54 protein-coding genes and 1 pseudogene (2 of these 55 only partly in view) are annotated in these 57,671 nt (G+C 63.6%); 17 read left to right on the top strand and 38 right to left on the bottom strand.

The window, feature by feature from the left end:
* From AUCHE_RS17265 to AUCHE_RS08710, 7 genes are all read right to left on the bottom strand, one after another.
* Window positions 1-2,885, bottom strand: the 5' portion of a protein-coding gene (locus tag AUCHE_RS17265; RefSeq protein ID WP_006502926.1) for a putative T7SS-secreted protein. It extends 1,909 nt beyond the left edge of the window; the window shows 2,885 of its 4,794 coding nt (coding positions 1-2,885); it begins with the start codon at window positions 2,883-2,885; its stop codon lies beyond the left edge, outside the window.
* A gap of 9 nt (window positions 2,886-2,894) precedes the next feature.
* Complete coding sequence (locus tag AUCHE_RS08735; RefSeq protein WP_006502925.1) at window positions 2,895-3,224, bottom strand: WXG100 family type VII secretion target; 330 nt, start codon at window positions 3,222-3,224, stop codon at window positions 2,895-2,897.
* Window positions 3,225-3,266: 42 nt separating this feature from the next.
* The gene (locus AUCHE_RS08730) at window positions 3,267-3,590 is read right to left on the bottom strand and encodes a hypothetical protein (protein WP_006502924.1); all 324 of its coding nucleotides are present in this window, start codon (window positions 3,588-3,590) and stop codon (window positions 3,267-3,269) included.
* Complete coding sequence (locus tag AUCHE_RS08725) at window positions 3,590-3,940, bottom strand: hypothetical protein (protein ID WP_006502923.1); 351 nt, start codon at window positions 3,938-3,940, stop codon at window positions 3,590-3,592. Before AUCHE_RS08725 ends, AUCHE_RS08730 begins: the two co-directional genes overlap by 1 nt.
* Window positions 3,941-4,062: 122 nt before the next feature.
* On the bottom strand, window positions 4,063-5,979 hold the full coding sequence (gene typA, locus AUCHE_RS08720; protein WP_006502922.1) for a translational GTPase TypA: 1,917 nt from the start codon (window positions 5,977-5,979) through the stop codon (window positions 4,063-4,065).
* A gap of 13 nt (window positions 5,980-5,992) precedes the next feature.
* Entirely contained in the window at window positions 5,993-6,565 is a 573-nt protein-coding gene (locus AUCHE_RS15645) for an acyltransferase (protein ID WP_006502921.1), read from the bottom strand.
* Window positions 6,566-6,716: 151 nt separating this feature from the next.
* Entirely contained in the window at window positions 6,717-7,223 is a 507-nt protein-coding gene (locus AUCHE_RS08710) for a (deoxy)nucleoside triphosphate pyrophosphohydrolase (RefSeq protein ID WP_081578174.1), read from the bottom strand.
* A gap of 162 nt (window positions 7,224-7,385) precedes the next feature.
* On the opposite strand from AUCHE_RS08710, the gene AUCHE_RS08705 reads away from it, so the two are divergent.
* Window positions 7,386-9,827 carry a sodium-translocating pyrophosphatase gene (locus AUCHE_RS08705; protein WP_006502919.1) on the top strand — a complete coding sequence of 814 codons (2,442 nt, stop codon included), beginning with the start codon at window positions 7,386-7,388 and terminating at the stop codon, window positions 9,825-9,827.
* A gap of 95 nt (window positions 9,828-9,922) precedes the next feature.
* Here AUCHE_RS08705 and AUCHE_RS08700 read toward each other — a convergent pair whose 3' ends face one another.
* A complete protein-coding gene (locus tag AUCHE_RS08700; protein WP_040321848.1) occupies window positions 9,923-10,756 on the bottom strand; it encodes an LppX_LprAFG lipoprotein in 834 nt (277 codons plus the stop codon).
* Between the two features lie 296 nt (window positions 10,757-11,052).
* On the opposite strand from AUCHE_RS08700, the gene AUCHE_RS08695 reads away from it, so the two are divergent.
* The 4 genes from AUCHE_RS08695 (at window position 11,053) to AUCHE_RS08680 (ending at window position 15,187) form a co-directional block, all read left to right on the top strand.
* Window positions 11,053-11,481: a CBS domain-containing protein gene (locus tag AUCHE_RS08695; RefSeq protein ID WP_006502917.1), complete on the top strand. Its 429-nt coding sequence runs from the start codon at window positions 11,053-11,055 to the stop codon at window positions 11,479-11,481.
* A 110-nt stretch (window positions 11,482-11,591) separates the two neighbouring features.
* A complete protein-coding gene (locus AUCHE_RS08690; protein ID WP_006502916.1) occupies window positions 11,592-12,170 on the top strand; it encodes a TetR-like C-terminal domain-containing protein in 579 nt (192 codons plus the stop codon).
* A gap of 183 nt (window positions 12,171-12,353) precedes the next feature.
* Complete coding sequence (locus AUCHE_RS08685; RefSeq protein ID WP_006502915.1) at window positions 12,354-14,051, top strand: oleate hydratase; 1,698 nt, start codon at window positions 12,354-12,356, stop codon at window positions 14,049-14,051.
* A 335-nt stretch (window positions 14,052-14,386) separates the two neighbouring features.
* Window positions 14,387-15,187 (top strand): type 1 glutamine amidotransferase, encoded by an 801-nt coding sequence (locus AUCHE_RS08680; RefSeq protein ID WP_006502914.1) that lies wholly within the window; start codon window positions 14,387-14,389, stop codon window positions 15,185-15,187.
* Between the two features lie 44 nt (window positions 15,188-15,231).
* Here AUCHE_RS08680 and AUCHE_RS08675 read toward each other — a convergent pair whose 3' ends face one another.
* From AUCHE_RS08675 to AUCHE_RS08660, 4 genes are all read right to left on the bottom strand, one after another.
* Window positions 15,232-17,760, bottom strand: a complete 2,529-nt coding sequence (locus tag AUCHE_RS08675; RefSeq protein WP_006502913.1) for an NAD(P)-binding protein — start codon at window positions 17,758-17,760, stop codon at window positions 15,232-15,234.
* A gap of 118 nt (window positions 17,761-17,878) precedes the next feature.
* Window positions 17,879-18,325, bottom strand: a complete 447-nt coding sequence (locus AUCHE_RS08670) for a deoxycytidylate deaminase (RefSeq protein WP_006502912.1) — start codon at window positions 18,323-18,325, stop codon at window positions 17,879-17,881.
* Window positions 18,326-18,374: 49 nt separating this feature from the next.
* Window positions 18,375-19,808 carry an FG-GAP repeat domain-containing protein gene (locus AUCHE_RS15640; RefSeq protein WP_006502910.1) on the bottom strand — a complete coding sequence of 478 codons (1,434 nt, stop codon included), beginning with the start codon at window positions 19,806-19,808 and terminating at the stop codon, window positions 18,375-18,377.
* A 269-nt stretch (window positions 19,809-20,077) separates the two neighbouring features.
* The gene (locus tag AUCHE_RS08660; protein ID WP_006502909.1) at window positions 20,078-20,860 is read right to left on the bottom strand and encodes an alpha/beta fold hydrolase; all 783 of its coding nucleotides are present in this window, start codon (window positions 20,858-20,860) and stop codon (window positions 20,078-20,080) included.
* A gap of 125 nt (window positions 20,861-20,985) precedes the next feature.
* On the opposite strand from AUCHE_RS08660, the gene recQ reads away from it, so the two are divergent.
* The gene (recQ, locus tag AUCHE_RS08655; protein WP_006502908.1) at window positions 20,986-22,917 is read left to right on the top strand and encodes a DNA helicase RecQ; all 1,932 of its coding nucleotides are present in this window, start codon (window positions 20,986-20,988) and stop codon (window positions 22,915-22,917) included.
* Between the two features lie 79 nt (window positions 22,918-22,996).
* Window positions 22,997-23,545 (top strand): hypothetical protein, encoded by a 549-nt coding sequence (locus AUCHE_RS08650; RefSeq protein ID WP_006502907.1) that lies wholly within the window; start codon window positions 22,997-22,999, stop codon window positions 23,543-23,545.
* A 187-nt stretch (window positions 23,546-23,732) separates the two neighbouring features.
* On the opposite strand, the gene ychF is transcribed toward AUCHE_RS08650, so the two are convergent.
* The gene (gene ychF / locus AUCHE_RS08645; protein WP_006502906.1) at window positions 23,733-24,812 is read right to left on the bottom strand and encodes a redox-regulated ATPase YchF; all 1,080 of its coding nucleotides are present in this window, start codon (window positions 24,810-24,812) and stop codon (window positions 23,733-23,735) included.
* Between the two features lie 117 nt (window positions 24,813-24,929).
* Here ychF and AUCHE_RS08640 point away from each other — a divergent pair, with 117 nt between their 5' ends.
* On the top strand, window positions 24,930-26,165 hold the full coding sequence (locus tag AUCHE_RS08640) for a DNA recombination protein RmuC (protein WP_006502905.1): 1,236 nt from the start codon (window positions 24,930-24,932) through the stop codon (window positions 26,163-26,165).
* Window positions 26,166-26,194: 29 nt separating this feature from the next.
* Here AUCHE_RS08640 and AUCHE_RS08635 read toward each other — a convergent pair whose 3' ends face one another.
* The 4 genes from AUCHE_RS08635 to AUCHE_RS08620 form a co-directional block, all read right to left on the bottom strand.
* Window positions 26,195-27,484 (bottom strand): glycosyltransferase, encoded by a 1,290-nt coding sequence (locus tag AUCHE_RS08635; protein WP_006502904.1) that lies wholly within the window; start codon window positions 27,482-27,484, stop codon window positions 26,195-26,197.
* A gap of 25 nt (window positions 27,485-27,509) precedes the next feature.
* Window positions 27,510-28,982, bottom strand: coding sequence for an oligosaccharide flippase family protein (locus AUCHE_RS08630; RefSeq protein WP_006502903.1), 1,473 nt, complete (start codon window positions 28,980-28,982; stop codon window positions 27,510-27,512).
* 68 nt (window positions 28,983-29,050) lie between these two features.
* The gene (locus tag AUCHE_RS08625; RefSeq protein WP_006502902.1) at window positions 29,051-29,731 is read right to left on the bottom strand and encodes a sugar transferase; all 681 of its coding nucleotides are present in this window, start codon (window positions 29,729-29,731) and stop codon (window positions 29,051-29,053) included.
* The gene (locus tag AUCHE_RS08620) at window positions 29,728-30,888 is read right to left on the bottom strand and encodes a DegT/DnrJ/EryC1/StrS family aminotransferase (protein WP_006502901.1); all 1,161 of its coding nucleotides are present in this window, start codon (window positions 30,886-30,888) and stop codon (window positions 29,728-29,730) included. Before AUCHE_RS08620 ends, AUCHE_RS08625 begins: the two co-directional genes overlap by 4 nt.
* 184 nt (window positions 30,889-31,072) lie before the next feature.
* Between AUCHE_RS08620 and AUCHE_RS08615 the strand changes: the two genes are divergently transcribed.
* From AUCHE_RS08615 to AUCHE_RS08605, 3 genes are read left to right on the top strand one after another with little or no spacing between them, the layout of a single operon-like run.
* Window positions 31,073-32,590, top strand: coding sequence for an O-antigen ligase family protein (locus AUCHE_RS08615; protein WP_006502900.1), 1,518 nt, complete (start codon window positions 31,073-31,075; stop codon window positions 32,588-32,590).
* Window positions 32,591-32,597: 7 nt separating this feature from the next.
* Window positions 32,598-33,491, top strand: a complete 894-nt coding sequence (locus AUCHE_RS15635) for a glycosyltransferase family 2 protein (protein WP_006502899.1) — start codon at window positions 32,598-32,600, stop codon at window positions 33,489-33,491.
* Between the two features lie 10 nt (window positions 33,492-33,501).
* Entirely contained in the window at window positions 33,502-34,626 is a 1,125-nt protein-coding gene (locus AUCHE_RS08605; RefSeq protein ID WP_006502898.1) for a glycosyltransferase, read from the top strand.
* A gap of 46 nt (window positions 34,627-34,672) precedes the next feature.
* On the opposite strand, the gene AUCHE_RS08600 is transcribed toward AUCHE_RS08605, so the two are convergent.
* Window positions 34,673-35,674, bottom strand: a complete 1,002-nt coding sequence (locus AUCHE_RS08600; RefSeq protein WP_006502897.1) for a 4-hydroxy-3-methylbut-2-enyl diphosphate reductase — start codon at window positions 35,672-35,674, stop codon at window positions 34,673-34,675.
* 132 nt (window positions 35,675-35,806) lie between these two features.
* Between AUCHE_RS08600 and xseA the strand changes: the two genes are divergently transcribed.
* Window positions 35,807-37,093 (top strand): exodeoxyribonuclease VII large subunit, encoded by a 1,287-nt coding sequence (gene xseA, locus AUCHE_RS08595; protein ID WP_006502896.1) that lies wholly within the window; start codon window positions 35,807-35,809, stop codon window positions 37,091-37,093.
* 5 nt (window positions 37,094-37,098) lie between these two features.
* Window positions 37,099-37,356 (top strand): exodeoxyribonuclease VII small subunit, encoded by a 258-nt coding sequence (locus AUCHE_RS08590; protein WP_006502895.1) that lies wholly within the window; start codon window positions 37,099-37,101, stop codon window positions 37,354-37,356.
* A gap of 32 nt (window positions 37,357-37,388) precedes the next feature.
* Here the strand turns inward: AUCHE_RS08590 and AUCHE_RS08585 are convergent, their stop codons facing one another.
* Genes AUCHE_RS08585 through AUCHE_RS08565 form a run of 5 tightly spaced genes read right to left on the bottom strand, consistent with a single transcriptional unit; the run spans window position 37,389 to window position 42,584 of the window.
* Complete coding sequence (locus AUCHE_RS08585) at window positions 37,389-38,093, bottom strand: DUF4245 family protein (protein WP_162137234.1); 705 nt, start codon at window positions 38,091-38,093, stop codon at window positions 37,389-37,391.
* A 56-nt stretch (window positions 38,094-38,149) separates the two neighbouring features.
* Window positions 38,150-39,415 carry an ABC transporter ATP-binding protein gene (locus tag AUCHE_RS08580; RefSeq protein WP_006502893.1) on the bottom strand — a complete coding sequence of 422 codons (1,266 nt, stop codon included), beginning with the start codon at window positions 39,413-39,415 and terminating at the stop codon, window positions 38,150-38,152.
* A gap of 32 nt (window positions 39,416-39,447) precedes the next feature.
* Entirely contained in the window at window positions 39,448-40,275 is an 828-nt protein-coding gene (locus tag AUCHE_RS08575) for a carbohydrate ABC transporter permease (RefSeq protein WP_052024872.1), read from the bottom strand.
* A 39-nt stretch (window positions 40,276-40,314) separates the two neighbouring features.
* Window positions 40,315-41,223 carry a carbohydrate ABC transporter permease gene (locus AUCHE_RS08570; protein WP_006502891.1) on the bottom strand — a complete coding sequence of 303 codons (909 nt, stop codon included), beginning with the start codon at window positions 41,221-41,223 and terminating at the stop codon, window positions 40,315-40,317.
* Window positions 41,224-41,276: 53 nt separating this feature from the next.
* Window positions 41,277-42,584: an extracellular solute-binding protein gene (locus AUCHE_RS08565; protein WP_006502890.1), complete on the bottom strand. Its 1,308-nt coding sequence runs from the start codon at window positions 42,582-42,584 to the stop codon at window positions 41,277-41,279.
* Between the two features lie 426 nt (window positions 42,585-43,010).
* Between AUCHE_RS08565 and AUCHE_RS08560 the strand changes: the two genes are divergently transcribed.
* Window positions 43,011-44,732 (top strand): fumarate hydratase, encoded by a 1,722-nt coding sequence (locus tag AUCHE_RS08560; protein WP_006502889.1) that lies wholly within the window; start codon window positions 43,011-43,013, stop codon window positions 44,730-44,732.
* A complete protein-coding gene (locus AUCHE_RS08555) occupies window positions 44,729-45,394 on the top strand; it encodes a carbonic anhydrase (RefSeq protein WP_006502888.1) in 666 nt (221 codons plus the stop codon). Before AUCHE_RS08560 ends, AUCHE_RS08555 begins: the two co-directional genes overlap by 4 nt.
* Before the next feature lie 90 nt (window positions 45,395-45,484).
* On the opposite strand, the gene glmM is transcribed toward AUCHE_RS08555, so the two are convergent.
* The 3 genes from glmM to rplM all read right to left on the bottom strand — a co-directional run bounded on the left by glmM (window position 45,485) and on the right by rplM (window position 48,167).
* Window positions 45,485-46,843, bottom strand: a complete 1,359-nt coding sequence (gene glmM / locus AUCHE_RS08550) for a phosphoglucosamine mutase (RefSeq protein ID WP_006502887.1) — start codon at window positions 46,841-46,843, stop codon at window positions 45,485-45,487.
* A 343-nt stretch (window positions 46,844-47,186) separates the two neighbouring features.
* Window positions 47,187-47,681, bottom strand: a complete 495-nt coding sequence (rpsI, locus tag AUCHE_RS08545; protein WP_006502886.1) for a 30S ribosomal protein S9 — start codon at window positions 47,679-47,681, stop codon at window positions 47,187-47,189.
* Between the two features lie 42 nt (window positions 47,682-47,723).
* On the bottom strand, window positions 47,724-48,167 hold the full coding sequence (gene rplM / locus AUCHE_RS08540) for a 50S ribosomal protein L13 (protein WP_006502885.1): 444 nt from the start codon (window positions 48,165-48,167) through the stop codon (window positions 47,724-47,726).
* 91 nt (window positions 48,168-48,258) lie between these two features.
* Between rplM and AUCHE_RS17845 the strand changes: the two are divergent.
* Window positions 48,259-48,663 (top strand): annotated as a pseudogene (locus tag AUCHE_RS17845) (winged helix-turn-helix domain-containing protein); the annotation flags it as partial.
* A 33-nt stretch (window positions 48,664-48,696) separates the two neighbouring features.
* Window positions 48,697-49,008: a hypothetical protein gene (locus AUCHE_RS17495; protein ID WP_245706836.1), complete on the top strand. Its 312-nt coding sequence runs from the start codon at window positions 48,697-48,699 to the stop codon at window positions 49,006-49,008.
* On the opposite strand, the gene truA is transcribed toward AUCHE_RS17495, so the two are convergent.
* From truA to rplO, 12 genes are all read right to left on the bottom strand, one after another.
* Window positions 49,005-49,901, bottom strand: a complete 897-nt coding sequence (gene truA, locus AUCHE_RS16200) for a tRNA pseudouridine(38-40) synthase TruA (protein ID WP_006502883.1) — start codon at window positions 49,899-49,901, stop codon at window positions 49,005-49,007. The genes AUCHE_RS17495 and truA overlap by 4 nt on opposite strands.
* Window positions 49,902-50,026: 125 nt before the next feature.
* Entirely contained in the window at window positions 50,027-50,461 is a 435-nt protein-coding gene (rplQ, locus tag AUCHE_RS08525) for a 50S ribosomal protein L17 (protein ID WP_006502882.1), read from the bottom strand.
* A 59-nt stretch (window positions 50,462-50,520) separates the two neighbouring features.
* Window positions 50,521-51,537, bottom strand: coding sequence for a DNA-directed RNA polymerase subunit alpha (locus AUCHE_RS08520; RefSeq protein ID WP_006502881.1), 1,017 nt, complete (start codon window positions 51,535-51,537; stop codon window positions 50,521-50,523).
* Between the two features lie 338 nt (window positions 51,538-51,875).
* A complete protein-coding gene (rpsD, locus tag AUCHE_RS08515) occupies window positions 51,876-52,484 on the bottom strand; it encodes a 30S ribosomal protein S4 (RefSeq protein WP_006502880.1) in 609 nt (202 codons plus the stop codon).
* Window positions 52,485-52,519: 35 nt separating this feature from the next.
* Complete coding sequence (gene rpsK, locus AUCHE_RS08510) at window positions 52,520-52,927, bottom strand: 30S ribosomal protein S11 (RefSeq protein WP_006502879.1); 408 nt, start codon at window positions 52,925-52,927, stop codon at window positions 52,520-52,522.
* Between the two features lie 210 nt (window positions 52,928-53,137).
* Window positions 53,138-53,515, bottom strand: a complete 378-nt coding sequence (gene rpsM, locus AUCHE_RS08505) for a 30S ribosomal protein S13 (protein ID WP_006502878.1) — start codon at window positions 53,513-53,515, stop codon at window positions 53,138-53,140.
* Window positions 53,516-53,698: 183 nt separating this feature from the next.
* Window positions 53,699-53,812, bottom strand: coding sequence for a 50S ribosomal protein L36 (gene rpmJ / locus AUCHE_RS16195; RefSeq protein WP_006592630.1), 114 nt, complete (start codon window positions 53,810-53,812; stop codon window positions 53,699-53,701).
* A gap of 135 nt (window positions 53,813-53,947) precedes the next feature.
* On the bottom strand, window positions 53,948-54,169 hold the full coding sequence (infA, locus tag AUCHE_RS08500) for a translation initiation factor IF-1 (protein ID WP_006502877.1): 222 nt from the start codon (window positions 54,167-54,169) through the stop codon (window positions 53,948-53,950).
* A gap of 261 nt (window positions 54,170-54,430) precedes the next feature.
* Window positions 54,431-55,279, bottom strand: a complete 849-nt coding sequence (gene map / locus AUCHE_RS16190) for a type I methionyl aminopeptidase (RefSeq protein WP_006502876.1) — start codon at window positions 55,277-55,279, stop codon at window positions 54,431-54,433.
* Entirely contained in the window at window positions 55,276-55,881 is a 606-nt protein-coding gene (locus AUCHE_RS16185; protein ID WP_006502875.1) for an adenylate kinase, read from the bottom strand. Before AUCHE_RS16185 ends, map begins: the two co-directional genes overlap by 4 nt.
* A gap of 173 nt (window positions 55,882-56,054) precedes the next feature.
* Window positions 56,055-57,365 carry a preprotein translocase subunit SecY gene (gene secY / locus AUCHE_RS08495; RefSeq protein WP_006502874.1) on the bottom strand — a complete coding sequence of 437 codons (1,311 nt, stop codon included), beginning with the start codon at window positions 57,363-57,365 and terminating at the stop codon, window positions 56,055-56,057.
* 141 nt (window positions 57,366-57,506) lie between these two features.
* On the bottom strand, window positions 57,507-57,671 hold the 3' end of the coding sequence (rplO, locus tag AUCHE_RS08490) for a 50S ribosomal protein L15 (protein ID WP_006502873.1). Its footprint extends 318 nt past the window's final position; 165 of the gene's 483 nt are visible here — the last part of the coding sequence; the start codon falls outside the window, past its right edge — the gene reads right to left on this strand; the stop codon is at window positions 57,507-57,509.

Below are 57,671 nucleotides of genomic sequence, written 5' to 3'. Positions count from 1 at the left end.
GACTCGACCATGTCGCCATGATCGTCATACCGGTACACCACGACCTGGCCCACCGCATTCCGCCGCGAGATCACCCGGCCCACCGCATCCCGCGCCAACTCCACCCTGGCGCCGTTCACATCCGTGACCGCGACCACCCGACCGGCAGCGTCCCGCTCATACAGCCACGAACCACCACCGGCATCGGTCACCGACACCAACCGGCGCTCCCCGTCATAGGCGAACTCCGTCCGAGCCCCATCCGGACCGACCGTCGCGGTACGCGCATCGAACCGGCCGTACTCGTGCCGCGTCACCCCACCAGTCGGATCCACCTGCTCCAGAAGATTGCCTTCACCATCCCAGCTATACCGCCACACCCCACCATCAGCATCACGTGCCCACACCAACCGACCCGCGGCATCGAACGCCGACGCCGACTCCCCCGCCGCGTCCTGCGAAGAAACCACCCGCCCGAACACATCCCGATGCACCCGCGCCACCCGGCCCGCCGGATCAGTCACCACCAAAGGCAGACCCGCAGCATCACACTCCACCGTGGTCACCGCGCCCAGCTGATCCGTCACCGACGTCAACGCGCCGCGCTCGTCACGGACGATCCGCACCACGCCACCAGCCGGGTCGGTCACACTCACCAACAACCCACGCTCGTCATAGCGATACTGCGACACCCCACCATCGGCGCCCACCACCCGGGACGGCACCCCAAGGCCCGGCAGATAGTCCACCGAGACGCTCCGCCCGCCCGGGCCGACCATCTCCACCACATTGCCGTCATCGTCATAACGCCACGACGACACCCCACCCGACGCATCGATCTGACGGACCCGCCGGCCACGCTCATCCCACTGCGTCCGCGTCACCCCACCCAACGGGTCAGTCACCGCCACGACCCGCCCCGACGCATCGTACTCATGAATCCACCAGGCACCGGTCGCGTCCTGAACCCGCGTGACCGGCTCATCCTCGGCATAGACCAACACACTGCTCAACGTGCCGCCAGCACCCACCCCCGCCACGCAGCGGCCAGCCGCGTCATAGGTGTAGTCATAACGCTCACCATTGGAATCGACCCACCACGTCATCCGCCCAGCCACGTCATAACCACACCGGGTCCGAGGCTCCGACTCCCCCTCACCCGGCGCCACACCCGACGCCTCCGAGGCGAGCAGCCCCGACGCGTCATAAGTGAAACGCGCCACCACCACCGGGCGACCACCGCCCCCACCAACCGCGATCTGGCCCACCCGCGTCCCCGACGGATCCGGAGAAAACTCCACCACATAACCACCGCTGTGCCGCCACACCGTCGGCACGCCCGACTCGTCGTACGACATCTCGATCCGGTTACCCGCCACATCGACCATCGCCGCCAGCCGATACGACGACAAGCCCGCGTCCACATCCCCCGCCGGACGACCCAGCCCCGCCACAGAGGCCTCGCCCAACAGACGACCAGCCAACAGCGGCGCGCCCACCTCCTCGACGAAAATCCGATGCACCCCCGACGACGGATCGAACACACCGAACACCGCATCAGGCACCCCGAAACCCTCGGCCTGTTCAGCGGTCAACCACGTCAACGGCCAGGAATCACCCCCCAGCGAACCAACCGGTTGACCCTGCACACCCACCGGATACGCCAACGACGACTTGTCAGCCCGGTAGAACATCGCCACACCCGTCGCGACATCCACCTCGACATGCTCGTCCAAACTCGACGCCCACGTCGTCCCGAAGAACCGCCCCCGGCCGTACCCCGAGGAATACGTGCGCCCGATGACCAGCGGCAACACCCCCGGAAGCTCCACGTCCACCATCGACATGAACACTTCACCCGTGGCCACATCGATCGGATCGCCACACTTGGACACATCCGTCAGATTTCGGGCCGCGCGCGACCACAACGACGTCTTCTCCCCCGCCTTCGCCGCCGCCGCACCACCTCGCGCCAACCCCCGCGCGCCCCGAGCCGCCGCGCCCCCACCCGCAGTGGCCAATGTCGCCACCGCGTCCGGCAGCAGCCGACCAGCCGCAAGAGCTGGACGGTCCTTCCACGTATCCACATCCAGGATCGCCGAACCCACCTGCTTGGCGACACCGGCCGGGTCATTCCACACCGCACTGGCCAGCGAGAAAGCGCTTTCGGCCTGCATACGCTTCTGAGCCATCAGCTCCTCAGGTGTGAACCTGCCCGAGCCCAGTTTGATCAGGTCGTCACGCACCCTCGACGCCGGATTCAGCTGATCGACCATCGAGGCCAGCTCCATCACACTCTGGCCAGCGCCCAGCGCGAAATCCCCCGCAGCATTCACAGCAGAATCCACCCAGCTGCGTTCCTTCGGAGCCGCCTCACACCCCGCACGCACCCCCGCCGCAGCCTGCTGCGCCGCAGCATCCAACTGCTTCTTCGCCGCAGCGAAGGTCGACTCGGCCCCCGCCCGAATCGACTGCCCCGGATCCGAAAACGGCAGGACCGTCGCCGTATAAGTGCCCGGCCCGTTCGCCGCCTCCCACGCAGACTTCTTCGCCTGGAGATCCTTCACGCCCTGGTCATAGGCTGCTTTCGCCGAAGACGTCGCCTCCTGGCCCCGCTTATACTCCTTGGCACAAGCTTCCGCCGTCGACTGAGCCGACTCCAGTGCCTGGGCGAACTCCTCCAAAGCCGTTGCCGCCCGACGGAAACCCGCCGCCGCATCAGCCCACTTCTTCGGCTCGAACTGAAAACGCTCCCGGAACCGGTCGGCAGCCCTGCTCCTCCAACCCTCCGACGAAACCCGTGACAGATTCGACGCCACAGAGTCGTACAGATCCGCCTGTGCCCGCATCACACCGACACGGGTACGGATCCCCGACGGATTGCCCTCGATCCGGAAATCAGCCACGACTCGTCCTCACTGCCCCGGCCGCGGAACCCGCGGCAGCTCCCCGACCGACCCCGACAGACGAGCCGCGCCCTGCTCCTCGAAATCGGCATACTTCGCGGCCACCCTCGACAGCCGTGAAGAAATCTCCTCGACGTCGTCGACCATCGCATTCGTCCCGATCTCCCAGCGGTTCATGAACTCGCTCACCGCAGCCCACACCACCTCATGACGCAGATCGTCCTTCATCGGAACATAATCGACAACGTCGTTGTCTTTCTTTCCCTGAACAGCCTTCTCCACCGCATTGGCCGCAGCGGTCAACGTCGGAAGATCCACCTCGAAGTCATACGACGGCATCGCGCTCTGCTCCTTCCCCTAACCCCACCAACCCCAGCACGATCAACTCATGATCACTGTCGCATCGACCTCGGTTTGATGCGCCAACGCGGCCACATCGTCCAATGCCGCCTTGAGCCGGCCGAGCGCCGCCGACATCTCCTGCACCGAAGCCGAAAACCGACGGTCGAAATCATCATGAGCCGAACGGGACTGCGTACCATCGCCCCACTTCGACACCCGGCCACGCACCTGATCCCGGATGCCGTCCACCCGAGTGGTCAGATCACGCTGAGCATCCTCCAACTCCGTGATGACCGCCCGCAAAGCCTGCTCATGAACGACCAAGGTGAAACCGCCACCTCCACCGCCGTCTCCTGCCGCCATCACTCCATCCTCAGACCCGAAGAAAACCCGCCGACAGGGCTTCCCCCACTCGACGCCGACGACCTCAACCCCTGAACATTGCTGCTCTCCGTCGCCGCCGACAGCGCATCCACCTGAGCCAAGGCGTCGGCATAGTCCACCAGCGCCGGAACCAGATCCGAAGCAGCAACCAACCACTCAGAGACTTCCCCAGCCAGCGCCGAAGCCGCCTGACCACGAAAACCCGTCGACTGCGCCTTCACCGCATCAGCCACCCGGACCAAGACAGCATGGACATCAGGCACCCCGCCGCGCACCACAGTGGCAGCCATCCGCTGCGCACCGACCTCGAGCTCCATATCACCGGCCACACGAACCTCCTCCGACGAACCGCATGCGAAAGCATCCTAGGCATTCCCCCTCGCGGCACACCATGACGAGACGCCCCGACCCGGAACAGGTCGAGGCGTCTCACCATGCGTGAGCGAAAGACTCAGCCCTCGCGTTTGGCCTCGCTGCGCGCACGAGCCGCCGTACGGGCCCGTTCCGTGCCGTCCAGGACGACCTTGCGGATACGGACCGCTTCGGGAGTCACCTCGACGCATTCGTCCTCGCGGCAGAACTCCAGGCACTGCTCCAAGGAGAGCTTCTTCGGCGGGATCAGCCGCTCGAGCACATCGGCGGTGGAAGAACGCACGTTGGTGAGTTTCTTCTCCTTGGTGATGTTGACGTCCATGTCGTCGGCGCGGGAGTTCTCCCCGACGATCATGCCCTCGTAGACCTCGGTGGTCGGCTCGACGAACATCGTTCCGCGTTCCTGGAGGTTGAACATCGCGTATGTCGTCGCAGCGCCGGTCCGGTCGGCGACCAGGGAACCGGTCAGCCGGGTGACGATGGGGCCGTGCCAGGGCTCGTAGCCCTCGAAGACGTGGTGGGCGATGCCCGTTCCGCGGGTCTCGGTGAGGAATTCGGTGCGGAAGCCGATCATGCCGCGGCTCGGCACGAGGAACTCCATGCGCACCCAGCCGGTGCCGTGGTTGACCATCTGTTCCATGCGGCCCTTGCGCGCCGCCATCAGCTGGGTCACCGATCCGAGGAATTCCTCAGGGGTGTCGATGGTCAGGCGCTCCACCGGTTCGTGGACCTTGCCGTTGACCTCGCGGGTGACGACCTGCGGTTTCCCGACGGTCAGTTCGTAGCCTTCGCGGCGCATCTGCTCGACCAGGATCGCCAGGGCCAGCTCGCCACGGCCCTGGACCTCCCAGGCGTCGGGGCGCTCGGTGGGCAGGATGTTCAGTGAGACGTTGCCGATGAGCTCGCGGTCGAGCCGGTCCTTGACCAGGCGAGCGGTGACCTTGGCGCCGCGGACCCGTCCCGCCAGCGGCGAGGTGTTCGTGCCGATGGTCATCGAGATGGCCGGCTCGTCGACCTTGATCAACGGAAGCTGACGCGGGTCGTCGACGTCGGCGATGGTGTCGCCGATCATGATCTCCGGGATGCCTGCGATGGCGATGATGTCGCCGGGGCGGGCCGCGCCGCTCTCCAACGGTTTGCGTTCCAGGCCTTCGGTGATCAGCAGCTCGCTGATCTTGACCTTCTCGATGCTGCGGTCGTGTTTCATCCAGGCGACCTGCTGGCCCTTGCGGATCTCCCCGTTGAAGACGCGCAGCAGCGCCAGACGGCCGAGGAAGTTCGAGGAGTCCAGGTTGGTGACATGGGCCTGGAGAGGCGATTCGTCGTCGTACGTCGGCGCCGGGATGGTCTCCATGATCGTCTTGAACAGCGGTTCCAGGTCGGGGCTGTCCGGCAGACCGCCGTCGGCAGGACGCTCGGTGGACGCCTTGCCGGCCTTCGCCGAGGCGTAGACGATCGGGAACTCGAGCTGGTCGGCGTGGTGGTCGGCGTCCTCGATGAGGTCCATGAAGAGCTCGTAGACCTCGTCCTCGACCTCTTCGATGCGGCTGTCGGGGCGATCGACCTTGTTGATACACAGCACGACCGGCATCTTCGCCGCGAGCGCCTTGCGCAGCACGAACCGGGTCTGGGGCAGGGGCCCTTCGGAGGCGTCGACGAGGAGGACGACACCGTCGACCATGGACAGGCCGCGTTCGACCTCGCCGCCGAAGTCGGCGTGGCCGGGGGTGTCGATGATGTTGATGGTGACGCCGTCGTGGCATTCTGCTGCGCGGGCGGAGGGCCCGTTGTAGTGGATCGCGGTGTTCTTCGCGAGGATCGTGATGCCCTTCTCGCGTTCCAGGTCGCCGGAGTCCATCGCGCGTTCCTGGACGTGGTCGTGTTCGCCGAAGGCACCCCCTTGCCAGAGCATCTTGTCGACCAGGGTGGTTTTTCCGTGGTCGACGTGGGCGACGATCGCGACATTCCTGATGTCGGTGCGGGTCTGAAGGGCCATATGGCCCATTCTCTCAGGTCGGCGGGGGTGCCTGCGACGTCTGGGCTTCCCGGGTGTTCCGGGAAGGCGTGGTGGGGGCTCGCCAGTGCCGGTCCCAGCCGTGTGCGGGGATGTTCAGTTCGCGGAGGGGTCTGGCGGGTGATCCTGCGGCGAAGACGCCGGGAGGCAGGTCGCGGGTGACGACGGAGTTGGCGCCGACGGCGGTTCCCCGTCCGATGCGGACGCCTGGGGTGACCAGCACGTTACGTCCGAGCCATATGTTGTCCTCGAGGACGGTGGGTCCGCGATGGGTCGGACGGGCAGGTTCCAGTGGGTGGAAGTCGTCGTCGAGGACGGTGGCATTCGGGCCGAAGAGGACGTCGTCGCCGATCCGGACCTCGTGGAGTGCTTCGACGGAGGAACCCCGGTTCAGATAGACCCGTTCGCCGAGGATCAGGCGTCCTCCTTGGCGGGCGCTGATGAGGACGGTTTCGAGCCTGCCGTCGGCGTTGAGTTCGGCGCCGATCCGACTGTGCGCGGTAAGCGTGATGCGGACGTCACCACGGATGAGGGGCGGCCCGGCGAAGCATCCGGGATGACGGCGCATAGCGGCATATGCTCTGGCGCGGTGTATCCGCCGTTCTGCTCCGTCCTGTCACCGGGAGGTCCAACGGTGGGGAGGGTTGGGCATGGCTCTCCAGGTGGACGAGCCGTTCCTTCGGCAGGAAGGTGCGGTCCGTCCTGGCCGCTTCGTCCTGTCACCGTATGTCGGGGCCGCCCGGAAGTCGATCCTTCAGGGCGTCGACGGCGGGCAGGTCGCCTTCCAACCAGTCGACGTCGTGGATCCGCTGCCCGGTGAGCCAGCGGATCTCGTCGTGGTCCTGGTGTGCACGGGGGGTGCCGAGGGTTGCTTCGGCCAGCCAGACGGCCATGACGTGGCGGGGTCCGAGTCGCCAGAGCTGTCCCGGCCCGGGGCCGGGGAGGAAGTCGCCGAGGCGGATGTCGACGCCGAGTTCTTCGCGGATCTCCCGGTGAGCGGCTGACTCCCAGCTTTCGCCGGGTTCGACCTTGCCGCCTGGCAGTTCCCATCGTCCGGCGAGCGCGGGGGGCCCGTTGCGGCGTGCGCTGAGGAGCTGGGTGGGTTGGTCGAGGCAGTCGACGAGAGCGATGCCGACCACGCCGATGTGCTGGTCGTCGCCGTAGGGGCGGTAGCCGGGAACGGTGGGTCCGGTGGCGGGTGCGCTGTGGTCCTGGTCCCGAGTCATCGGGTCAGTCTGCCAGGTGGTCGGGTGTGTTCTCCGGCGGTGCGGACGGCGGGGACTTTGGTCCTTTACCGGGATCCCCGGGCAGGTCTGGAATAAGGTTTGTACCGCGAGATACACGGCACTTTCCTTTGGATGCAGGAAAATTCGCGAGAACGGACTGTCATGTCTCTTCTGTCGCTGTTCCCGCCGCCTGCTGTCGGGGTCCTGCCTGCCAGCAGCGAGGCGGACCTCCGACTCCCCGACCTGGGCTCGGTCGACTTCCTGTCAGGAGCGATCGGCGGGCGCACCCTGTTGGGCGCCGGGCTGATCGTCTGCCTCTTCGGCCTGGTCTTCGGGGTGGCGGCCTACCGTCAACTGCAGCGGATGCCGGTACATCCTTCGATGCAGGAGATCTCCGAACTCATCTACGAGACCTGCAAGGCCTATCTGGTGCAGCAGGGCAAGTTCCTGATGATCCTGTGGGCCTTCATCGCCGTGGTCATCGGCGTCTATTTCGGTGTACTGATGCATTTCTCTCCCGAACGGGTCGCCATCGTCCTGTTGTTCAGCCTGATCGGGATGGCCGGTTCATATGCGGTGGCCTGGTTCGGCATCCGGGTGAACACCTTCGCCAACAGTCGTACGGCATTCGCGGCACTGCCGGGGAAACCCTTCCCGGTGTATGCCATCCCGATGAAGTCGGGGATGAGCATCGGCATGGTCCTGATCAGCGTCGAGCTGCTGATGATGCTGGTGATCATGCTCTTCCTGCCCGGGGAGATCGCCGGGTCGTGTTTCATCGGTTTCGCGATCGGCGAATCGTTGGGTGCGTCCGCGCTGCGCATCGCCGGGGGCATCTTCACGAAGATCGCCGACATCGGTTCGGACCTGATGAAGATCGTCTTCAAGATCAAGGAGGACGACGCCCGGAACCCCGGGGTCATCGCCGACTGCACCGGGGACAACGCCGGGGACTCGGTCGGCCCGTCGGCCGACGGTTTCGAGACCTACGGGGTGACCGGTGTCGCCCTGATCACCTTCATCCTGTTGGCCGTCCCCGACCCGAAGGTCCAGGTGCAGCTGCTGGTGTGGATCTTCGTGATCCGCGCGGTCATGGTGGTCGCGTCGGGGCTGTCCTATCTGGGCAACGAGATCATGGCCCGTCACCGGTACGGCGACTGTGACACGATGGATTTCGAGAAGCCGCTGTCCGCCTTGGTCTGGTTGACCAGCGCGGTGTGCATTGCGATGACCTTCGCGACCTCCGCCCTGCTGATCGGTCCGCTCGGCGACGGCTCGTTGTGGTGGAAACTGTCGATCATCATCAGCTGCGGGACTCTGGCCGGAGCATTGATCCCCGAGCTGGTGAAGGTCTTCACCTCCACCCATTCCCGCCATGTGCGCGAGGTCGTCATCTCCTCCCGGCAGGGCGGGGCCTCCTTGGACATCCTGTCCGGCCTGGTCGCAGGAAATTTCTCCGGCTACTGGTTGGGCATGGCGATCATCGCGCTGATGGGCACCGCGTACGGCATCAGCGGCATGGGCGTGGACACCTTGATGGTCGCCCCGGCGGTCTTCGCTTTCGGACTGGTGGCCTTCGGCTTCCTGGGGATGGGGCCGGTCACCATCGCCGTCGACTCCTACGGCCCGGTGACCGACAACGCCCAGTCCGTCTTCGAACTGTCGGTCATCGAGGAGATCCCCGACATCGACCTGCGGATCGAACAGGACTACGGGTTCGTCCCCCGGTGGGAGCGCGCCAAGACCCTCCTGGAGGACAACGACGGCGCCGGGAATACGTTCAAGGCGACAGCCAAACCGGTCCTGATCGGCACTGCGGTGGTGGGGGCGACCACGATGATCTTCTCGATCATCATGGCGTTGACCGGCGGGATGAGACATGACGTCGACAAGTTGTCCCTCCTGCATCCGCCTTTCCTGCTCGGCCTGATCACCGGTGGGGCCGTCATCTACTGGTTCACCGGGGCGTCGATCCAGGCGGTCACCACCGGCGCTTATCGAGCAGTGGAGTTCATCAAGGAGAACATCCGGTTGGACGGCGTCACCAAGGCCAGCGTCGAGGACTCCAAGAAGGTGGTGGAGATCTGCACCCAGTACGCCCAGAAGGGCATGTTGAACATGTTCCTCGGGGTGTTCTTCTCCACGCTGGCCTTCGCCTTCGTCGAGCCCTTCTTCTTCATCGGCTATCTGATCTCGATCGCCCTGTTCGGCCTCTACCAGGCGATCTTCATGGCCAATGCGGGCGGCGCCTGGGACAATGCCAAGAAGATCGTCGAGGTCGACCTGCACGCCAAGGGCACAGCACTGCACGATGCCACGATCGTGGGCGACACCGTCGGTGACCCCTACAAGGACACCAGCTCGGTGGCCCTGAACCCGGTGATCAAGTTCACGACCCTCTTCGGTCTGCTGGCTGTGGAACTGGCCGTCCAGATGAGCGAACAGGCCGGTTCCACCCTGCTGACGCGGCTGCTGTCCGCAGCTTTCTTCCTCGTCTCGGTCTTCTTCGTGTACCGCTCCTTCTACGGGATGCGTATCGGCGCCGGCGACGACTCGTCCATGCTCGCCGAGACCCGTCCCGCCGTGGGCGTTCCCGAACCCTGAAACGCCACGACGGCGGGGGAGCCCGCGGGGGGACAGTTCTTCCTCGCGGGCTCCCCCGCCGTCCGGACCGGCTCAGGCCGGCGGTGCGGGCGTCGTCAGAACGGCATCTGCGTCACCTGGGTGGCAGGCGGCGCGGTGATCGTGACCGGTTCGCCCCACTTGCTGTAGGTCAGCGTCATCTTCGTGGCTCCGGCACCGCTGTCCATTTTCAACAAGCGCCCTTTCTCGTCGACCCATTGGTCCGCTTCCTGGGTCTCCGGCATCGCACTGGATGCGCCTGCCGCCGGAGAGGTCGCAGAACCACTGGGTTTGAGCAGCTCGGCGGCTTTCCTGGTGTCGAGGGTCGTACGGATACGTGCCGTCTTGGCTCCGGAGAGGTCCTCGCGTCCGACGCAGGAGACCTTGGTGACGGCGCCCTTCGCCTTCTCCAGGTACGCGCTCGGATCGGTCATGGTCTGCATGTCCACACCGCTCTTGCTGAGCATCTCCTGCATGCTGAGCTTCAGGTACATGTCACCGGTCAGGGGCTTCGCCTTCATATAGGTGAGCTTGTCGATCATGACCATCTCCATGTCCATTCCCTGCACGCTGATCTTGAGGGATGCCTTGGGGTTGGTCTGGTCGGTGACATCGATGTCACCGCTGATCTTGCCCTCTGCTGAGGCCTTCCCCGAGGGGGTCGCACTCGAGGAGGAGCCTGCCGCGGTCGCCCCCTCCAGATGGGCGGTCCTCTCCTTGGGGCGGCTTTTCACACTGGCATCGAAGTAGGCGTCCTTGTCCAGGTCACCGGCCTTCGAGCAGAGCTCGTAGACCGATGTACCCCCTTGGGACGAGGCCGGCCCGGAGGCTTTTCCGTCGCCTCCTCCGCAGCCGACGAGACCGAGCGGAAGAAGCCCGATGAGCAGAGCGGCACTACGACGACATGTCATGACCGAAAACCTCCAGTGCGTATACCAGTCCCGACCAGGGGTGCACCCTGGGTCCCGGATCGCGCGGGAGCGCCGGATGGCGTCCTTCGTCCGCGACCACCAGGCCACATATATCGCCATTCTGCACTTGCCTGACAAATACGGCATATTCACGGCCTCAACAGCAGCATCCCCGCACACGTCGCCACCCGGGCACTCTTCGAATTCCATTCGCCCACAGCGCGACCCATCGGAGATTTGTCCATTTCGTGGAATGCCCCTTCCGCACCACGGAAGCCCCCCACTAGCGTCTGTCCATGCTGATCTCCGACGTCCTCAAGAACAAAGAACACCCGTTCGTGACGACCATCCGGGAGGACGCCAGCGTCACCTCCCTGATCGCACTCCTCGCCGAACACCGCATCGGCGCCGTGGTCGTCAGCAACGACGGCACCACCATCGCCGGCATCGTCAGCGAACGCGACATCGTCCGATGCCTCGCCCGCGACCCAGAATGTCTCCACGCCTCCGTGCGCGACATCATGACCGTCGAAGTGCACACCTGCCCTCCGCAGATGCCTGTCGCCGAACTCTCCCGCGAGATGACCACCCGGCGGATCCGACATGTCCCGGTCGTGCGCGACGACCAGATGGTCGGGCTGGTCAGCATCGGCGACGTGGTGAAAGAACGCATCGGACAACTCCAGGACGAAGCCGACCACCTGGCCGAGTACATCCAGCAGTGAACCTCCGCGACAAACACCTTCCACAACTTCCCCGGAATCAGGAAAACTCCTGGGCCACAACGACCTACGATCAGGATGTCCTGTCCCCGAAGTGACATCCAGGAGCACAGGTGTCCGTGTCCGAACTCACCGACCGGGCCCTGGCCGCCGCGCTGCGTGACCTCCTGCTGACCCACCGCCTACCCAAGATCACCGTGCGGATGATCACCGACCACTGCGGCGTCTCACGACACACCTTCTACAACCACTTCTGCGACGTCTACGACCTCCTCGTCTACCTCTTCCGCACAGAGATCGGACACGAGCTGTCCCGGCACAGCCACGAGAACACCTGGCCCATCGCGATCCAACGCCTACTCGACTACACCGTCACCAACCGTGAACTCTGCCTGAGCATCCACCAGTCCGTCGCCCGCACCCGCCTCGAACGGATGCTGCTGGAGATCTTCAGCCTCCTCCTGGAGAAAGTCATCGACGAACTGCCCCCCGGCCCCCACGGACAAGCCACCCCCCAGACACGACGCCGCACCGCGCATTTCTTCGGACACGCCCTCCTCGGCGTCTACCTCGACTGGATCGACGACGGCCTCGACGAACCCGCCTCCGAGGTGCACCACCGGGTCTGCACCATGCTCAACGGAACCATCCGCCACGTCCTGAGCAACCAGAGCGCCGAGGACGCCGCCTGAACCCGACACCCAGGACGACCGGAAAGACCTGGCACACCCACCCGACGACACAACCACGCCGACCTGTGCAGATCTGACACAACCGCCGCAGGTTGTCCATTGCCCACCCCGCCCAGCGTCACGAACAGTGAAGGCCTACGAGGCAGAACAGCTGCCTCCTCCGCTACGGAAGGCCGATGCCACATGGGCAACTACAACCTGATCTCCCCCCGCCCGCCGCACGATATCGACCAACGGCACGCCTACCTGATCGGCGGCGGCATCGCCTCCCTGGCCGCAGCGGCCTTCCTGGTCCGCGACGCCCGAATGCCCGGGGAGAACATCCTCGTCCTGGAATCCCTGGAACGCCCCGGAGGATCCCTCGACGGAGCAGGCAGCCCCCAACAGGGTTACGTCGTCCGCGGCGGCAGGGAGATCGAAGCCCACTTCGAATGCTTCATGGACCTGTTCCGCTCCATCCCCTCACTGGCCGACCCCGACCGGTCCGTCCTGGACGACTTCCACGAACTCAACCTGGCCGAACCCATCGAATCGCACTGCCGGCTCACCGAGAACCAAGGGCAGATCGCCGACTTCTCCCAACTCGGACTGTCCTCCGCCCAAGCGATGACCCTGGCCCGTCTGCACCTGACCACCGAAGAAGCCCTCGGCGCGACCACCGCCGAAGAATTCTTCCCCGCAGACTTCTTCGAGACGAACTTCTGGTACTTCTGGGCCTCGATGTTCGCCTTCCAACCCTGGCACTCCGTGGTCGAGTTCAAACGCTACATGGAACGATTCATGCACCTCATCAGCGGGATGAACCAACTCAAAGGCATCCTGCACACCGAGTACAACCAGTACGACTCCCTGGTGCTCCCCCTGGTGCGCTGGCTGCAGACCAAAGGGGTCCAGGTCATGCTCGGAGCCACCGTCACCGACATCGAAGTCGACACCGACGACGACCAGATCACCGCCACCGCAGTGCACTACCGGGCCGACGGCCAGGAACACACCATCACCCCCGAACCCACCGACCTGGTGCTCTTCACCAACGGATCCATGACGCAGAACAGCACCTACGGCGACCTCGACCACCCCGCCGTCATCGACCGCAGCGACGACAAAGGCTGCTTCAGCGTGTGGCAGAAGATGGCCCCTCAGTCACCGTTCTTCGGACATCCCGACGTCTTCTGCGAAGACATCGACCGCACCAAGTGGCTGTCCTTCACCGTCACCCTCGCCGACGACGACCTGCTCTTCCCCTATCTGGAAAAACTGACCGACAACCCTTCCGGGATGGGCGGGGTCACCGCAGTCAAGGACTCGGCCTGGATGCTCAGCTGGGGCCTGCCCAAGAACCCCCACTTCGCAGACCAGCCGGACAACGTGAAAGTGCTCTGGGCATACGCCCTCAACATGGACACCCCCGGCGACTACGTGCAGAAGAGCATCTCCGAATGCACCGGGCGGGAAATGTTCACCGAGCTCCTCTACCACGTCGGCATGAAAGACCGGATCGACGAGGTCCTGGAGCACACCGTCAACGTGATCCCCGCGATGCTGCCGTACATCACCTCGCAGTTCATGCCCCGCGTCCCCGGTGACCGGCCCCAGGTGATCCCCCAGGGAAGTCGCAATCTCGCCTTCCTCGGCCAATTCGCCGAGGTCCCGGACGACTGCGTCTTCACCGTGGAGTACTCCATCCGCACCGCCATGACAGCGGTCTACGGCTTGTTGGGGATCTCCCGCCCGGTCATCCCGGTTCACCCGAGCCGGTACGACATCCGGGTCCTCGCCGAGGCGGCACAGGTGCTGCTGGGACTGGACAAGATCCCGGTGAAGGACCTGCCGTTGAGCGCACTGCTCGCCCGAACCGAACTGACCCGCCTGCTGGGTTGAGCCCCCGGGCCGAGGAACGGTCCGTGGCGGGCGGCGGCCCCTCCTCCGCCGCCCGCCACGTTCCGCAGTCCTTATCGACGCATGGCGCGCTTTCCCGAGCCTTTTGACATCGAACGGTCACAACCATCGCCCTGACCGGTCTGCCGCACAGGGCAGCCGACCCCCGGCCGATTCGTCGCACCGACGTGCCGCTTTTCACTTTTACCTACGACAAGCACGTGAACTGCACCGATACGCCCCTCCTGGACACATCTCCTTAACAGTATGGCCGTAAGTGAACGTCGAGTCGATCTCAGGTCCACCGCCACCCACTGCAGATTCCCTAAGGTGCTCCTATGCAGTCACTCCCCGTCCTCGTCATCGAGCACGAGGAGGAATGCCCTCCGGGACGGCTCATCACCTGGGCCGGTGAAGCACACACCGACCTCGATATCCGACGCTGCCACGCCGGCGACCAAGTGCCCACGCACCTCAGCGAGCACAGCGGATACATCGTCCTCGGCGGCGCCATGAGTGCACATGACGATCTCCACTACCCCTGGCTGGTCGGCACTAAACATCTCATCGCGCAAGCCGTCGCCCACGCCGTTCCCTTCCTCGGGATCTGCCTGGGACACCAACTCGCCGCCCTCGCCCTCGGCGGCCAGGTAGCCCCCCACCCGCAAGGCCCACGCCGCGGCGTCCGTCCCGTCTCCCTCACCGCAGCCGCAGCCGACGACCCCCTGTCCCAGACCCTCCACCGAGGAACCCAGCTCCTGCACTGGAACAGCGACACCGTCACCGACGCCCCCGAACACACCGTCGTCCTCGCCACCGATGACACCGGACACATCCAGATCGCCCGATACCGCGACACCGCCTGGGGCGTCCAAGGACACCCCGAAGCCGATGACACCGTCGTCCGACGATGGGGACACGACGAACAACCGACCGCAGAAGGACTGCCCACCCCTGCAGAAATCACCCGGGAAGCCCACGAACACGACCGCGAACTCGCCGCTCACTGGGCCCCCTTCGCTGCCCGCTTCTTCGCCCTCACCCAGGACGAACACCGGTCGCAACGCGTCGTCCTGCCCCATCCTCCGTCCGCGCCACAGCACCCCCCCACCGGGATCTCCCGGATCGCCCGCCACTGACTGAACACTGAAGGTGCCTCCCTGACAGGACGTCGGCGCCGAGATCACCCCCGCGGGCAACGGGGCAGGAAACGATCCCAATCAATCAGATGACCGTCCATCTCAGGACCGTCGACACACGCACGACACCACGACGACTCCCCCTCCTGAGACATCGGCACCAGGCAGGCACCGCAGGTACCGGTAGCATCCACCACCGTCGAGTTCACGACCACCGAACAGGGCACCCCCCACGATCGACACTGTTCGGCCACCGAACGCAGGAAGAACGACGGCCCTGCGGCCAGAACCCCGGCGATGGGGCCCTTCCCAACCAGCAAGGACTCCACGACCTCCCGCCGAGGACGCGACCCGGCGGTACCGCACGACCACACGACCAGACGCTCCGAGAACTCCCCGCGCAACCGGTCGAAAGGACTCCCCGGCCCGGTCCACACCGAACACCCGTCCTCCCCCGACACCACCAGATGGACCCGGCGCCCCACCCGCAGACAGGCACGCACCACCGCATGCACCCGTGGCGCACCACCACCGGCCACCACGACGAGCAGGCCCCCGCCGTCCTGACGGTCGAAACCGGTGGCCCGCCCCAACGGACCGGCCAACCCGGCGAGCTCCTCCCCCACCCGCATCGCCGCGAGGACGCCCTCACCGCCCCTCCTCTCCCGGACGACCAGGGTGACCGTGCCTCGCAGGACGTCCCAGTCCGCCAAGGACAACGGGACCAGCTCGTCTCCGACACCAGCCCGCACCCGGACGAACTGGCCAGGCAGTGCTGCCCTGGCGACCAGCGGAGCCGTCAGCTCCACTTCGACGAAACCACCCGCGAGCACCCGACGGGCGATCACCCGATGCGGGTGCTGCGCCAGATCGGTGAACTCGGCGGCCCGACACACCCGATCGGCGACATCGTCGACCTGCACATCGGCCCGCTCCAGAAGATCCTCCGCCGCAGTGCGGGCAGCCCCGGCAGCGACCGCGGCATCGGGACCGACCGAACCACCCAGCGCCACGACGACCAGACCGGCGGGAAGCACCTGCCTCGCCGGAATCGACCGGCTCGAGCACACCTCGACCCCCGCTACCGCGCCGTCCTCTCCTGGTACGAAACCGGTCACGGCGGCCTCGGCGCGTAACCGGACGCCTTCCTCCACCGCATACCGGAGCTCGATGTTCCGGGAGGGGTCGCACACGTCCTCACGGACGACCATGGCCTCACCGCCGAGACGTCGCACCGTGCGGGCCACGTCGAGAGCCATGTCCCCGTCCCCGATCACCACCGTCTGTTCCCCGCGCAGATCGAGATCCCGCCGTCCGGCGGGATACGGGCCTCCGGTCAGATTCGTCCGGAGCAGGAATTCGTCGGCGCTGAGGATCCCGGGAAGCCGAACCCCGGGGACATCGGGGAAACGAGGACCATCGGAGGCGCTGCTCGGGACGACACGCCAGTAACCGGCTGCCCGCAGATCCTGCACCGAGGCGGACCGGCCGACCACGAAATCAGGGATGAAGCGACCCCCCAGCGCGGTGATCCGCCCGACGATGTCGTCGATCAGGTGGCGGGGCAGCCTGAACTCCGGGATCCGGTAGCGCAGGGTGCCGCCGAGGTCGGGCAAGGCCTCGAAGACAGCCACCGGATATCCGCGCGCCGCGAGCAGATAGGCGTGGATCAACCCGGAAGGTCCCGAGCCGACCACTGCGACCGGAGGACGACGCGCCACGGTCCAGGGGTCGGGTACGGTTGCCGAACCGCCCTCCCGGCGGTTGTGCAGGCGTGCCCGGGCCGGGAGGAAGGCCTCCAGCTGACCGATCGGGATCGGAGCACCGTAGATGCAGGCCCCGCGGCAGTGCTCGTCCTGCGGGCAGGTCAGACCGGTGAGATCCGGCAACGGATGGCACGACTCGACCAATTCGAAGGCCTCGTGGAAATGTCCTCGTCCGACGAGGGCCAGGACCTCGGGGATATGCACCTGCAGAGGGCAACCCCCTGCGGTGGCGGGTGGCCGACCGAGCCGGGACGCCGTAGTCCGCCCGCCGACCTGGCAGGGGCGATCGCTGCACTGCCGGTCGCGCAAAGCCTCCAACCACACCAGGAGTTCGACCTCGCGTTCGGTGTATCCCACTTTCAGGTAGCCCAGGTAGCCCTGGTCCACCATCTCGAAATCACCGACCCGTTCGGTGGCGTCCCGTACGTACGGGGGGATGGAGTTCCCGCCCGGCCATTTCCGGGAGAGTCCGGCGAACATGGGGTACGGGCCGGAGAGATATCTGTCCAACCCCCTGATGAAACGTTTCTTGCAGGGCAGGGTCGACACCCACAGGAAGTGCATGAGCGATCTGCTGTTCGCGTCGTCGACCAACAGGACGTCCCACAGCCGGTGGGTGAGTTCCTGTCCGATGTCGTCCTGCTGGAGTGCGTCGACCAGGGATTCGCAGCCGGGGATCGCCGCCACCTGGGTGAACAGGTCAGGATCGAGTCGCATACGGCGACGGAGCAACTCGTACTCGGTGACGAAGGGGTCGGCCGACCCTTCGCTCTTCGCCGAGGCTCCCGGATCTTCAGGAGTGGTCATGTCCTATCCGGCTGCTGGGCTGGCGCGCTCCGAGGCCCACGCCAGGTGGATACGAACCCGGTCAGACTATGTCGGACGTCTCCCTCGACGGCATGACCAAGGTCCTCCTCCGGCCCGGTCAGGAGCTCCAGCAGGTGAGTCCGGGCCGGTCGTACTGTCCTTCGGGCCAGACGGCACGGACGATGCCGGCGGCGGCGAGCGCCTTGCGACATCCCGGGCAGGGCGGATCGGTGATGTACGCGGTGGCGCCCTTGGTGTCCCGGGTCGCGAAGAGCAAGGCGTTGACCTCGGCGTGGATGGCGATACAGAAGCCGGGGGTGCCCGGGCGGTCGTAATCGCCCAGTCCGGGTATCTCGTCGTAACCCAACCGTCCTCGGGGGCAGGCTCCGTCGAGGCAGTCGGCCTCGCCTGGTGCGGCGCCGTTGTATCCGGTCGCGATGATGCGACGGTCGATGACCAGCACCGCGCCGACCTTGCGCCGGCGGCATTTGGCCCGCGCGGAGACGGCGTCGGCGATGCCGAGGAAGTAGTCGTCCCAGTCGGGGACCTGCGAGTGCGGTGCCATGACGGGTCACCCTACTTCGCGTCGGTGCCGTGGTGCCGGTCGACCGCGGTCAGCCGATCAGTTTGGCTCCGTTCCAGATCTTCTCGGGGATCTTCAGGGTCGGCTTCCACTGTCCGTCGCCTCGGGTCGGGTACACGTAGGCGGTGCCGTCGTCGGCGACGGCGAGGATGTCGTCGAGGCCGTCGCCGTCGAAGTCGCCCACGCTGGTGATGGCGCGGAATCCCCAGCCGTTGCCGACGCGTTTGCCCCAGCCGGTCATCGCACCGGACGAGGACACCGTGTAGGACTTGAGGTCGCCGTGGGCGTCCACGGCGTACAGCCGGGTGGGTATGCCTGGTTTCGTGGAGGTGCGGATACCGACCACGTCCTGGAAGCTGTTCCATCCGGAGCCGACGACCTTGCCTCCTTCGAGTCCGCCGTCGGTTCGGAAGGAGTAGAGGCGCATGGTTCCGGCCTGGTCGCGGGCGATGAGGTCCTGACGTCCGTCGCCGTTGACATCGCCGACCGGGATGATCGAGGTCATCGACTGCCAGCCGTTGCCGATCTTGCGTGAGCCGGTGAAGCCGCGTACGCCGTCGCCGTAGTAGGCGAGGAGGTCTCCGGTGGAGGTGCGGGCCAGCAGGTCGGTGAATCGGTCGCCGTTGGTGTCGCCGACGGATCCGATCCAGGTCATGGTGTTCCAGCCGACTCCGCCGAGCCACAGCGAGTTCGGGGTGATCGGGCTTCCTGCGCCGAGGATCAGTTCGCCGCCGTGCATGGCGAAGACTGCGTCGGCGAAACCGTCGCCGTTGAAATCGCCGGGTTCGCCGACCGGTGCCGGTGTGCACTGGTAGATCTCGATGTTGTCGATGTCGACGGTGCTGGCGGTCTGTTGTTTACGGAGCCATTGGATCTTGAGGTCGTTCTTCCAGGCGCCTTCGTTGGCTCCGTCGGTGAGGTCCATCCGGACGGTGCGCCAGGTGTCCGGGGCGGCCGGCGGGTCTGCAGAGGCGGCGGGGGTGACGACCCATCCGCCGGAGGCATTGTTCGGGGCCACGGCGATCTCTCGACGGCCGAAGTCTCCTCGGACGTCGAATTTCACGTAGATCCGGTTGTGACCGGTGGTCAGGACGCGGGTGCGGAGCAGGGTGGCGTCGGGGGCACCGACCTGTCCGATGTGTTGTTGGTGGTGTCCGGTGGTGCCGGTGGTGGTCGTCATACCGGTGATCTCGAACAGGGTCGAGGTGGGGTTCTCGAAGTTCTCCGCGCCGATCAGGGTGGGGAGTTTGGTCGAGTTGGCCGGGCAGTCCTGCCCGGGGGCCGGGGTCACGCCCCATTGGGGGTGGAGTCCGTCGGAGCCTTTGCCGTCGCCCTGGTCCTGGAGGATTCGTGGCCGTTCGTCAGGGTTTGCGGGTTCGGCCTGTGCTGTCGGGGCCGGGAGCCCGGCGACGAGGAGGGTGAGGGCACCGAGCGGGACGGCTGCTCTGAGGCTGCGTCTGTTCACGGGTTTCTCCAGGTGTGGGCGTGGTCTGCTGCGCTGCCGGGCGGTGGCTTCGCTCCCCCGTGTGTGGTGTTGTGGGTGGGTTCCGTCCTGAGGGTGGGCAGGCGGCGACGCGGGTCGGTCATGGCCAGTGTCCGCCCGGTCGGTGGGTCTTCCCGGCTGCGCCACGCGCACGAGGACGACCAGAAAAAATAGGATCGTTCTTCGGGTGGGTTCACCCGGTGGTGGCCGGGCGCAGCTGTGGTGGCACCGCGTCCCGGCCGGGCCGGAGATCAGTCCGTCACGGGGCTGTCCGTCGAGTGCTTGCTCTCCAGCCATCGGTCCACGATGTCGTAGAACCTGGCAGGGTCGTCGCGCCGGATGCAGTGGCCGACGCCGTCGAGATATTCGATCTGTACCAGCGGGTTGTCGATCCCTTCGCGGGGTACGGCCAGCATGCCGTCGGCGTCGTAGAGCACGAGGGTCGGAACGGTGAGGGCGTTGTACGCGGTCGCAGCGTCGAGGTCTCCGAGGTCGAGCCGGTCGATCATGCGCAGGTCGACCCTGGTCTTGCATTCGGCCCAGGCTTCGATCTCCACGGTGGACCAACCTGCGGTTTCCTGAACCCGCACCTGTTCGGCGGCGCTGTCGGCGTCGTCGAATGCGGCGAGGAAGCGTCGCTGGTCGCGGGTGAGTCGCGGGGAGGTCACCGGGCCGTCGGTCAGGGCGGGGTCTTCCAGGACCAGGCCGGTCACGAGGTCCGGTCGGCGGGTCGCGGTGGCCGCCGCGATCCGGCCGCCCAGGGAGTGTCCGATCACGACGCCCGGTCCTTCTTCCTCCAGCACGCCGATCAGGTCGTCGATGAAGGTGGTGAACATGTCGGACAGTCCGTCCGTGTCGAAGTGCGGTGACCTGCCGTGACCACGCTGGTCGATGGCGATCACCTGCCATTCCTCCGCCCAGTGGGCTGCGGCTTCGGGCCAGCACGTCCCGGCGTCCGTCAAACCGTGCACCAGGAAAAGGTTGGGATTCGCTTCTGTTCCATACACATAGCGACGCAAAACTGGTTCACTCACGGGCGGACAGTAGCACCCCGTAACTAACCTTTTCCGCTGTCAGGTCTGCAGATCAGCGAATCCAGGGGGGCCCGGAAGCCGGGGTCGTCTCTCACGTCCCCGGCCGACCATTAGCGTGGGCTCCCATGAACGAACGTCTTCCGTCCCCGTCGGTCCCGGGCGACAGCGCGGGTGAGGACCTCCCGCACAACGCTCGCGCAGTGGACGTCCTCTCGCGGGTCTTCGGATATGACAACTTCCGCGGCGAACAGGCACAGATCATCGATCATGTCACCGCCGGGGGCGACGCCGTGGTCCTCATGCCGACGGGTGGCGGCAAATCGCTCTGTTATCAGATTCCCGCACTGCTACGACCGGGCACCGGAGTCGTCGTCTCCCCGCTCATCGCGCTGATGGCCGATCAGGTCGCTGCGCTCGACGCGGTAGGGATCCGGGCGGCCTTCCTCAACTCGACCCTCACCCCAGGCGAAGAACGGGCCGTCGAGTCCCGTCTCCTGGCAGGCGATCTGGACCTGTTGTACCTGGCGCCGGAACGCCTCGTCCTCCCCCGCACGGTCGACCTTCTCCGACGGGCCGACATCGGGTTGTTCGCCATCGACGAGGCCCACTGCGTCTCCCAATGGGGGCACGACTTCCGGCCCGACTATCTCGGCCTGTCAATCCTCGCCGACCTCTTCCCCGCCGTCCCGCGCATCGCACTCACCGCGACCGCGACCCGAGCCACACACCAGGAGATCACCCAGAACCTCCGCCTCGGCCAGGCCGCGCATTTCGTCTCCTGTTTCGATCGGCCGAACATCCAGTACCGCATCGAACCCAAGGACCGTCCGCGCGACCAACTGTTGACGCTGATCCGCACCGAACACGCCGGCGAGTCGGGGATCGTCTACTGCCTGTCGCGAAAGAGCGTCGAACAGACCGCGACCTGGCTCGTCGAACAGGGCGTCCCGGCCGTGCCTTATCACGCCGGCCTCGACGTCTCGGTGCGTCGCGACCACCAGGAGCGTTTCCTCCGGGAGGACGGGCTCGTTGTTGTCGCGACGATCGCCTTCGGGATGGGCATCGACAAACCCGACGTACGTTTCGTGGCCCACCTCGACCTGCCGAAATCCATCGAAGGTTACTACCAGGAGACGGGGCGGGCCGGACGGGACGGCCAACCGGCGACGGCGTGGATGGCGTACGGGCTCGGGGATGTAGTGAGCCAGCGACGGTTCATCGACACCGGTGAAGGTGACGACACGTTCAAACGCAATGCCCGCGCCCATCTCGACGCGATGCTCGCCCTGTGCGAGAGCGTCACCTGCCGCCGGGTCCAGCTGCTGCGCTACTTCGGCCAGGAGTCCGCCCCCTGCGGCAACTGCGACACCTGTCTCGCACCACCCCAGACCTGGGACGGCACGGTCGCCGCTCAGAAGCTGCTGTCGACGCTCATCCGTCTCGACCGCGAACGGGACCAACATTTCGGCGCAGGGCAGGTCATCGACATCCTGCTCGGCCGGGAGTCGGAACGGTCCCGCGCTTCACGACATGCCGAGTTGACCGTGTGGGGCATCGGCACCGACCTATCCGAACGCGAGTGGCGTTCGACGCTGAGGCAGCTGCTGGCCCGTGGCATCGTCGAAGCCGTCGGTGACTACGGCGTCCTCACTCCCGGGCCAGGCGCCGGAGCCGTGCTGCGAGGCGAGACCGTCGTCGAACTCGCCGTGTACCGCGCGCCTACGAAGACGCGACGCACCCGCCGCCCGGCTGCCCCCGGTGAGAGGTCGGCCACCCCACGCGCGGCGACATCCCTCGGCACCGCGGACCGGGAGATCTTCGAACGGTTGCGGGCCTGGCGCACCTCGGTCGCCCGGGAGAAGAAGATCGCCCCGTACATGGTGTTCTCCGACGCCACTCTCGTCGGCATCGTCGATGCTCGCCCGACGACGTCCGCCGACCTCGCCGCGGTGAATGGCATCGGTGCGAAGAAACTCGCCGACTACGGCGAAGAGGTCCTCGCCGTGTTGGAAGACCAGGTCACGACAGGTCAGCACCTCGCCCTCGAAGAGCGATGACACCGACCGGGCGCCCTGCACTCACGCTCTGATGACGCGCAGGGCGCCTGAAGGGCAGGCTTAGCGCTACGGTCGGCCCATGGAGCCACACCCGGGTGAGCGGCACAGTCGCGCCGAGCGCGATAACCCGTTCGAACAACACGTACGTGCCGGGTGCGAACTCGCAGAGGCACTCGCGGCGCGCATCGCAGTCGAAGGTATCGAACCTTTGATCCCCAGCATCCGTCATGCCTGGGTCGAGGCGGAGTTGCCGTCACGGTGCCCGGATGCCTGGGCAGCGATCTGGCGTGCGGTCGCCGCTGCGGATCCGGCGTGCGTCATGTCGCGTTGTGAACTCCGCAGGTACGCCACCTTGCCTGCGTCTCTCATCGCCTACCGTGGTTTCAGCGGAGAAGGTGCCCGTGGTTGGTCATGGAGCCTCCAGCGTGAGGTGGCGGAGGATTTCGCCGTACGTTACGACCAATTCGGCGAGAACTCCGCCCCCAGGGTGTGTATCGCCCAGGTCGAGTCGACGGCGGTCACCGCGTGCCTCTTGTTCGGAGGCGAGGACGAACTCATCATCGACCCGGACCGCATCGACTGGAGAAGCGCACGCGTCGAGCCTGTCGGTCAAGCTCCCGGCGAGTGAGGTCGTGGTCGGGCGCGAGTAGCCCACCGGCTGTCCGGCCTTCGAACCTTCAGCGCGACGTGGCCAGCCAGCACCCAACCGCCCCTGCCGGGCCGGTCCGGCCTGGCAGGTTCTCCTCACAGGTCACCGCCAAATCCGCCTTGCGAAACGACAAGCGGAAGGACACGCAGCGCGCTGGCTGCAGTGACTACACGTTGAAGCGGAACTCCACCACGTCGCCGTCGGCCATCACGTAGTCCTTACCCTCCATCCGGACCTTGCCTGCGGCTTTCGCATCGGCCATCGACCCGGCAGCGAGCAGGTCGTCGAAAGCAACGACCTCGGCCTTGATGAAACCCCGCTGGAAATCGGTGTGGATCACACCTGCAGCTTGCGGAGCCGTCCAACCCTGCCGGATCGTCCACGCACGGGCCTCCTTCGGCCCGGCCGTCAGATAGGTCTGCAAACCCAACGTGCGGAAACCGGTGTGTGCCAGCTTGTCCAACCCCGGCTCGTCCACCCCGACCGATTCGAGCAGCTCCTGAGCCTCCTCGGGCTCCAGCTCGGTCAGTTCCATCTCCAGCTTCGCGTTCAGGAAGACCGCTTCCACCGGAGCCACCAACGCCTGCAGGCGGGTCTTCTCCTCCTCGTCGACCAGCTGGTCCTCGTCGACGTTGAAGACGTACAGGAAGGGTTTGGTCGTCATCAGACCCAGTTCACGCAGCTCCGCAAGATCGATACGGTCCTTCTTGCTGAACAGGGTGTCGCCCGCCTCGAGGATCTCCCGCGCCGCGAGCGCCGCATCCAACAGGCCTTTGTCGGCCTTCTTGGCCTTGACCTCTTTCTCCAACCGCGGGACGGCCTTCTCGAGGGTCTGCAGGTCGGCGAGGATCAGCTCGGTGTTGATGGTCTCGATGTCCGAACGCGGGTCGACCTTGCCGTCGACGTGGGTGACATCATCGTCGACGAAGGCGCGGATCACCTGGCAGATGGCGTCGGCCTCACGGATGTTCGCAAGGAACTTGTTGCCCAGGCCTTCACCCTCGCTGGCTCCGCGGACGATGCCGGCGATGTCGACGAAGGAGACCGTGGCCGGGATCGTCCGCTCGCTACCGAAGACGCCGGCGAGCTGATCCAGCCGAGGGTCCGGAAGGGGGACCACACCGACATTCGGTTCGATGGTCGCAAAGGGGTAGTTCGCGGCGAGCACATTGTTCTTCGTCAAAGCGTTGAACATGGTGCTCTTGCCGACGTTGGGAAGTCCGACGATGCCGATGGTGAGAGCCACGAGGTGGAAGTCTACCGGCCGGGCGAGGGTGCCCCGGTCTGCTGTCCGCGAGGCACACCCCGATGGAAGTCCCGATTTGCCCGATGAATGTCGGTACGTTCTGCCACAGTGGGCGACATGACCGAATCGTCGCTGGGTTCCTTCGTCGCCCTGCTGTGCGCGGCAACCTTCGGCGCCGTCCTCGCCTGGCTGTTCTCCACCCGTCGTCAGGCCGTGCAGATCGCCGCGTTGACCACCGAGCGGGACATCCTGCGGGAAAGGGAGATCCACCACCTGGAACGTATCGCCCAGATCCAGGCTTTCGCCGACACGGACGATGCCACCGCAGCCGCCTTGGCGCCGCTGCGGGAGGCCATGCTGCGGGTGGAACGGCAGGTCGGCGTCCTCGAACGCGACCGGGTCGAACAGTACGGTCAGCTGGCCGAACGGCTCGCCGAAGTCAGCACCCAGGCTCACGCGTTACGTCAGCAGACCGCAGGCCTGGCCGGCGCATTGAACTCCTCCCAGGTACGAGGAGCCTGGGGAGAGACCCAATTGCGTCGGGTGTGCGAACACTCCGGGATGCTGCCGCACTGCGATTTCGACGAACAGGTCAGCGCGGTCTCCGACCACGAAGCGACGGTGCGCCCCGACCTGCTCGTACGACTACCCGGAGAACGGTGCCTCGTCGTCGACGCCAAGGCCCCGTTGACAGCCTTCCTCGCCGCCCAGGCCGACGATCTGCCCGACCGGCGACGTACCGAACTTCTCGCCGAGCACGCCGCGGCGTTACGCGCCCATGTCGACGCCTTGTCGGCGAAGCGGTACTGGTCGGCGTTCTCCACCTCACCGGAGATGGTGATCTGTTTCGTCCCGGCGGACGCGATGCTCGCCGCCGCGCTCTCCTCCGACCCCGGGTTGTACGACGCCGCGCAGTCCCGCAAGGTCGTCCTGGCCAGTCCAGCGACCTTGTTGGCACTGCTGCGCAGTGTGGCCTTCGCCTGGCGTCAGGACGCTGTGGCCACCAGTGCCCGCGATCTTCTCGCGCTCGGGGAAGAACTCCACGAACGGCTCTCGACCCTGCACGGGCACCTGGCGAAGATGGGGGGGAGTCTGCGCCGTTCGGTCGACCACTACAACGGTCTCGTCGGCGCGCTGGAGGGGCGGGTCTTCGTGACTGCACGGCGAATGCACGAGTTGGGCCTGGCCGGCCGGCCCCTGCCCGACGTGCCCACGGTGGAAGCCACCCCACGACCGATCACCGCAGCAGAACTCTTGGCAGCGCAGGCACAAGAGGAGACGAAGGGCAAGGATCAGGGGCTGCCCCGGCTCGCCGGTCTGGACAGCCCCTCATCACGTCAGGACACTGCGTAGGCCCGCCCGTCCCGGTCGGACCGGCCGGGTCAGGGAAGCGCGCTGCGGTAGATCTTCTCCAAAGCGGAGGCGATCGCCGTCGGTCCGAAACGGGAGACCGCCGAGGCCCGACGTGCTTCGTCCGCAGCCCGGTCAGTCGGCGCGGTCAACGCGGATTCGACGACCCGTGCCAGCTCGGTCGGATCGGTGGAGTCGACCAGGTGGCCCAGCCCGGGCTGCCAGATGTCACGGGGACCACCGCTGTCGGTGGCGACGAAAGGAACCCCGGCAGCCAACGCCTCGATCATGGTGACTCCGAAGGTCTCCACCTCGCTCGTGGAGACGAGGAGCGCAGCCCCGGCCATCTCCTCGACGATCTGGGAGCGGCTGCGCTGGCCGACGAGCACCCCTGACCCCAGCCCCAGGGACAACGCGATCCCGGTCAGCCGTGTGTGGTCCGGCCCCGAGCCGATGATCCGCAGCGGGTGCGCCGACCGGACCTCCTCGGGAAGCTCCGCATAGGCCCGCAACATCAGGTCCATCCGCTTGTGCGGAGTGAGTTTGCCGATGCACAGCACCGGGCCGGTGGCATGGGCCTGCGCGTCGCGCAGCCGGAAGTCGTCGACGGCCACGACATTGGGCACCACGGTGACACGTTCCTTCGAAACCGGCAGCGCCTTCGCCTGGGTCGAGCTGACGGCGACCACCCACCAGGAGTGGTCGAGCACCCACCCGGCGAGGGCCAGCTCACCGGCAGAGTACTGGCCGCGCAGATAGGCGGTCATGTGCTCGGTCATGATGAAGGGAATGTAGTTGTCCTGGGCGAAACGCTCGGTCGCGACACCCGCAGGGAAGACATTGTGGGCATGGATGACATCAGGTTTGCCCTCCCTCGCCATGAGGGCCTTCATCTGCGAGATCATCCGGGCGACAGCAACCTTGGTCCCCACAGCATCGTGCACGATGCGCCCTGCGCCGGTGGCCGAACGGGCCGCCGAGGCCGCAGCGCCTTTCAAAGGCACAGGGCGTAGTTTCCGCCGCGCCTGCCCCGGCAGGGTCGACGCTGCCGGCAACGCCGTCACCGCAGCCTTCACCGGCATACGGCGGCCCCGTCCACGACGGACACGAGGACGACGCTTGGGCTTGGGGACCTTGGAGAGCACGGCGCGCGCAGCAGGCTTGGCCTTGTTCGCCAAGGGCCGCAAGGACGGCGGCAGGGATTCGATCACCCGCACCTGATGCCCTGCTGCGGTCAGGGCAGCCACCTGGTCCGCGACGAATGTGCCATGTCCCGGATGTGCGGGCGTCGGGTACTCCCCCGCCACGACCCAGACCTTCATGCAGTTCTCCTCATGTGATCGCTGTTCATGCGCGTAGAGCCTTCAGGACACTCAGGCCACCGATTCCGGCGGCGACGACCGAGACGGCCAAGGACACCCCTACATAGGCCATCTGATCGACCAGGACACGGCCTTCAAATGACCATATCGAGGACATCAATGCGACGACGAGAGGGATGGCCACCGCGCCCCAGCCACGGGCGAGTCCTGCTCCGGAGAGCGTCGTCACCCACAGAACCCAATAGAGGCAGATCAGCAGGCCGGCAACGCTGTAAGCCAGGATCCCCATGTAGGGACCGCCCCACCAGAGACCGAGTGCCAGCGCGGGAATCCGCAGTCCTGCCTCGATCCAGGACAACAGGAACTGCCGACGGACCTCGTTCTTCACCGCGGCATAGCCGGACAGGGGCGAGGAGACGAAGTTGACCATCAGATAGGGCGCCATGATCCCGCAGATGAACCCGGCAGTTTCCCATTTTCCGTCGGCCCAGATCAGGTTGAAGGCTTCCCTTCCGAGCAAGGTGATCGGGACGAAGATCATCAGGGCGATCCCCATCAACACTGTGGCCAGGCGAATCATCGCCTGGGAGGTGTCCTGGGAGTCGCGTTGCATCGCAGCGAAGCGCACGTAGAAGACGCTGGCGACGGCCTGCCCGAGCATCGCCACGGGCACGGCCAGCAACATTTGAGCGAAACCGAACTGACCGGCGAACTTCGGCCCGTACAGCATCGTGACCAGCGGAGATACTGCACCGACAGTGATCGCGTTGAGCACTGCGGGCAACAACATCCAGGTGGGAAACTGCTTCCAGGTGCGGATGAGTCCGAAGTCGACCCGGCCTTTCAACGCCAGGGTGCTGCGCCGGATCATCATGAACACGGCGGCGAGCCGGCCCAGTCCGTAGCCCAGTCCCAAACCGGTGGAGGTGAATCCCACTCCACCGAAGCCGACCTGGGTACCTGCGGTGAAGACTGTCCCAGCAATATTGGCATCGCTCATCTGCCGGAATTGCCCTTTACGGCTTTGATAGGCCCGCAAAGCTGTGAAACAGGCACTGGCCCAGACCACGAAAGGCGCGATCAACACGGAGAGCCGGTATTCCTCCGGAACAGCCCACCCTCCGACAGCCAAGACGACAGCCACGGGAAGACATATGAGAGATGCCCCTGTGGCAAGAACGACGACCAATCGGGTGATGTCGTCGGCGCCGCTCTCCTCCTCCGCCAACGGGATCGTCATTTCCAACCGCAGGGTCGCAACCATGGCGACGATCGTGGCGAAGGCGACGAGGTTACGGAAGGTGGCGAATTCGGCGTCCGAATACCAATGGCCGAGGAGGACCTGAGCCCCCAGTTGGATGGCCATGACGACAGCGGTACCGCCACCGAGCTGGGCGACATGACGCCCGGCGCCACCGTTCCCGAGTCGGGCCAGGGACGACAGACGGGTGAGCCTCCCAGGTGAGGGAGGACTCTGTTCAGGAGCAGGTTCGGTCACAGGCCTGATCCTAAGCCGCATAGGTCGGACGTCCGACCTGGTGCGTCTGCGCCCGTCGTCGTCATCGTTCAGCCCTTGGCCACGACCTTCACCGTCGACCCGAGAAGCCGTAGATCACCGAGGAAACTACGGTTCCGTACATATTCGGCGTAGAGGCGTGCCTTCCGGGGCAGGATCGAATCCACATAGTGCCGTTCCGGGTCGTCCGCCTCGGCGAGTTCCTCCGCTTCGTTGCGGAAGACGATGCTGCCGGGATCGGTGATCCCCGGACGGACCGAGAGGATCAACGGGCGCAGTTCCTCGGGCCACTGCCGTACGAAGACTGGCACCTCCGGCCGAGGACCGACCAGGCTCATCTCGCCACGCAACACATCGATCAGCTGAGGAAGTTCGTCGAGTTTACTGGCCCGCAACACCCGACCGACCCGGGTGACCCGGGAATCGCCGGTGGCACTGACCAGTTTCCCGTCATGAGAGGCCGCCATCGTCCGGAACTTGTGGATCCGGAAAGTCTTGCCGTTCAACCCCACCCGCTCCTGACGGAAGAGCACCCCGCCGGGGCTCTCCACGGCTACCGCCACGGCGATCGCCGCCATCACCGGTGAGGTCACGATGAGACCCACAGTGGCGCAGGCCGCATCGAAGGCACGCTTCGTGCCAGGCGAGTCGAGGGAAGTCAGATGGCTGCCGTGCGGGGGCACCGGCCCCATGTCGTCCCGAGGCGGACGCGATCCACGTGGCATCGTCATGACAGGACCTCCCGTACGGTGGCGACCACTTTCTCGCGTTGGTCCTCAGTCATCGAGGAGAACAACGGCAGACTGACCGCTCGGCCGATCTCGGCCTCCGCGACAGGGAACTGCTCCGCGGTCAAGGAATACCGTTCACGGTAGTACGGCTGCCGGTGCAACGGAATGAAGTGGACACTGCATCCCACCCCGGCCTCAGCCATCCGGGCGATGAAGGTGTCACGGTCCACGGGGGCGTCCTCCCGCAACTTCATGACGAACAGGTGCCAGGCGTGCGTGCTCCCCGGGACATCCGGTTCGGCAGGCAGTTCCACCGGGAGATCCGCAAACGCTTCGAGATAGCGGACCGCCAGTGCTCGACGGGCAGCAGCCATCTGCGGCTGACGGCGCAACTGCACCCGTCCCATCGCCGCGGCCGGATCAGTCAGGTTGTACTTGTACCCCGCCTCGACCACTTCGTAGAACCAGCTGGGTTTCGTACTGCGATACCGGTCGAAGACGTCACGGTTGATGCCGTGCAATCGCATCGTTCGGATACGACGGGCCATCTCCTCGTCCCGGACCACGACCATTCCGCCTTCACCGGTGGTCATGGTCTTGGTGGCGTAGAAACTGAAGACCACGGCCTCGGACTCGCCGTCACCGACGATCCGGCCACGGGAGTAGGTGGGCAGCGAATGCGCAGCATCTTCGACGACCTTCAACCCGTGCTCCCGGGCGAAGGCCGCTGTGGCCTCCCGGTCGACCGGCGCCCCGGCGAAATGCACCGGCATGACAGCCTTCGTCCGCTCGGTCACCGCAGCAGCCGCCGCCGCATAGTCGATACACAAGGTGACCGGGTCCACGTCGACCATCACCGGATCGGCATCGAGATAACGGACGACCTCAGCAGTGGAGGTGAACGTCCAGTCGGGCACGATGACTTCGTCACCGGGGCCGACGCCGCAGGCATCCAGGGCGAGATGCAACCCGGCCGTCGCCGAGTTGACCGCGATCGCGGTGACCCCGCCACCGAGGAAGTCGGCGAACTCCTGCTCGAAAGCAGCAGCATTCGGGCCCGTGGTCAGCCATCCGGAACGCATGGCCGTCACCACGGCCTCGATCTCCTCTTCACCGATATCCGGTAGGGCGAAGGGGATGAACGAATCCTGGCTCACCGTTTTCCTCCTTGATCCTGGGCAGTGCGGACGCCTGTCGTCCTACCCGCTCGGTAGGCTACCCCCTAGGGGGAGAGCGCCACGCTGCGACTGCGGTGATGGGCTGGAACGACGTTCACCACGATTGACGTTGTCCACGCATGACTGTGTGGACTGATCCCTATAGGGGGAGGCTGACCTTTAGATGATCAGCAGGAACGCGACTCCGTCCGATGACGGCACCGGCCTGACCGGAAAGATCATGAACCGTTACCCGATCGCGCAGAAAGCGCTGATAGCCGTCCCCCTCCTGGCCTTCGCCGGGCCTTTCGCCTCCGTCGTACCCGGCGCATCGGGCTTCCCCTACTTCTACCGGATCCTGTGGGCGGTCGGCCTGATCATCGCAGTCCCCCTGTTCCTCATGGAAGTCCGCCGACGCACATTGCCGATGGCCTACTCGGTGATGGTGCTCTGCTGGACGGTGTGGGCCCCCCTCACCCTGATGTGGTCCCCCGCACCCAGCACCGGACGCACCGAAATCCTGGCCGGAACCATGGCCATGTGGGGTTCCTGGGTGGTGCTCGTCCTCACCCGGGGCAGTTCACGGAGCGTACGTCTCCTCCGTCACGGCTGGGTCCTGGCCTTCGTCGTCACCATGCTCTTCGTCATCTGGGAATTCTTCACCGGACGGCATCTCGGCGAGGTCACCGGCGTCCAGGAGTGGACCTACTCGGTGTACTCGGTAGCAGGCCTGGACACCAACCCGAACGGGCTGTCCAACTTCATGGTCGCCGTGGTGGCCGTGCTCTGCGCCCAACTCGTCCGTGAGGTCGGTGGGCACCGTCCGCACCGGAATCGCATCGATGCCGCCGAGAACGACATCGCCGCCCCGCCCCCGGTCGCTGCCAACACCCGTACCTGGCGGATCGTCGCCATCTTCGGGTGTCTCCTCCTGGCCGGATTCACCGTCTACCTGACCGGCAGTCGGGCAGGCGCGCTCGCCTTGATGATGCTCTTCGTCGCCACTGCGATCTGGTGCCTGCCGACCCGCCGGTTCCTCGTCCCGGTCGCCCTGATCGTCCTGACCGTCGGCATGCCCTTACTCCAGGATTCCGATCTCAACCGGGTCCGTCCCGAACGGGTCACCGACCAGGCCTCACGCCCCAACAAGTCAGGCCGCTACCAGGACAACATCAGCGCGGACAAGAAACAGGCCGATGTCGCTTCCGCGGACAAGCTCCGCCTCAACCTGACCGCGCTGGGTCTGCGCTACGTGAGCGAGAACCCGGTCCACGGGGCCGGAGCAGGAGCCGCACTGACCCTGGTCGCCCAGGACCCGGACTACCAGCCCGGAGTACCCGCTGCGAAAAAACATGTCCTGAACCTGCACAACACCTACCTCGAGATCGCCGTGAACTACGGCCTGATCGGGCTGCTTCCCATCGTCGCCGTCATCCTGCTGTCGCTGCAACGACTCCTACGGATCCGCCCCTTGCGTCAGTGGTGGCCGGACCCACTGGTCTTCGAGGGCCTGGGCATCCTGTTGGCACTCGCCGTGACCAGCGTGATCACCAGTTCGTCGATCGGGACGCCCACGTTCTGGCTCCTGGGCGCCTATGCTGCCGCCCTGGCGTGGAACTATGAGCACGTCACTCGTCAGGCCGACGCCGCGTCAGAAGCTGCGCCCGCAGTCCTGGCGCACCCCGAACCCACAGAAAGGTGATCGGTCGGTGAAGATCTCCGTCCTCTCCCCGGTCTACAACGAGCAGACCCACCTGCCGGAGATGCTCGATTCCTTGAAGGCACAGACACACGAGGACTGGGAGGTCCTGTTCGTCGATGACGGTTCCACCGACGACACGGTCCAGGTGATCCGGCAGGCCGCCGAGGCGGACCCGAGGTTCCGTCTGGTGGCCCACGGTGAAAAATTCGGCAAGGCCAAGGCCTTCAACATGGCGTTCGAAGCCTCCTGCGGAGATGCCGTGGTCCTCCTGGCCGGGGACGACCGGCTCCCCCAGGACTCCTTGGCGGTACGGGCCGCCGACATCGCCACCTGCGTCCCCGGCGACCTGGGACTGGCCGCTTACAAACTCCGTTCCTTCTCCGAGGACGCCGAATTCGACGGGATGGAGCTTCCCCGAGGGGACGCCACCAGCGCTTCCGGCGGAGTCCTGACCTTCACCCGCGAGTTGGCCGATCTGGTCTTCCCGATTCCAGAGAGCCTGCCCAGTGAGGACATCTGGCTGGGTTTCGCCGGCCCCGCCCTGACCCGTCGGTACATCCGTAACCCGGTGGTCGTCCTCGAATACCGGATCCACGGCGGCAACTCGAACCCGCGCGGGCGTGATTTCGAGACGATGAGCGCTTCGATCGCGCCACGCCACGAAGCCTGGCGGTTGTTGTTGGAGCAGGAGCGTTTCCTGCTCCCCGCCGAGGACCGCGTCCACCTGGATGCCTTGTACAGCGCGGAGAAGTCTCGCCGTCAGGGCAACGTCCTGGGCGTCCTGACCCAGCGTGGGTTGTCCAAAGCGGAACGTGGATCGCTCGCGGCCATGTCGGATCCCCGCCTGTGGTCGCTGCGTCAGCGGTTCTACAAGATTCTCTCCGGGCGCCAGGGCCGGTGAATCGACCGCTGTGAAGATTCTCGTTCTGGGCCGTGGGGTTCCCGACCCCCGGCAGCCTCTCCTGGGCATTTTCGAGTTCCAACAGGCCAAGGCGCTGGCTGCCGCCGGACACCAGGTCGTGTACGGCGCTCTCGACATCCGTTTCGTCCAGCATCGCCGTCCGTGGGGTGTCCGACACCGCGAGGTGGAGGGCATCCCGGTGGTGGAGGTGAGCCTCCCGCTGGGTCGTCTCCAGTACCGGTGGGGTTACCGGTGGGTGGCTGCGTCGTGGGAGTTGTTGTACCGCACCGCGGTGCGCGCCCATGGCGCCCCGGATCTCGTCCACAGCCATTTCATCGGGTGGTCCGCTGCAGCGGCCCGGATGCGACACCGTCACGGTTACCACCTGGTCGTCACCGAGCACACCTCCGGTTTGATGGCCGACCAGGTGGAGCCGACCATGCTGGAAGGCGCCCGGATCGCCTACAGCGGCGCTGACGCCGTGATCACGGTCAGCCCTGGGCTCCAGGACCGAGTCGCGGCCCTGACCGGCCGTGACTCGGTGTACATCCCGAATCTGGTGGATGCGGAGAATTTCACCCGCCTGCGCTGGCGGGAGCATTCCCCGCGTCGGATCGTCACCGTCGGCAACCTCATACCCCGCAAACGGGTCGATGCGCTCATCGAGGCGTTGGCCTCGTCCTCCTTGGACGACGTCCGTCTGAGCGTGATCGGTCGCGGACCGCAACGGGAGGAGTGGACGGCCAAGGCTGCCCAGCTGGGGATGGCAGATCGGGTCTCCTTCGAGGGCTCCTTGTCCCACGCCGAGATCGCCGAGCATTTCGCCTCCGCCGACCTGTTCGCCCTGGTCTCCCGGGCGGAGACCTTCGGAGTGGTGCTCATCGAGGCGATGGCTGCCGGGTTACCGGTGCTGAGCACGAGGTCAGGGGGCCCTGAAGGTTTCGTCACCGAGGACACCGGCGTGTTGACCGGGCACGACGTGCCGCAGATCGCCGCCGGGCTGGAAGAGGCCTTCCGCCGCGGATGGGACCGGGAAGCGATCCGTTCCTATGCCGTCGACCACCATTCTCCACAGGTCATCGCGACACGACTGTCCGAAGTCTACGAACAGGTGATCAGCGGACGAACGGCCTGACACGAGGTGCCTTCCGGTGGAAATCCACCGGAAGGCACCCGCACTGTCAGTGCAGGTGGCCGCCGATATCGGACCGATGGATCTTCGAGGAACCACCTCGGGCCTTGATCTCACGACGCAATTCGTTGGGCAGAGCGAAGAGCAGACTCTCCTCCGCGGAGACGACCGTGTCGACGTTCACATACCCTCGTTCGGCGAGCGCGGCGAGCACATCCCGGACGAGGATCTCCGGTACGGAGGCCCCCGAGGTCACCCCGATGGTGTTCACCCCGTCGAACCATGTGTCGTCGATCTCGGCGGCGTAGTCGACGAGATGCCCGGCCCGCGCGCCGTGCTCGACGGCGACTTCGACCAGGCGTACGGAGTTCGAGGAGTTGCGGGAGCCGACCACGATCATCAGATCGCATTCGGCGGCCATCTGTTTCACAGCGTGTTGCCGGTTCTGGGTGGCGTAGCAGATGTCGTCACTCGGTGGGTCGATCATCTGGGGAAAACGTTCCCGGAGACGGCGGACCGTCTCCATCGTCTCGTCGACGCTCAGGGTGGTCTGGGACAACCAGACGACCTTCTCGGGGTCGCGGACCTGGACGTTGTCGACGTCGTCGGGTCCGTCCACGATCGTGATGTGCTCGGGGGCTTCTCCGGAGGTGCCCACAACCTCTTCGTGGCCTTCGTGGCCGATGAGGAGGATGTCGTAGTCGCTGCCGGCGAATCTGCGCGCTTCCCGGTGAACTTTGGTCACCAGAGGGCAGGTCGCATCGATCGTCTTCAGTGAACGGGTCGCGGCTTCCTCGTGGACGACCGGGGAGACTCCGTGGGCGGAGAAGACGACGGTGGCCCCTTCAGGGACCTGTTCGGTCTCGTCGACGAAGACCGCGCCCCGCCGGGCGAGGGTGTCCACGACGTGTTTGTTGTGCACGATCTCTTTACGCACGTAGACCGGGGGCCCGTACAGCTCCAGGGCTTTCTCGACGGTCACGACGGCGCGGTCGACGCCGGCGCAGTATCCACGGGGCGCTGCCAGCAGCACACGTTTGCTCTCGCTCACCGGACCATCGTAGGAGCAGCCGCGGAGATTACGCTGATCCGTGTGTCGTCCTCTCCTGCTCAGCCGAGTCGTTCCTACCCGGATGGTCTGCGGGGCGATCCTGCCAGTGGACGTGGCGTTTCCCGGAAGACGTTGCCGGAGAAGGCTGCTTCGACAACGGTCGACGATCCGTGGCCGGTACGTCTGTTGTCGACGAAGATCACCGAGTACGTCGGTCGGATGAGCCCGTTGTGGGTGGAAGGCCAGGTCGTCCAGTTCAACCGGAGGTCGGGTCGCCTGTGTTTCCTGACCTTGCGGGACCCGGAGGTCGACATGTCGCTGACGGTGACTCTGCCCGGTTCCGTCGTCGATGCCCTGCCCTCCCCGTTGACGAGTGGTTCTCGGGTGGTGGTCCACGCGCGGCCCACATTCTGGGCAAAACGGGGAACTTTGCAATTGGAGGGGAAGCAGATCCAGCCGATCGGCGAAGGCGATCTCCTGGCCCGAATCGAACAATTGAAGAGAAGCCTTGCCGCTGAAGGACTTTTCGCCGCGCACCGGAAACGCCCGCTGCCTTTCCTACCTCGCACGGTCGGCTTGATCTGCGGGCGGGCCAGCGCCGCCGAGCAAGACGTCCTGGAGAACGCCCGACGTAGATGGCCTGCAGTGCATTTCCAGATCCGTGAGGTCCCCGTCCAGGGAATCGACGCCGTGCCTGCCGTCCGAGGCGCGCTACGCGAACTGGATGACGACGAACAGGTCGATGTCATCGTCATCGCTCGTGGCGGCGGCTCCTTCGAAGATCTGCTGCCGTTCAGCAGCGAAGCACTCGTCCGCGCGGTCGCTGCCGCCCGCACCCCGGTGGTCAGCGCCATCGGGCACGATGTCGATACTCCGCTACTGGATTTCGTTGCCGACCTGCGAGCTTCCACACCCACCGATGCCGCCAAACGCATCGTTCCCGATGTCGCCGAGGAACGAGCTGGGCTGACCACCGTCCGTGTCCGGCTCGGCCAGGCCATCAGTACGCGACTGTCCGGCGAACGACGCCACCTGGAAGGGCTGCGCAGCCGGCCGGTGCTGGCCGATCCTGCCTCGATGCTCGCCCCGTATCGGCAGGAGACCGCGGCCCTGCGCTCCCGGATGCGCCTCTGTCTGACTGCGCGTTTCCATCGTGAGAAGGACAGTGTCCACCACCTCCGGGCCAGGGTTCGCACGCTCAGCCCGTTGTCGACCCTCCAGCGAGGGTACGCGGTGGTCGAACGCCCACGCGGCGGGTTACTTTCCCACAGCACGCAACTGGCCCCGAAGGAATCTGTACGGGTGAAAATGGTCGATGGTTCCTTCGACGCCCAGATCCTGACGGTGATACCGGCTCCGCGGCACGCCCCTGCCGAATGTCCCGATACGTCCTCGTCGACCGCCACCGGCGTAGGGTGACCTCCGTGAACGATGAAACGCCCGTCAGCAGCGATCTCCAGGAGCCGCCGTCGGCGCAGCTCGACGTCGCGAAGCTGTCCTACGAGGAAGCCCGGGACGAACTGGTCTCCATCGTGAGTCGCCTCGAAGGCGGACGCATCGGCCTGGAGGAGAGCATGCATCTGTGGGAACGCGGTGAGGCCCTAGCCGATCGCTGCGAGTCCTGGTTGGAAGGCGCAGAACGTCGGCTACAGAGCGGCGAGGAACCTGCGGACCTCACCTGAGACCACGGCGCTTCGCGGCAGAGGACTCTTCCTCATCTCGACATCGGCGAGGCCTGCGCGGACTCGGGCGCACGCAACGCCGCAGCGAAAGTCATCAACGTGTTCTCATCGACCTCTCCGCTCAGCACGGTCACGAGACCGTCGGCACCGGCATCCGTAGTAAGGCTGCGCCGGACACGTTCACCGGCCCCGCCCTCGATCGAGGCGCTTCGCCGATGCCACCGTCGACCGGCGATCTCGACACCGTCCTGGGCCTCTGACCGCAAGGTCTCACGTTCCAGCCAGGCGTCCAGAACACCCTGCCCGGTGAGGTCCCCGGGCCGGGCCTGGCTGAGCACCACATAACGGTCGTCATCGGGCCGCCGGTGATATCCCACCCGCCAGGTGAGGACACCTTTGCTGTCAGCGGCGTGCCGGACGAGGGTGGGATGCCACCCGTCGCCGGTTTCCACAAGTGCGACCGGCCAGGTCGGATCGCTCCGGATCTGGTCGGCAGCACGCCGGACGTCGACGGTGACGCGTTCCCGCGGCATCGGACGCGGCATCAGCGCGACGACGGCGAAGACGATCAAGCTCATCACGACCATGGAGATCACGAGGCTGCGCCAGCTACCCCGTCCATGGGTACTCGCCACTCCGCTCCCCGAAGGGTTCCTGTCCGGTGAGGAGACCTGTCCGCCACCGGGTTGACCGCCTCTGTCCGGGGCGGGGGTCTGCGTGGGGTCGATGCCGGTCACCCGGTCCATGCTAGGCGTCACCGCTGCCCTTTCAGCGAGTTCGCGCACCCTCTTCCTCACCGGGTTTCGGGACGGGCTTCCGCGCGTTGACGATCCTGTGCACGTGCGAGCGCCCGCTGCCTGTCCTGCTCGCTCTCCTCGGCGATCCGTGCGGCCTCGTCGTCGTCCCGGCTGAGGCAGAGCCCGCTCTCCGGGTCGAAAATGTGTATGTTCCCGGGCTCGAAGAAGAGGTCGGCGTTCTCACCTTCACGTACTCTGCTGCGGGCGTCCAGGTTGACGACCATCTGGGTGCGCAGCCCTTCTCCGTCGAGTTCGCGGTCGAGTTCGGCCAGTCTGTTCTGCACCTGGGGGTCCGGTTCGTAGGGGACGTAGGCGTACTGTTCGTTGCCCAGCCATTCGGTGACGTCGATGGGCACGGTGAAGTGCACGGCTTCGGGGGACGGCTGTTCGTGGAGGTTCCTGTCCTTGAGATGTTCGGGGCGGATGCCGACGATGACGACGGATTTCTCGGTGATCGTCTTCAGCGTCGATGGGACGGGTACTTCCCCGAAGGGGAGAGTCATCCGACCGTCGGCGACCCGGGCGGGCAGGAAGTTCATCGGGGGCGAACCGATGAATCCGGCGACGAAGAGGTTGACCGGTTGTTCGTAGAGTTCGCGCGGGCTGGCGCACTGTTGCAGGACGCCCTTCTTCAGCACGGCGACCCGGTCCCCCAAGGTCATCGCCTCGGTCTGGTCGTGGGTCACGTAGATGGTCGTCATCTGCATGGAGCGTTGCATCCGGGAGATCTCGGTGCGCATCTGTCCGCGGAGCTTGGCGTCGAGGTTGGACAGCGGCTCGTCGAAGAGGAAGGCGTCCGCGTCACGGACGATGGCCCGTCCCATGGCGACTCGTTGGCGTTGTCCTCCCGACAGATTTCCGGGTTTGCGGGAGAGGTGTTCGGTCAGTTCGAGCATGGCTGCAGCTTGTTCGACGCGGTCTCGGATCGAGGCCTCGTTGAGGCCTCCTTTGTTCAGCCGCAGGGGGAAGGCGATGTTCTCGTAGACCGTCAGGTGGGGGTAGAGGGCATAGTTCTGGAAGACCATGGCCAGGTTGCGTTCCCGGGGCGGCAGGTCGTTGATCCGCCGCCCGTCGACGCGTAGGTCTCCGCCGGTGATCTCCTCCAGACCCACGATCATTCTCAGTAGGGTCGATTTTCCACAGCCGGAGGGGCCGACCAGGATCATGAGTTCCCCGTCCTTGATGTCGAGGCTCACGTCGTTGACCGCGGGATATCCGTCGCCGTACTTCTTGACCAGGTTGACGAGCTCTATGTAGGACATCGAGGCTCCCTGCCCCCTTTCTTCGTCGTTTCCTACCCTTTGACGGCGCCTGATGTCAGACCGGCGACGATGCGCTGTTGGAAGACCAGGACCAGGAGGATCACCGGAATGGTGACCACCACCGAGGCCGCCATGATGGCCCCGGTGGGTTGTTCGAACTGCGAGGATCCGGTGAAGAAGGCCAGAGCAGCCGGCACCGTCCTGGCTTTCTCCGACGAGGTCAACGAGATGGCGAAGACGAAGTCGTTCCAGGCGGTGAAGAAGGTGATGATCGCGGTGGTGAACACTCCCGGCATGGCCAGCGGGACGATCACCTTCCGGAAGGCTTCCCAACTGGTCGCTCCGTCGACCTGAGCGGCTTGTTCCATCTCCCAGGGAATCTGTTTGAAGAACGCGGTCATGATCCAGATGGACAGCGGCAGGGTCAAAGAGAGATAGGGCAGGATCAGGCCTGGGATGGTGTCGAACAGACCGATCCGGCGCCACAGGTCGTACAACGGTGTGACCAGGGAGATCACGGGGAAGAAGGAAACCACGAGGGCAGTTCCCAGGATCAGCCGTCGTCCCGGGAAGGACAGTCTGCTGATGGCGTAGGCGCAGAACATCGCCAGGATCACCGATATCAGTGTCGCGGAGAGGCAGACGACCAGAGAGTTCCGCAGTGCGGGCAGGAAGAGCTCGCGCGCCGCACCGTTGAAGATCAGGTCGTAGTTCTCCAGGCTCGGTTCCTTGGGCCAGAAGTTGCCGAAGAGGTTCTGGTCGGCATCGGACTGGGATCGGGAGTTCTTCAGGGAGAGCGCGAGCATCCAGAGCAGTGGCAGAACGGTCCACAGCATGATCGGGACGGCCAGGGCGGTCATCACCCAGGTCTTTTTCCGGCTGGCGTCGGAGGTCACGGGTCACCCTTTCCCTTCGACCAGGTCGACCTTGAAGAATCTGATGAAGATGTAGGCGATGCCCAGCACACAGAGGAAGAGCAGGACGGACAGTGTCGATCCCATCCCGACTTCGACCCTGCTGATGGTCTGGTCGTAGGCGAGCAGCGAGAAGGACCGGGTTCCGTCGGCGCCGCCGGTCATGATGAAGATGTTGTCGAAGATGCGGAAGGCGTCCAGTGTCCGGAAGAGCAGCGCGACCATGATCGCGGCTTTCATGTTCGGAAGGATGACGCGGGTGAGTACCTGGAGGAAGGTAGCGCCGTCGACCTTCGCGGCCTCCTCCATGGTGGAGTCGACCTGTGCGAGGCCGGAGAGCAGGAGCAAGGACATGAACGGGGTGGTCTTCCAGATCTCGGAGAGACAGATGATCGCGAGGGCGCTCCAGGTGTCACCGAACCAGTCGTAGGTGAGGGGGAACTGCCCGCCGGACAGGAAGTTCAACCAGTGGTTCGTGAATCCGGTGGTGACTCTGAACCCGTAGAGCCAGGCGAACCCGGACACGACGGTGATGATCGAGTAGGGCAGCAGGACGATGGTCCGGAGCGCTTTGCGGGGGAAGACGATCCGGTGCATGACCATGGCGATGATCATGCCGAGGACAAGTTCTGCCACGACAGTGACGGCGGTGATGGCCAGAGTGACGGTGATCGCTTTCCCGAATTCGGCATCGGTCAGTGCGGTGAAGTAATTGTTCGCTCCGACGAATTCACGTCCCTGAGGGTCGGTCAGCCGGTGGGAGAAAAGGGAGGCCCAGATCGCCTGCAGGATGGGATAGGCGGTCACTGACAGCATGATGACGAAGGCCGGTCCGGCAAGTTTCCATCCGAGGAAGTATTCGTCCCGTCTTCGGTTCAGCTGATGCGGTGTCATTTTCTTCCCGCCCCTTGTCCGTTTCCCTTCTGGGCGGATTCCGGTGCTGGCAGTCACAGGAGTGCCTTTCCCTGGATGACTGCTTTGATCTTGTGTGCGGTCTCGGAGCCGATGGCGTCGGGGTCGATGGCGTGCGGCGGGCTGTACATCTGGTAGATGGCGGTGGAGATGTCCCCGTAGTACTGGGATTTGGGGCGGGGCGCAGCTGCGTCCAGGGATTCTCGGATCATCGGTGCCATCGGGAATTTCTGGAGGATCTCGGGATCCGTGTAGACAGCACGCCGGGCTGCGGGGTTGCCGCTGCCTGACATGTAGAGCTTCTGCCGGGGTGTATCGGTCAAGCAGCTGATGGCTTTCCATGCTTTCTGCTGTTTCGTACTGGCCCGGTTGACTCCTAGGACGATGCCGCCCAGGGGCGGTCGGGACTCTTTGTCCGGCACGGTCCTGGGATATCTGGCCCATCCCAGGTCCTCAGCGGCCTTGGGGTTCTTCTCCTGGAGCGCTGACCACACGTAGGGCCAGTTGACGAGGAAACCACCGTTCTTGTCGTCTGAGAAGAGGTCGAGGGATACCGGCTCGTCGTTCGCGCCCATGGCTGGCCCGCCGACATTGCGCTCATCGAGCTTCTTGATGATCTGCGCGGCTTTCCGTCCAGCTTCTCCGGCGAGTCCGAATTCCATGTTCTTGGGGTCAGCGGGATGTTTTTCGATGATCTTGCCGCCCGCGCCTTCGATGAGGGAGTTCACCCAGACGGTGTATCCCTCGTACGGTTTACTCTGTACGCCCACGGTTCGGTGTTGTGCTGCTGCCGCATCGATCACTTGGTCCCAGGTGACGGGTTGGGTCAGATCCAGGCCGGCGGCTCGGGCCACCGATTTGCGATACCACAGCAGTTGGGTGTTGGCCCACAGCGGAGCGCCGACGAGTTCGTTCTTCCAGGTAGAGGAGTCGACTGCGGCGGTGACGACGCCATCGGTGAATTGGGCGCGCAGGTTCTCAGGCACTCGAACCAGGTAGCCCGGTTCCGCGAGTTCGGAGACGAAGGCCGGGTCGACCGACATGATGTCCATGGAGGCGTCATTGGCCACCAGGCGTCTGAGCAGTTGTTGGCGTTGGTCGCTCGCGCTGTTCGGGAGCATGACCACTTTGATGGAGTATTCACCGCCGGAGGTCTGCGAGCACTCTTTGGCGAGCTGGGCTTGGCCACCGCGGGTGGGGTCGGTGTTCCCTCGGTCGGGGTTGATGTACCAGACCACTTCGTGCGCGGAGGGAGGGTTCGAGCAGCCAGTCGCGCCGGCACCGGCCAGGACAGCTGCGGTGACGACGGCTATCGTCTGTCCGAACTTGTGGCTTCTGCGCATCACGGCTCCTCGGACCTGCCGGCTCGGTCTGTGATCGGGGCCGCGCCGGGTCAGGTCTCTTTGCGGCTCAGTTCTATGGCAGCTCGGGCATCGCACCGCGAGCGATGCCTCTCCCTCACCCTGCCATTAGGTGAGGCCGGAGTCTCCGATCCGCGGGGTCCGGCGAGTCGGGGGCTTCGATGTTCCCCGATATCCGGTTCGGTGGGGGGCCCGGGCAGTGATACCGCGAGGCCGGGAGTCGAAGGTCCCACATCGGACGACCTGCGGGGAAGCGATCTGAGCAGTTCCGACGCGGCATACCCTGAAGGGGGTACGGCAGCTGGTGCGGGGCTTTCTTCCAAGGCGTTTCACCGGCTGCCCCGCCACCCCCGGCAGCGCCGCCCGCCTGCGTCGCTGATTCCGGCCCCGAAGGCAGAGGAGAAGATGATGAGCGACTTCGTGTATGAAGATCTGTTGCCGATCGGCGAGGATCCGACCCCTTACCGGAAGCTGAGCGACGACGGCGTCCGAACGGTCTCCGGACCGGACGGTCGGACCTTCCTCCAGGTCGATCCGGAAGCTCTCACGTTGTTGACCCGGACCGCCATGCACGATATCGCCCACTATCTGCGGCCGGCTCATCTGCACCAGCTGCGCTGCATCATGGATGACCCCGAGTCCAGTGCCAATGACAAATTCGTCGCTCTTGACCTGTTGAAGAACGCCAACATCGCAGCCGGCGGCGTCCTGCCGATGTGCCAGGACACAGGTACCGCGATCGTGATGGGCAAGCGTGGTCAGCATGTTCTGACGGAGGGCACCGATGAGGAGCCGATCAGTCGCGGGGTGTACGAGGCCTACACGAATCTCAATTTGCGGTACTCCCAGAACGCGCCGGTGAGCATGTTCGAGGAGAAGAACACCGGAAACAATCTTCCTGCACAGATCGAGCTGTATGCCGATACTGCTCCTGGGCATGAGAACACGTATAAATTCCTGTTCATGGCCAAGGGCGGCGGCAGCGCCAACAAGTCGTATCTCTTCCAGGAGACCAAGGCCATCCTGAACCCCGAGTCGATCATGAATTTCCTTCGGGATAAGATCTCTTCACTCGGCACCGCCGCCTGCCCGCCTTACCATCTGGCTATCGTCATCGGCGGAACCTCAGCTGAGTTCGCCTTGAAGAGCGCGAAGTACGCTTCCGCTAAATATCTCGACGAATTACCCACCGAAGGAAATGCTGCGACCGGCCGCGGATTCCGCGATGTCGAGATGGAGCAGAAGGTTCTGGAACTCACTCGAGAATTGGGCATCGGAGCTCAATTCGGTGGGAAATACTTCTGCCATGACGTACGAGTGATCCGCCTTCCCCGCCATGGCGCCTCCCTCCCGGTGGCCATCGCCGTGTCCTGTTCAGCAGATCGGCAATGCCGCGGGAAGATCACACCCGAAGGTGTTTTCGTCGAACAACTCGAGTTCGAGCCGGTGAAGTATCTCCCCGAGGTCACCGAGGACGATCTCCCCAGTCAGGATGAAGACGTAGTTCGGATCGACCTGTCCCGTCCGATGCCCGAGATCCTGCGTGAGCTTTCCCAGCACCCCATCAAGACCAGGGTCTCTCTCACCGGAACCTTGGTCGTGGGGCGAGACATCGCCCATGCCAAGATCAAGGAGCGACTGGACTCGGGCGAGGGGATGCCTCAGTACATGAAGGATCACCCGGTGTACTACGCCGGGCCGGCCAAGACCCCCGAGAGCATGCCTTCCGGTTCTTTCGGACCGACCACGGCTGGCCGAATGGACTCCTATGTGGAGCAGTTCCAGGCAGCAGGCGGGTCGATGATCATGCTGGCCAAGGGGAACAGGTCGAAGCAGGTCACGGACGCCTGCGCAGCCCATGGTGGTTTCTACCTGGGGTCGATCGGCGGGCCGGCAGCACGACTTGCCCAGGATTGCATCAAGAAGGTGGAGGTGTTGGAATATCCCGAGCTAGGCATGGAAGCGGTATGGAAGATCGAGGTCGAGGATTTCCCCGCTTTCATCGTCGTCGACGACAAGGGAAATGACTTTTTTGCCACGGTCGGTCCGAAAAGTATCCAGAGCACCATCACGACCCGGCCAGGCCTGGATGATCAGGGCCCTGGCCCCGATTCCGGAACGGTGAAGTGACTGCAGATCTCTCTCAGGAGAAGGCCGGCCCCGCCTCCACAGCGGGCCGGCCGATCTCCCCTGCTCAGGCCTGGGCCGAGTTGCGTTCAGGCAACGATCGTTTTGTCGCTGGGACCCCGGATCATCCCAATCAGAATGCAGCCAGGCGAGGGGAGATCGCCGGTGGACAGGCTCCGTTCGCGGTCTTCTTCGGGTGTGGCGATTCCCGCGTAGCCGCCGAGGTGATCTTCGATCAGGGGTTGGGCGACCTGTTCGTCGTCCGCACAGCTGGTCACATTTTGAGCGACGGAGTCCTGGGATCCCTCGAGTTCGCCGTGGAAGAGCTCTCGGTACCTCTCATCGTGGTGCTCGGTCACGATTCATGTGGCGCCGTCAAAGCAGCGATCAGGCACTACAACGACGCGTCGATGCCCAAGGGCTATATCCGTGACATCGTCGAAAGGGTCACACCCAGTGTGATCTCTGCGCATCGAGCCGGCGCTACGACCACCGACGAGGTGGAGGTCGAGCATGTGCGCCAAACGTTGCACCTCATCTACGAGCGCTCTCAACTCATCAGGAATACCGTGGATCGAGGTAGTTGCGCGATCATCGGGTTGACCTATGCCTTGGCCGAGGGGCATGCCACGGTCGTGGACTATCTCGGAACGATCGTCGAATGATTCTCTGAACGCAGTCGTCCTCCGCCTGATGTGCTGGGGCGGAGGACGAGCAGAGCAACTTGCTTGAGGTTCAAGAGGCCTGGGAGCGGATCAGGCAGACAATGCCAAACGAGTACGAACCACAGCGGCGAGCTGCTCCGCAGCCTCCTGGGCACGCTCCTGGGTATCTGCTTCGACCATGACACGAACCAAGGGTTCGGTGCCTGATTTACGGAGGAGTACTCTGCCTGAGCTCCCGAACTGTGCTTCGATCTCATGAACGGCTTGTTGTACGCCTTCGTCGCTCTGTACCCGGTCTTTGTCGACGCCTTTGACGTTGATGAGGACCTGGGGCAGACGATGCATCACCGAGGCCAGGTCGGAAAGGCTACGCCCTGATTCGACGACCCGTGCGGCGATCGCAAGTGCGGTGAGGACACCGTCACCGGTCGTTCCGTGGTCGGACATGATCACGTGGCCGGACTGTTCACCACCCAGGGAATATTTTCCGGCACGCATGTCCTCCAGCACATAACGGTCACCGACCGCTGTCTGGCGGATGACAATGCCTTCCCGATCCATTGCCTGGATGAGTCCAAGGTTGCTCATCACGGTGATGACCAGGGTGTCGTCGACGAGCTTGTTCTGCTCCCGCAGAGCCAACGCCAGGATGGCCATGATCTGATCACCGTCGACGATGCTGCCTTCGGCATCAACCGCGAGGCAGCGGTCCGCGTCTCCGTCCCAGGCAAATCCCAGGTCTGCTCCTCTAGCGACCACGGCTTCCTGAAGCCTCTCGAGGTGGGTGGAACCATATCCGTCGTTGATGTTCAGACCGTCGGGGGAGGTTCCGATCTCGTCGACCGTCGCGCCTGCTCGCTTGAAGACCTCAGGGCCGACCTCGCTGGCGGCCCCGTGCGCGGCGTCAACGACTACGTGTAATCCGTCCAAACGGGTGGGGACGCTGGTGAGCAGGTGTTCGATGTAGAACTCCGTGCCTTCGGGGAAGGGACGCACACGGCCGACACCCGCGCCAAGGGGTCGTTCGGTCCAGGGCTCCCCCATCCGGGTGCTGATGACATCCTCGGTGGCATCGCTGAGTTTGTGCCCACCTTTGCCGAGGAATTTGATGCCGTTGTCCGGCATCGCGTTGTGTGAGGCCGACAGGACGGCTCCCATGGAAGCACTCATCCGAGCGGTCAGGTAGGCAATTGCCGGTGTCGGCAGAACGCCGGCATCGAGGACGTCTACCCCTGCGGAGGCGAAGCCTGCACACACTGCGGCTCCGAGGAATTCGCCGGAAGCTCGTGTGTCCCGGCCGACGACGGCAACGGCTCGGTGTCCACCGAAGGCGCCCCGGTCTCCCAGCGCTCGTGCGGCTGCCACGGACAAGTTCAGTGCCAGATCGGCAGTCAGGTCCTTGTTGGCGAGGCCACGAACCCCGTCAGTACCGAACAGACGTGCTCCCATTAGCAGCGTTTCCCCTTCTCATCCCAGTGAGGCGCGCGATTCACTGCACCAATCTAGCGGGCAGCTTGGAAAAGTCACCGGCCGGTACTCTCCCACTTATGAAAAAACTTGAGTGACAACGGGGGTCGCATCCGCGCCATGGCGCGGATGCGACCCCCGAGAAGAGAGCACGCCCTATTGACGAAGCACTACTCTTTCCAGACATATAGGCAGCAACCAAACCTGCCCCGCCGAGCGGATGGCATCTGACTTCATATGAACAAGGGCAGTTGCCATACAGCTCAAATGCACAAAATAAATTTCTGCGCGGGGATATCCAGTTGCCAGCCCTGTGGTGCAGAAATCAGCGCTTGGAGTACTGGGGAGCCTTGCGCGCCTTCTTGAGTCCGGCCTTCTTGCGCTCGGGAACACGAGCGTCCCGGGTGAGGAATCCAGCCTTCTTCAGCGCGGGGCGGTTCAGCTCGGCGTCAACCTCGTTCAGACTGCGGGCCACACCGAGGCGGACAGCTCCGGCCTGACCGGAGGGACCCCCTCCATGGACACGGACGAGCACGTCGTACGATCCATCGAGTTCAAGCACCTTAAGAGGTTCGTTGACGATCTGCTGATGAACCTTGTTCGGGAAATAGTCTTCCAGGGAACGGCCATTGATCTTCCATTCCCCCGTCCCCGGGACGATGCGGACCCGAGCGATGGCCTGCTTGCGACGGCCAGTCGCGGAACCCGGCGCAGATGCGGACGGACGCTGCACCGGAGCCTCAAGGCTGGCATCGGATTCGGTGGTGTATTCGGACAGCGCGGGCTCGTCGAGCTCGAGCTCAGTGGTGATGTCGGACACGGTTCTCCTCGTGTTCTGGGCGTCAGGTCAGCGCGCGGCTGATTACTGCGCGACCTGCGAAATCTCGAAGGGCACCGGCTTCTGGGCCTGGTGGGGGTGGGCGTCGCCCGCGTATACCTTCAGCTTGCTCAGCTGCTGACGCGCGAGGGAATTCTTGGGGAGCATGCCCCGAATCGCCTTCTCGACAGCACGCTCCGGCGACTTGGCCATGAGCTCGGTGTAGGAGGTGGAACGGAGTCCGCCCGGGTAACCCGAGTGGTGGTAGGCCTTCTTCTGCGCCAGCTTGGAGCCGGTGAGTGCCACCTTGTCGGCGTTGATGATGATGACGAAGTCGCCGGTGTCGATGTGCGGCGCGAAGGTCGGCTTGTGCTTGCCGCGCAGCAGAACCGCGGCCTGCGACGCGAGGCGGCCGAGGACTACGTCCGTCGCGTCGATGACATGCCAGGCCCGGTCGACGTCGCCCGGCTTAGGGGTGTAAGTACGCACGGAACAGCCTTGCTTTCTCTCGTGATTGCTCAGCGTGGGGGTCGTGCGGGCGCCGCTCTCGCGTCAGCCCTGCGCGACCGTACGGCCGCAAATGCACAACGCTTCAAGGATACCGGCACGCAACTCACCCCCAAAACTCAAACACCAAGCTCTTGACCTCTGCATTCGTCATAAAATCGCCTCCCACGAAGTCATCTGCAGAAGTTTTATGCATAGAAAGTATGCAGAACGGCTATGCTGGAGCATGCCCGCACACGATGATGCCCCTGACATGCACCCTGACGAGCCAGCGAGCCCTGTTGACGCTCAAGCATTACGTGTACTGGCGCACCCGCTGCGTTCTCGACTGTTGTCGGAGTTGCGGTCTCTCGGCCCGTCCACTTCTGCAGACCTGGCACGAGCGTTGAGTACCAATACAGGCGTCACGAGCTACCACCTCCGCAAGCTTGAGCAGGCCGAACTTGTGGTCGACACCGGTGCTGGAGCCGGTCGGCGACGCGTCTGGCAAGCCCAGACAGAAGGACGGTCGGTGGAGATCGCAGCTGAGGACGAGAGCACCGAAGCTGCCATGGAGTGGCTGGCCCGCGATTACGTCCAGCACTTCTCAGAAAAAGCCCAGGAGTGGATCTCGCGATCTCCCGACTGGTCTCCCGAATGGCAGGAGTTCGCCGGGCTTGAAGATCATCTCGTCCTGGTCAGCAGCGAACAATTGGCTTCACTCCGCGCGGATCTCTCCGATCTTCTGGAACGATATCGACGTGTCGGCGCTGGCAACCCTCAGGCGAAACGAGTCGTGGTTTATGTCGCAGCCCTACCTGTCGACCGTCCCAATCGCTTCTAGACCGGCCCATCTGACAATGTCCGCAATGACCTGGCCGCTTCCGCTCGCGCGGCGAGCTCAGCATCCTCGGGATAGAGCACTTCCTCCAGCACTAGCCCGTGGGGCGGCATCACAGTTACCTCGGAGTGACGCGTGCCGGATTGCAGCACCGTCTGAGCCCAGCCGACTTCCCTGCGGCCTTCAGCTACAGGAATAACTACGCCGACCAGGGAACGAACCATCGAGTGGCAGAAAGCATCTGCGATGACAGTCGCCTCCAGAACACCGTCCTTTCCCCGTGCCCAGGAGTAGTGCTTGAGATGCCGGATGGTGGTAGCCCCTTCTCGTTTCTTACAGAAAGCAGCAAAGTCTGCCAAGCCTTCCAACGATCGGGCTTCGCTGTTGAGTCTGACAAGGTCTAGAGATCGACGATGAAAAACCGTGTCATGCCGGCGTAGAGGATCTCGCCGACCTGAGGGGTCGGCGATCCGGTACGAATACCGTCGTTGCACGGCAGAGAACCTGGCGTCGAAGCCGGGGGGTGCGACTTTGACGTGGTCGATGACGATATCCGGTGGGAGGACTCCTGCCAGTCGAGTTGCTGCAGCTTCAGCCGGCATCCGGTCTGATCGGCCAGGAAGTCTTTCGTAGGCTTCGGAAGGTACATCGACGTGAGCGACAGCGCCTCGCGCGTGGACTCCGGCGTCGGTGCGTCCGGCGATAGTGAGCTTCGATATGTCCGTTCGAAGGATTGTCTGCAACGCACGAGTGAGCTCGCTCTGCACGGTTCGCAGGCCAGGCTGCGCGGCCCAGCCGGAGAAACCAGTCCCGTCGTAGGAGAAATCTAATCGCAATCGGACGGTAGAGATGTGCGCCCTCTCAGGGGATCCTTCGGCCTCCATGGCTTCCTCCATCTGTTCGTCCTCGCGCACCATCATCTTCCCGGGAAAATACCGAGGGTGCTGCTGCACTGGTCAGTGCGGCAGCACCCTCGGTGCTGAGCAGGACAGATCTGCTCCTGAAAGAACTAGGTCGATGCTCAGTCCTTCTCGGCGTCTTTGGCCGCACGCTTTGTCGCGGCTTCCGCTTCCTTCACCGTGGCAACCTTCGGCGAGTAAGGCTCACGGACGAGCTCGATCACAGCCATCGGCGCGTTGTCACCTTTACGAGGACCAATCTTCGTAATACGGGTGTAACCGCCCGGGCGTTCGGCCATGTCAGGGGCGATCTCGGTGAAAAGCCGGTGGACGACGCCCTTATCCCGGACCACAGTCAGCACACGTCGACGCGCGTGCAGATCGCCACGCTTAGAGAAGGTGATAAGCCTCTCCGCGAGCGGACGAAGGCGCTTGGCCTTGGCCTCGGTGGTCGTGATCTTGTCATGCTCGAAAAGGGCCGTAGCCAGGTTCGCCAGCATAAGGCGTTCGTGCGCAGGACCGCCGCCGAGACGAGGTCCCTTCGTGGGGGTAGGCATGAAATCTCCTGTGGGTCTGCTGACCGATCCGCGTGACTGCGGTCAGTCGCTGATGTCGGTCAGTACTGCTCATCCTCGGCGAAAGCCGAGTCCTCGTCGTCGTCATAACGGTCGACGATTGCTGCAGGGTCGAATCCAGGCGGGCTGTCCTTGAGGGCTAGACCCATCCCGACGAGCTTGGCTTTCACCTCATCGATCGACTTCGCACCGAAGTTCCGGATGTCAAGCAAATCGGCTTCGCTACGCCCGACAAGCTCTCCGACGGTGTGGATACCTTCACGTTTGAGGCAGTTGTACGAGCGCACGGTGAGATCGAGGTCTTCGATCGGCAATGCCAGATCTGCTGCCAGAGCCGCATCCGTAGGAGACGGTCCCATGTCGATGCCTTCGGCTTCGACATTCAATTCCCTCGCCAACCCGAAAAGCTCCACGAGGGTCTTTCCTGCGGAGGCCAGAGCATCTCTCGGAGCCATTGAGTTCTTCGTCTCGACATCGACCACAAGCTTGTCGAAGTCGGTACGCTGCTCGACTCGGGTGGCTTCCACTCGATAGGTGACCGTCAATACCGGAGAATAGATCGAGTCAACCGGAATGCGACCAATCTCCTGGTCGCCTGACTTGTTCTGATGCGCCGAAACGTACCCGCGTCCGCGTTCTACGGTGAGTTCCATCTCGATCTTGGCCTTGTCATTCAGCGTGGCCAAGTGCAGGTCAGGATTATGCACCTCAACCCCGGCGGGAGGCGCGATATCAGCAGCAGTCACTGCACCAGGGCCCTGCTTCCGCAAATACATAACGACAGGTTCGTCATGCTCACTGGAAACCACAAGACCTTTGATATTCAAAATGAGCTCAGTGACATCTTCCTTAACACCCGGGATGGTGGTGAACTCATGGAGTACACCATCAATCCGGATGCTTGTCACTGCAGCGCCGGGGATGCTGGAAAGCAAGGTCCGCCGAAGTGAGTTGCCAAGCGTGTAACCGAATCCCGGCTCCAGTGGTTCAATAACGAACCGAGAGCGCGAGTCCGAGAGGACCTCCTCAGAGAGGATGGGCCGCTGTGCGATAAGCACGTCGATATCCTTCCCGTGAACCACCGCTATATGAAGTTCACGTATGCCGGGCCCTGCCCCCGGCGCTACGTCGCGCCTCTGTCCACGCAACGCACCTGAGAAAGACAATCAAAGGTACCCCGGCCGCGAACAGAATTTTCGAGTTCCAATTCAGAACTAGAAATCTCTCGAAACCTAGAGCTAGAACTTTATTGTCGGTGATGTCAGTGCTTAAGGGATGGGCACGCACTTGAAGGCGCGTGCCCATCCCCTTGTCATTTGAGACAGGCCACAGAAGTTCTGCTCAACATCCCAACAGAAATCATGTGAAAAACTGTCCATCTCAAGCTCAGCAGTGATCAGTTCTTCGAGTAGAGCTCGACAATCAGCTGCTCGGTGAGCACCGTGTCGATCTGTTCCCGGACAGGAAGCTGATGGATGAGAATCTGCAGTGTGCCAGGAACAACCTTCATCCAGGCAGGAACTGGCCGCTCTCCATAGGTCTGTCGGGCCAGTTCGATCGGGAAGGTTTCCCTGCTCTTCGGACGAACATCGATGATGTCGTACTGGCTTACCCGGTAACTGGGAACATCAACGCGTGTCCCGTTGACCAGGAAATGGCCGTGCGTCACCAGCTGGCGCGCAGCGCGACGAGTTCGGGCAAGCCCAGCACGGTAAATCACGTTGTCGAGCCTGGACTCGAGGATCTGCAGGAGGTTCTCGCCGGTCTTACCAGACTTGCGGACAGCTTCCTCGTAGTAGCCGCGGAACTGCTTCTCCATCACCCCGTAGGTGAAGCGAGCCTTCTGCTTCTCCTGGAGCTGGTGGAGATATTCCTTCTCCTGGATACGACCGCGGCCATGCTGACCGGGGGGGAATGGACGGTTCTCGAAGTTCTTGTCACCGCCGACAAGGTCGGTCTTCAGGCGGCGAGACTTCTTGGTGATTGGGCCGGTGTAACGAGCCATGGTGTCGTTCTCTCCTTGTCTTCGCTACTCGCAGCTCAAACGCGACGACGCTTGGGCGGGCGGACACCGTTGTGCGGAGTCGGCGTGACATCGCTGATGGCACCGACTTCCAGGCCTGTAGCGGTCAGCGACCGGATAGCCGTCTCGCGTCCTGATCCAGGCCCTTTAACGAAAACATCCACCTTCCGCATGCCGTGTTCCATAGCCCGGCGGGCTGCTGCTTCTGCAGCCATCTGGGCAGCGAAAGGCGTAGATTTTCGGGAGCCCTTGAACCCGACCTGTCCTGCAGAAGCCCAGGAAATAACAGCTCCTGTGGGATCGGTAATAGACACGATCGTGTTGTTGAACGTGCTCTTAATGTGAGCGTGCCCGTGGGCAACGTTTTTCTTCTCCTTGCGGCGCACCTTTTTGGCGCCTGCCGCCATGCGGCTCTTCGGAGGCATGTAGTGATCTCCTGCGTGCGAAGTGTGTGATCTAGCTGTTGCGCGCGGTCTTCAAAAAGGCCGACCTGGCCTCTCATCCCTTCAACAGGATAAAAACCAGAGCTTCTGGTCCTCCCTGGCCTGTCTGCGACGAGAAGTCGCAAAACTAAGCGCCAAAAGAAAACCCATATTGGTGATATATCCCGCAAGCCGCAAAGCGGCCTGAGCGAATTACCTACCAGCCTTTTTCTTTCCGGCGACGGTGCGCTTCGGCCCCTTGCGCGTACGCGCATTAGTCTTCGTGCGCTGCCCGCGCACCGGAAGACCCCTGCGGTGCCGGAGCCCCTGATAGCTTCCGATCTCCACCTTGCGGCGAATATCGGCCGCCACCTCACGGCGCAGATCTCCCTCAAGCTTGAAGTTTCCCTCGAGGAAGTCACGCAGATTGACGAGATCGGTCTCGGTGAGGTCCTTCACACGTGTGGACGGATCCACACCAGCAGCTTCGACAGCTTGCTTCGCGCGAGTACGGCCCACACCGAAAATGTAAGTGAGTGCGATCTCCACGCGCTTTTCACGCGGCAGGTCGACTCCTACAAGACGTGCCATTCGGTACGAATCTCCTGATCAGTACGGAGGTCTGGAGCAACACCGTCCCAACTGCTGTTGGTCCTCGGCCTCCGTGCCGGGGGTGACATCCGGATCATGGATCCGGGGCCGGGTGTTGCAAGTGTGCGATTTTGTCGCGTCACTTGAGTAGATCAAACGACGACGTACAAGAAAACTGGTAGATCAGCCTTGACGCTGCTTATGACGCAGGTTTTCGCAGATCACCATGACTCGCCCGTTACGGCGGATCACCTTGCACTTGTCGCAGATCTTCTTGACGCTGGGCTGAACCTTCATCTGCCTGCTGTCTTCAGATCTGGGTCCAGGACCTTGTTAAGAGCATTCACAACGCAGTCCTTGAACCTGTGGTGGGTTGGAATTGACGCCTGCATCTCCACCTAGGCGGCGAAGCAAGCGACTAGCGGGTGTCGCTCAACGGTAACGGAACACGATACGGCCCCGAGACAGGTCATAGGGGCTCAACTCGACGACCACCCGGTCCTCAGGGAGGATCCGGATGTAGTGCTGACGCATCTTGCCCGAGATATGAGCGAGAACCTTGTGACCGTTCGAGAGCTCAACCCGAAACATCGCGTTCGGCAGAGCTTCAACGATCGTTCCCTCGATCTCGATGACACCGTCCTTCTTGGCCATGTCCTCCGCAATCCGTTTAGCTCAGTCGCTCTAATCGAACGATTGAGCACCCTCCGGGCACACCCGGCTGTCTGGCATCTCCTGGTAGCAAGCAACCAGCGAGTCAACGTCGTTGTCACTCTCTGGGCGTCACTGAACGCGCCTGCAACTTGAAAGCAGAAAGGTGCCGAAGGTCAAGTCTAGTGCAGCCGCCCAGGAAGATGAAATCACCACACAGTAGTCTCCTGCTAGGCCCTAGTTCAGCTGGCCGCGGAGGCAGAGTCAGTCAAGATGACCGCATCTAACGCCCATGGATCCAAGCCGGGACTTTCCTCCGTCCTCAGCAGTGAGAACCCACACCCCGGCTTCAGTCACCGCGACCGTATGTTCCCAATGCGCCGCAAGACCCCCATCAGCGGTTACGACTGTCCAGCCGTCCTCCAAGACGGAAGTGTCACCACTCCCCAGCGCAACCATCGGTTCAATAGCAATAGTCGCACCTTCACATACCTTCGGAGTGCGTCCTTTAATCCGATAGTTGTAGACATCAGGCGCCATATGCATTTCTCGGCCGATACCGTGCCCGGTATAGCCGTCAACTATGGCCATATCTAGATCATGGATGTCAGCAAGCCGATCAATTTCATCTTCGATTGCACCGCCGACATCATTCAAAACTCCGTCGATCTTTAAAGCTGCAATCCCAGCCCACAAGCTAGATTCAGTTGAATCCATCAAGGCTAGCGCTTTTTCAGAGGCTGAAGCTCTTCCACCTACAATAAAACTCACCGCAGAATCGCCATGCCATCCATCCACGATCGCACCACAGTCAACTGAGACCAGATCCCCATCGGCAAGTTTTTTATCATTCGGAATCCCGTGAACAACAGCATGATTTACGCTAATGCACAAGGTGTGTTCATATCCAGGAACACCTGGAAAAGATGGCATTCCCCCCTTGGATAAAATCACTGAACGAGCAATTTCATCCAACTCAAGAGTTGTAATTCCAGACTGGGCCTGATCCTGCACGGTAGCTAATGCTGCATGTACAACAAGACCAGCATGTCGCATCATCAGAATCTGCTCACGAGTTTTCGGCTCAAGAACTTCGCGGCGCCCGAACATCATTTACCACCCTCACGGGTAGGGCGCGGAGGTTTCGGAGCTTCTACAGCCAAAACCTCCATACACCTGCGGAACACGTCTTCTACGCTTCCCGTCCCATCGATCTCGCGTAATAGCCCACGAGAACGAGCCATATCAGAAATAGGAATAGTTTCAGCCTTGTAGACTTTCATCCTCTCCCTGATCACGTCTTCAGTATCATCAGCTCGCCCCTCGATCTCAGATCGTTTCAAAAGCCTCGATACCAATATCTCATCGGGGACGATAAGTTCGATGACGTGATCTAAATCAACCTCACGAGCCCAGTGATACTCGCGAAGAGCCCAAGCCTGTTCGACAGTGCGAGGATACCCATCTAAGAGGTAACCCCCCTCAGCATCCCTCTCCTGAAGTCGCTTAAAAACAATCTCATTCGTGACTTCATCGGGGACGAAATGCCCAGATTCAATGATCGACTGGACCTTCTGGCCCAAAGAGGTCCGCTCTTTGATATGGTTTCGGAATATATCACCAGTCGAAATTGCCGGAATCCCCAAGGCTTCCGAAATCCGAGCAGCCTGTGTACCTTTACCGGCCCCGGGGGGGCCGAGAAGCAATAGTCGCAACGCTGAATCTCCTTCCGAAAGCGCTGATCAGCACCCACTGACCCCGCACATCTCGACGGGAATCTTAGTACGTTCTTCAACCGTTCCGTGTTCATACACACGTATTCGCGCGGAACGAGACGGGCAGGATCCTCTTCACGAAGAGAACCCTGCCCGGAGAGGGAACAAGCGCGTCAGCGCAAGAAACCTTCATAGTGTCGCTGTTGCAGCTGTGACTCAATCTGTTTGACGGTCTCGAGACCGACACCCACGATGATCAACAGCGAAGTGCCTCCGAAGGGGAAGTTCTGGTCTGCATTGAGCATCACGAAAGCCACAATCGGAATCAACGAGATAACCGCCAAGTAGAGCGCTCCGGGCACGGTGATGCGATTCAACACATAACGCAAATATTCCGCAGTTGGCCGCCCAGCCCTATAGCCTGGTATGAAACCACCGTAGCGCTTCATATTGTCAGCGACCTCATCCGGATTAAATGAAATCGACACATAGAAGAAAGTGAAAAGGATAATCAATGCGGTATAGAGGCCGATATGAATCGGACTGTGTTGCGAAACCACATTTGCCTCAAGCCAATTTACCCACTCTGGCCGTTCAGCACTCGCTCGCTGGAACTGAACAATCAACCCAGGGATAGCCAACAGCGAAGAAGCAAAGATCACCGGAATAACGCCAGCCTGGTTCACCTTTAAAGGAATATAAGTGGTCGTGCCACCATACATTCGCCGACCGACCATGCGTTTGGCGTATGTCACCGGAATCCTTCGCTGACACTGCTCTACGAATACAACCGCAGCAATAATGGCCAGCCCGATAACAATCACCAGAAGAAAGGTGCCCCACTTTCCATCGCGCTCCTTGATCGACCAAAGCGAACTCGGAAAACGCGCGGCGATTGAAGTAAAGATGAGCAAGGACATCCCGTTACCGATCCCTCGCTCCGTAATGAGCTCCCCCATCCACATGATCAGACCAGTGCCCGCCGCCATGGTGAGGATCATAATAACTGGCGTCCACCAGTTATTATCCGCCATGATGTTGAGGCAGTTCCCACCAAAGAGCGCCTGAGGGTTATGTGCGAAAGTAACGAATGTGGATCCCTGAAGAAAAGCAAGTGCGATAGTCAGATATCGCGTATATTGAGTCAGCTTCGACTGCCCCGACTGCCCTTCTTGCTTAAGGGTTTCAAATCGAGGGATCACAACAGTAAGCAGCTGAACAATAATACTTGCCGTAATATACGGCATGATTCCAAGGGCGAATATTGATAGCTGAAGCAGCGCGCCACCACTGAACAAATCAGCTAGGCCGAGAAGCTGGTTAGCTCCCCCACCGTGAGCTTGACACTTTTGAACTTCTTTATAGCTAATTCCTGGAGTCGGCACAAAAGAGCCTAGTCGGAAAATAGCCATGATGAAGAAGGTGAAAAGGAGCTTCTTACGCAGATCGGGCGTTTTAAACGCTCGGGCGAAGGCCGTGAGCACGAATCCTCCTGGTGAGGGGTGCACACCTGCCGCTCATAGGAGGCAGGCACGCTTAACATCTCTGGGGACGATAACACCCCGGGTCCGGTGTACCCGGCACCCGGGGTGTTATGTAGCGGTGGCTTCCCAGTCCCGGGCTCGTCAGAGCTGCGTTACGGTTCCGCCAGCTGCCTCGATCTTTTCCTTCGCAGAAGTTGAGAACTTGTGCGCTGAGATGTCCACCTTGACGGTGATCTCGCCATCACCGAGAACCTTGACCAGGTGTCCAGAACGAACCGCTCCCTTAGCGACAAGGCCCTCAACCGT

Origin of the sequence: Austwickia chelonae NBRC 105200, from assembly GCF_000298175.1 — a bacterium.
In the GTDB taxonomy this organism is placed as follows: Bacteria; Actinomycetota; Actinomycetes; order Actinomycetales; family Dermatophilaceae; genus Austwickia; species Austwickia chelonae.
The sequence above is the reverse complement of the archived record's forward strand: the minus strand, read 5'-3'. Positions and strand labels throughout refer to the sequence as shown.

Bases quoted from the DNA above. Each gene is read 5' to 3' on its own strand.
- AUCHE_RS08730 (WP_006502924.1), bottom strand. From the start codon at position 3,590: ATGGCGGCAGGAGACGGCGGTGGAGGTGGCGGTTTCACCTTGGTCGTT.
- AUCHE_RS08640 (WP_006502905.1), top strand. From the start codon at position 24,930: ATGACCGAATCGTCGCTGGGTTCCTTCGTCGCCCTGCTGTGCGCGGCA.
- infA (WP_006502877.1), bottom strand. From the start codon at position 54,169: ATGGCCAAGAAGGACGGTGTCATCGAGATCGAGGGAACGATCGTTGAA.
- AUCHE_RS08575 (WP_052024872.1), bottom strand. From the start codon at position 40,275: ATGACCGCCCTGGCCGTCCCGATCATGCTGTGGACCGTTCTGCCACTG.
- AUCHE_RS08580 (WP_006502893.1), bottom strand. From the start codon at position 39,415: ATGTCCTACATAGAGCTCGTCAACCTGGTCAAGAAGTACGGCGACGGA.
- AUCHE_RS08675 (WP_006502913.1), bottom strand. From the start codon at position 17,760: ATGACCACTCCTGAAGATCCGGGAGCCTCGGCGAAGAGCGAAGGGTCG.
- rpsD (WP_006502880.1), bottom strand. From the start codon at position 52,484: ATGGCTCGTTACACCGGCCCAATCACCAAGAAGTCTCGCCGCCTGAAG.
- AUCHE_RS08705 (WP_006502919.1), top strand. From the start codon at position 7,386: ATGTCTCTTCTGTCGCTGTTCCCGCCGCCTGCTGTCGGGGTCCTGCCT.
- AUCHE_RS08615 (WP_006502900.1), top strand. From the start codon at position 31,073: ATGATCAGCAGGAACGCGACTCCGTCCGATGACGGCACCGGCCTGACC.
- AUCHE_RS08670 (WP_006502912.1), bottom strand. From the start codon at position 18,325: ATGGCACCGCACTCGCAGGTCCCCGACTGGGACGACTACTTCCTCGGC.
- rplQ (WP_006502882.1), bottom strand. From the start codon at position 50,461: ATGCCTACCCCCACGAAGGGACCTCGTCTCGGCGGCGGTCCTGCGCAC.
- rpsM (WP_006502878.1), bottom strand. From the start codon at position 53,515: ATGGCACGTCTTGTAGGAGTCGACCTGCCGCGTGAAAAGCGCGTGGAG.
- AUCHE_RS08700 (WP_040321848.1), bottom strand. From the start codon at position 10,756: ATGACATGTCGTCGTAGTGCCGCTCTGCTCATCGGGCTTCTTCCGCTC.
- AUCHE_RS08680 (WP_006502914.1), top strand. From the start codon at position 14,387: ATGCAGTCACTCCCCGTCCTCGTCATCGAGCACGAGGAGGAATGCCCT.
- AUCHE_RS15645 (WP_006502921.1), bottom strand. From the start codon at position 6,565: ATGCGCCGTCATCCCGGATGCTTCGCCGGGCCGCCCCTCATCCGTGGT.
- AUCHE_RS08695 (WP_006502917.1), top strand. From the start codon at position 11,053: ATGCTGATCTCCGACGTCCTCAAGAACAAAGAACACCCGTTCGTGACG.
- AUCHE_RS08635 (WP_006502904.1), bottom strand. From the start codon at position 27,484: ATGAAGGTCTGGGTCGTGGCGGGGGAGTACCCGACGCCCGCACATCCG.
- AUCHE_RS08735 (WP_006502925.1), bottom strand. From the start codon at position 3,224: ATGCCGTCGTATGACTTCGAGGTGGATCTTCCGACGTTGACCGCTGCG.
- AUCHE_RS08685 (WP_006502915.1), top strand. From the start codon at position 12,354: ATGGGCAACTACAACCTGATCTCCCCCCGCCCGCCGCACGATATCGAC.
- AUCHE_RS08565 (WP_006502890.1), bottom strand. From the start codon at position 42,584: ATGCGCAGAAGCCACAAGTTCGGACAGACGATAGCCGTCGTCACCGCA.
- truA (WP_006502883.1), bottom strand. From the start codon at position 49,901: ATGGAGGAAGCCATGGAGGCCGAAGGATCCCCTGAGAGGGCGCACATC.
- AUCHE_RS08625 (WP_006502902.1), bottom strand. From the start codon at position 29,731: ATGACGATGCCACGTGGATCGCGTCCGCCTCGGGACGACATGGGGCCG.
- rpsK (WP_006502879.1), bottom strand. From the start codon at position 52,927: ATGCCTCCGAAGAGCCGCATGGCGGCAGGCGCCAAAAAGGTGCGCCGC.
- typA (WP_006502922.1), bottom strand. From the start codon at position 5,979: ATGGCCCTTCAGACCCGCACCGACATCAGGAATGTCGCGATCGTCGCC.
- glmM (WP_006502887.1), bottom strand. From the start codon at position 46,843: ATGGGAGCACGTCTGTTCGGTACTGACGGGGTTCGTGGCCTCGCCAAC.
- rpmJ (WP_006592630.1), bottom strand. From the start codon at position 53,812: ATGAAGGTTCAGCCCAGCGTCAAGAAGATCTGCGACAAGTGCAAGGTG.
- AUCHE_RS08570 (WP_006502891.1), bottom strand. From the start codon at position 41,223: ATGACACCGCATCAGCTGAACCGAAGACGGGACGAATACTTCCTCGGA.
- AUCHE_RS08650 (WP_006502907.1), top strand. From the start codon at position 22,997: ATGGAGCCACACCCGGGTGAGCGGCACAGTCGCGCCGAGCGCGATAAC.
- AUCHE_RS08710 (WP_081578174.1), bottom strand. From the start codon at position 7,223: ATGACTCGGGACCAGGACCACAGCGCACCCGCCACCGGACCCACCGTT.
- map (WP_006502876.1), bottom strand. From the start codon at position 55,279: ATGATGTTCGGGCGCCGCGAAGTTCTTGAGCCGAAAACTCGTGAGCAG.
- AUCHE_RS08560 (WP_006502889.1), top strand. From the start codon at position 43,011: ATGAGCGACTTCGTGTATGAAGATCTGTTGCCGATCGGCGAGGATCCG.
- recQ (WP_006502908.1), top strand. From the start codon at position 20,986: ATGAACGAACGTCTTCCGTCCCCGTCGGTCCCGGGCGACAGCGCGGGT.